The sequence below is a fragment of the Paenibacillus sp. J31R122 genome, assembly GCF_056269185.1.
This window is the reverse complement of record NZ_JBWDNM010000022.1, coordinates 1-57671: the sequence shown is the minus strand read 5'-3', so window position 1 is coordinate 57671 and position 57671 is coordinate 1. Positions and strand designations below refer to the sequence as shown.

Below are 57671 nucleotides of genomic sequence, written 5' to 3'. Positions count from 1 at the left end.
AAGCAGGAATATTTTGTCCGTGATCAGTTTAAATTAGGATATTCTATTTATGGGAAAGGCGCCCCGGTCGTAGTGATTGGGAGCAGTATATATTATCCGCGCCTTTTCTCCAAGAATTTGCTAAGTTTATATACATTTATTTTTTTGGATCATAAGGGATTTGCACCATATTTAGGTCAAGATAGACCTCATCGTGATAATTACGCCTTGGATGCAATTGTGGAGGATGTTGAAGAGGCCAGAAAGCTACTCGGTCTGGACCAATTTGGATTGATTGGTCACTCAGGTCATGCTTTTATGGCTATGAGTTATGCACTCAAATATCCTCAGCACGTAAGCAGGCTGGCACTGCTGAATACAGCGCCAGATAACAGCAACGCTCGGCAAAAGGGCAGTATTGATTTTTTTGAGCAGACAGCAGATGTTGAGAGAAAAGATGCTTTTTATGCTGATTTTTCACATTTTGAAGCAAGGGTCGCCCAAGATCCGGAACATCGATTTATCCATATGAACATTTGCATGAGGGCTCACAGCTTTTATGACTTTACATTCAATTCTGACTATTTGTGGGAAGGTGTTCATACCAATATGGATGTAATTGATTATTTATGGGGAGAAGAATTTGCCCGCTTCAATTTATTGGAGGCTATGACTAAGCTGAATAAGCCGCTGTTTTTAGGATTAGGGCGATATGACTATTTAGTTTCTCCCGTTTCCTTGTGGGATGGGATTGAAGTTTTGCATCCAAGTGTGCACAAGGTTGTTTTTGAGCAGAGTGGGCATAATCCGATGCTGGAAGAGCCTACGTTATTTGATAGGGAGTTTGTCAGTTGGCTGGGTAATAAGGTTTGAATAACTAGCAGTTATGAAGAGCTTCTACGTATTGTAGGGACTCTTTGGAGCGAAGCAATAAATAAATTTCAAAGTCGCCAAAATGGCGGCTTTTTTTTAGGATATTATTAGATCAAGGAGCCTTTATTTTTACAAAGTCGAAAATAATCCATCTACAGGAATTCTAATACCACCATTAGGTGAAAATATTGAAAATCTTCAACAGAGTGGCGAGATTTTTTTTGGATATTATATTAATTACGAATTAGCAGGAGTTATATCTTATAAAATAGAAGACAAAACTTTAGACATTCATCGTTTAATGGTAGCCCCTAATCACTTTCGCAAAGGAATCGGGAGAATACTACTACAGTACATAGAAAAGGTTGAAAATCATATTCATGAGATCATTGTTTCAACGGGAGCCAATAATAGCCCAGCTAAAAACTTATATATTGATCATGGATTTAGTGAAATTGGAAAAGTGGAAGTAACTAAAGGTTTATTTATGTCCAACTTTAAAAAGAAAATGAAGGAAATATAAAAGCAAAACTCTTGATTGCTCAATTGAACAATAACTAGAACGATGGATCGATGTAGCCAATTGGCTTGCCGACAAGGGCAATCGAATAATTCACTACTTGCGAATCCGAAAAGTATGGGTTCTATAAGCCTTACCTAAAGATTAGCCGCATGCGTGCGGCTAATCTTCGTTACATAAGCATCTTCCGAACCAGTTGAGTCCGGCTGCTGACATCCTGCTTCTCGAAGATCGATTTCAAATGCTTCTTCACCGTTACCTCGCTCAGATACAAGCGGGAGGCGATCTCCGCATTGGTCAACCCCTCGAGCACGAGAGAGGCTACCTCCTTCTCCCGGGCGGTCAAGCCGCAAAGCTCCGAAATCCCGCTTTTGCCGCCGCTGACGGGGGAAGCATCTGCACCAGTGTCGTCCGATTCCTCGAGTGGAAGTTCGATACGAAGGCCCGAGCGCTTCACCAGCTTCCGGATATAAACATGGAGCTGCTTGCCCTGTGTATCCCGAACGAAGACGGGCGTCGGTGTAATGCCGTCGTAGTTCGTATGGACGGCCTGATCGGCCGTATCGAAACCGAGGCTCTCGTGAGCAGCCTGGAAGAACGGGTGAGGAGGAGGCGTACGCAGCAAAAACTCGCCGGTGAACATCAAACCGTGGAGAAAGTGTCCGATGACCGTATGCTGGGCTGCATTCTCGTAATCGTTTTGATCGATCATATCAATAAACCAGCCCGCGCGGGTATGCTCTGGAACGGCGAACCGCTTAAGCTCTTCTTCCGTAATGCTAGAGAAATAGGAGCGGGAGCACGGATGCTCCATCAAATACGGCATCGTCTTCCGGTTGATAGGAACCAACGCGATGAGTACCGCTATCTTTCCGTCGTCGTTCCGCATGACGCGAAGCACGTCATATCCGAGCTCAAACAACCGGTCCATATTGAACCATTTCAACGAATATAGGTTCTGCTCCGTAGTCAGCGGAAAGTCGAAACGGCGATTCGTAGCGGCATCGAACAGTTTGATCGTCTGCGGCGCTGCCGTTTCCTGCCGGTACTGTACATAGCGCTCCAGCTCGGCGCGGTGGCTTAGGCCGACGGACTCGAATGGGCGGGGAATAGGATCGAACCAATTCATTATGGCACGGATCAGAGCGTCCCCGGCATAATACGTAAGCTCCAGCGCTTCGTGATTGCGCAAATCCCGCGGCGAATTTTTAAATCCTTCATAGGCATGGAGGATGGCCCTGGTTTGAAGCCGGTCATACAGCTGGGGCGAGCGCAGACGCAATTCTTGAATCACAGCTTCACGCATCAAAGCGTGAACCGTCCAGCCGCTGTCGGTTCTCCGTACGAAAGAGAAACGGATGAGCTGGTAAAATTCGGGGGAAGTCACTTCCTTCTCCATCATAAAAGAAAGCGTATCCTGATTGAAATAACGCAGCACGGCGGCGGCTTCGACAAGCGGGCGCATATGCTCGCCCGGAATTTCCCGCAGCCACTGGCTTACGATGAATGGCAGGCTGTCCGCCTCCTCTGCGCTCCGTTCTTCGTCGGCCTTCGGTGACTGATTCTCCCAGAAAAACGCAAGCAGAGAAAGCGTTAAGGGATGCCCCTTGGACCTGCGCCAAATATCCCGGACTAAAGACGGATCGGATATTTGGCAATAGCGGGCGTATCGTTCGACCGCTTCAAACGGAAGATGATCCAGATAAATTCTCGCGATGTGCGACCGCCAGACGGGTGAGAGAATCCACGCTTCGGAGAGGGCGTGGCGTCCGGCCGTGACGATCAGCACATTCTCGTGAAGCTGCTTGAAAAAATATTCGCGCAGCCAATGATCGAGCGCTTCCATCGTTTCGTAATTGTCCAGAAACAGCACCAGCCGTTCGGACGCCGTCTTATCGTTCAGCATGCGGATACTTCTCTCCAACAAAGAAGAAGCTTCCAGGTCCTCGTCGTCAAGCTCCAAGATTCTTAATGTCCGCAATATATGTAAGCAAAAAGCATCCGGAGAACGCCAAAATCCTTCGCTGTCCATTGCAATCGAGGCAATTCCCCTTAATCTGACCTGCCGCTGCAGCTCGTCGAGCAGACAGCTCTTGCCGACGCCGGCCGTTCCGAAGAGGTGGATCAGCCTCTTGGCTCGCCGCTCATCCTCAAGGATGTTGATAAAGGCGTTAATTTCAGCGGAGCGTCCGACCATCAGCCGGCTTTCAAGCTCCTCCATTCTGAATTGCATCATCCGTTCACCCACTTATTCCATAACATTACATCAAAAAAAGTCTACCTCCAAATTATACACACTCATATATCATTTGAGCACCTGATTTTTACAGAAGGGTATTCTTTTGGATGCATCCTTTCGGGTAATATCGCGACGACAAAGGCGATGGTAGGATATGAACAGGCGAGATGCTGCTTGAAAGGATGAAGAAGCATGGCGAAGGTTAGCCGATTAGAACACATAACGCTGTATGCTCATGATGTGCGCAGGCTGACAGCCTTCTATGAAGCGGCTCTCGAGCTGAAGGGGGCGGAGGCGCCCGGCGAGGACGGGACAGCCGGGCTCGCCATCGACCCTTCCTCAGGGCGGCACGAGCTGTTCATCATGAACAATCTGCATCATATGCACTTGGCTTTCAGCGCAGATACGTTGAACGACTTCAAGGCGGTATGGCGCAGATTGAAGGAGCTGGGCGTTTTTACCCAGGGGCCGTATTGGCAGAAGGAAGGACCTACGTTTTCTTTTTTCGATCCGGAAGGGAATCATGTGCAAATCATTTGGCCCGTTCGGGCAGCGTGGCCGGTTGGTAGTAGGGTTACGTTCGAACAATTGGAAGAATGGGCGGACCGAATCTGAACCGAATCTGACTCCGACGAATTCCAAACCGATTCGCATGGTTTGCCGGCAGAGCTTCACGCAAAAAAAATCTATCCAATGAAAAGGAGAGGTAATCACAATGTCTAAAGGTACTAACGGAAGTAACACTTCGAATGGAGGCATGCAGACGAATGCTTTCGCCGCGACTTTAACGGCAGGCACATTCACTGCAGCTCCGCAGATGGTAAACGACAGGCTGACTTATCATAAAGCACTGTTGGAGTCGAAAGGCATAACGTCTTTGTCCGGTCTAGGCACGCTGCGGATCAGCGGCAGCATCGTTCCCCAGCAGGGCGTGACGAAGCCGGGAGCAAGCATCATAAGCGGAGGAACGATGGTGCAGTCCACGACCCGCATCGTCTCCAGTCAGAAAGGAACACCAACGGTGGAGACCTACAGCGGAAAGGCCGATATTCTGACGGCGATTCCGTTCACAAGCAAGGACAAAGCCTTTCTATCGTTGCCTTCCCTAACGGCTGCCGGATCCGAAATCTTAATTGATACGGCTTACTGGGTCGCCACTGAGGTGTACCTCGCAAGCGGAACGAATATCGTCATCAAATATCCGCATCGCAACCTCATCATTCTCGCAGAGAAGTTAACGGTCGAGGAGAACGTCACATTCAGTTGGGAGCGTCCTTACCGTACTGCTCCTCCGCAAATCAACCCGGCTCCGGCTACACCGGGCGCTGCACCGATGTCCACGACGCTGGTCGGGATTCCGGGTACGAACGGAACATCTGGCTGGACCGGGTATCGAGGGTACGACGGCGCCCCCGCGCCGGAGCTCGAGGTATGGGTGCTCGAGATGACAGGAAGACCGCGATTTGATTTGCGCGGCCAGGACGGCACACAAGGCGGTCAAGGACAAAATGGCGGCACCGGTGGCAAAGGTGGTAAAGGCAAGCCGGCCGTGCTGGACTGGGCAGGCTTCTGCAAGGCGGGTGCTGGTGCCGGAGGTAACGGCGGCAACGGCGGCAACGGCGGCAATGGCGGTACTGGAGGCAACGGCGGCATGGGGGGCAGACTGAGTTTATATGCACCTCAGCCTGTCTTACAGCAGTACGCAACGGGGTTCGATATCCGTATTGAAGGGGGCAGCGCAGGTATCGGCGGAGCTACGGGATTACCGGGTATCGGCGGAGAAGGTGGAGCTGTAGGAGACTCAAAGGGTTCTTGCGGTCCGGGACCACGGAAGCCCGGTTTGCATGGAGCGACGGGAGTTCAGGGCAGTCCAGGGCCAAACGGTCAGACAGGCGGTGTCCTGCCTTATCCGATCGGCTTCTTCACCATCGAGGCAGACGATTTCAGAAGGAAAATGCTGGAACCTTCGATCAACCATGTCAGCCCGCTTTATGTCAAGCAAGGCGAGAGGGTGACAGTATATGGAAAACGCTTCACGATGAGTGATATCGTGGTGATAGACGGTATTGAGACCGCTACGACGGTCGTAAGCGATACATGCCTGCATTTTACGATACCTCAACTGTTCGGCGGCTCGCGTACGTTCCAGGTCCGTCAAACGGATTCGACGTTGTCCAATTACGCTTCCGTTTATGTTCTTCCTCAGATTTTGAATATCGAGCAGGAAGGGATGGAAGAGCGGAAGCCGGATGAGTTGCTCCGCGTCAAGCCGGGCATGAAGGTTACCTTGAAGGGAAGCGGCTTCGCGGAAGGAACGCTTGTGCTCGTCAACGATCATGAAATGCCGGATGTCCGTCTGACTAACTCGACGCAAATCGAATTTACAATGGTTCGTCCTTCCGATACGGAGATCAATGCATCGGGCGAACGTGTCACCTTGAAGGCACGTTTCGCGGACGGCACGCTGTCTAATACTTTCCATCTGGAGCTTGAGACGTATCATATGCTGGTAATAGGCGACTCCGTTAGTTGGGGCCAAGGGATGCAAGAGCACGAGAAATTCTACTCGCTCGTTGGCGCGGTGATTCAGGCCAAGAGTGGTAATATCAAGCAGTATACGAGTGTTTTGGCGCATTCGGGGGCGACGATCGGAGTCGGCGATCCAAACACCGCCGAGCCGGTGGACGGCGAGGTGCCGACGTCTTATCCGACGATCCTGCAGCAGTGCGACCTGTTCACCGGCCGCAAGGATAAAGTCGATCTGGTCCTGATGGACGGCGGGATGAACGACGTTGAAGTCACCACCATTCTGAACCCGTTCAACCCGGCGAATCTGGATGAGCTGTTGGAGTTGCATCTTAATCAAAGCATGTATAAACTACTGGACAAAGTTACGAAAGATTATCCTAAGGCTAAAGTCATCGTTACAGGATATTATGCACCGATCTCCCGCAAGAGCGATCTGGCGGCGGTCGAGGCGTTGCTGATCGCCCTCGGCATCCTCGTGGGAGGCGCCGGTGGAGGTGCGGCTGGAGGCATTTTCGGTCTTGCTGAATTCGAAGCGATTTGCAACCGCTGCGAGAAGTTGGAGAGAGAATCCAAGATGTACCTGCAGCAGGCCATTAACCGCAAAAATGGTGAGCTGAATACTCCTCCGCGGATCTTCTTCGCCGATCCTAACTTCGGCCCGGACCATGCGGCGCTTACCGACGATCCGTACCTGTTCGGCGTTAACCTGGACCTTTCACCGCAGGATTTCATAGCGAGTGACCGGCTGGTGTCCTGCACGGAGGCAGGCTGTACCGGTTTTGATATGGAAAAATGCAAACGTGCCTCAATGGGCCATCCGAATCCGAAGGGCGCGCAAGCTTACGCAAACGCCATTATGCAGCTGTTATAATCCTATTTTCAAAGACGAAGCAGGAAGGGGAGTGTCGGCTATATGCCGGCGCTCCCCTTTAAACACGTTTGAAATCACTAATATAGTGTATGAGACTAAACATGTCGGAGGACAAGAACTTGTAAGCATATGGAGTCGCGCACTGCGCGGTGTTTTTGTTTTAACGATATATGTTCCTGTCTTTGGTCCAGGATTGCATTCCTGAGAAAGACGTACCTCAATATCTATAATATATGTTTTATACCGGTTAGGCCTGTATTTGTTCATTGCGAAGAATATTGTAGAGCAGCATAACGGAATGATCTATGTCCAAAGAAGAACTAATAATTTAAGAAAACTTTTATTTTTAACGCCATTTCTTTTTAAGTAGTTTTCCTTATCCTTGAGTGAATGATTAGGAGGAAACTTAGGATGAAGAAGTGGACTTTTTGGATTGTTATACTTTTGCTGCTTGGCTATGGAGTTGCTCAACACAAACCGAAAGTCGTAAACGAGAAACAACTGGACGAAGCTTATCAAGCTCCAAAGGTGACTTCCCAAAAGAACGAACTTACGGTAAATGTAACAAAAGATCAGATTTTTAAGGGTAATTTGTTGTTGGTCAATAAGGATCATCCTGTACCTCAAGGGGGTGCAGAGTCCAATGCGGTCAATCTATTTCAGCATAAAGAACTGGTAAAGGGATTCGATTTACTGGACAACACGATTCAGTTGTCGCCAAGTATGGTGCAAAAATTTTCAACAATGATTGAAGCTGCAATAAAAGAAGGAGTAAGCCATTTTATAATTAGCAGCGGTTATCGAGACAACAAAAGACAAAATGAACTCTATAAAGAAATGGGTGCTGAATATGCGATGCCAGCAGGCCATAGCGAACATAACTTAGGCTTATCGGTTGATATTGGATCAACTCAAGCGAAGATGAATCAAGCACCTGAAGGAAAATGGTTGAAAGAAAACGCATGGAGATACGGGTTTGTCTTACGTTATCCAAAGGACAAAACTGCCATCACAGGCACTTTGTATGAGCCTTGGCATTTTCGCTATGTGGGTTTCCCGCACAGTGCAATTATGCAGGAAAAGAATTTTGTCTTAGAAGAATATTTGGATTTCTTGAAAGAACAGAAGACCATTACGACTACAATAGATCATCAAACCTATGAAATCTTTTACTATCCTATTTCCAGAAACACAACCATCAACATCCAAGTGCCGGCGAATGGTCGCTATGAGATTTCAGGCAATAATATGGACGCTGTCATTGTAACCGTGTATTCCTGATCGGGGCTCATGAGCAACTCGGATATTATTTTGATAGGCATTTTAGATTCGAATCGTTTTTATATTTACAAATCTATAAAAGTAGATATAATAATCTATATGGAACCTTTATTGATTTATAAAGCTTTGTCTAACGAGACCCGTAGTCAAATTATGCTATGGTTAAAGAATCCAGAGGAATTCTTTGATGAGAAGCCTTATTTACAACAAGGACTCAATTTTCGAATTGGAGTTTGCGTAGGAGATATTCAGGCTAAAGCGGGACTTGCACAGTCCGTTATCTCGAGTTATTTGTTGACTATGCAAAAGGCTGGTTTGTTGGAATCTGAGCGAATAGGGAAATGGACGTACTATCGTCGGAACGAAAAAACAATACAGAGTTTTTCAGAGTACATCACAAAGAAACTATAAAACGGAAAGGAGGTCTTTTTTTTTGTAAAAACATATCTATAAATCTATATATATAAATACAAATGGAGGCTTACATTTAAAATGAAACAGGTTAACCCTTTACTTATCATTATTCTAGCTTTAGGCGTATTCGGCATCATTACAACGGAAATGGGTATTATAGGTGTTCTACCACAGGTAACGCAAAAATTTAATATATCGACTTCTCAGGCTGGATGGCTTGTAAGTGTATTTTCTTTAGTCGTTGCCATTTCAGGTCCATTCCTGACATTACTCACTTCCGGAATTAATCGTAAAGTCATTCTATTAACATCGGTATTTATTTTTGTGATTTCAAATATTGTTTATGCTTACACAACTATGTTCGATGTAATGCTAGTTTTCCGTATTCTCCCTGCAATTTTTCATCCAGTATTCTTTTCGGTTGCTCTTGTGACCGCAGCAAAACTTGTCCCCTCGGAAAAAAGCAGCAAAGCGGTCACAAAGGTTTTCGCCGGAATAACGGTCGGATTTGCTTTTGGCGTGCCCTTGACTTCATATCTCGCGGAAAAGATTTCGTTAGAAGCCGCTTTCCTATTCGGTGCTGTTGTAAGCGTAATTGCATTTTTAGGGATACTAGCTTGGCTTCCTTCGATGCCTGTTAAGGAAAAAATGTCATATGGCAAGCAGCTTGGTATATTACGTAAACCTCAATTGTGGTTAAATATAGTAATCGTTATTTTTATTTTTGCAGCTATGTTTTCTGTGTACAGCTACTTTGCTGAATATCTTGGACAAGTAACACATATGAACGGGTCATGGATAAGTATCATGTTGATGGTCTTTGGTATAATGATGATTTTTGGGAATTTTTTGTTTGGGAGTTTTTTGTATAAAAGCTTTACTAAGACCGTTATCATGTTTCCACTGCTATATGCGGTAACTTATTTATTCGCTTATTATATGGGTTCATATTTCATTCCCATGATTATTATCGTATTTATTTGGGGGGCAGTGCATTCTGGCGGACTTATTGTAAGTCAAGCATGGTTAACGGCAGAGACGAAAGAAGCTCCCGAATTTGGCAACAGCTTGTTTGTCTCATTTTCCAATCTTGGAATTACTGTAGGTGCTTTTATTGGTGGTTGGTTTATTTCACACTTGGGGATACAGCAACTCATTTGGAGCGGAATAATGTTCACACTACTTGCTTTCTTATTGATCATCATAAAAATAAAATATTTCAAATCGAGGGTCATGGACTGAAAGTAGACAAGTACTTAGAGTACAGTTCGACCATAAAATATACAACAGTATAAAAAGGCAAAGTCACTCCTAACATTGGAGTGGCTTTTTTTCAAATACTATATTCGTCCCTCAAAACCGTTTTATGGGTGAGAAAAGGAAATTATGATTAAAATGATCATTTTTGACCTCAATCAAAGGACATTTCAAGTTCATCTAGAAATAATATTGGTAGGAATGGCGGAAGCTTTATTTACTACAAAATTAGGGTTAAGATTACACATTTAAGGGAGGAAAGATATGGAATCTATTCACTCATTATCTGACTTATTGAATTCGGGATTGACTAGCTCGTTCATGGAAATACCAAGCCAAGCGGCAAGAACCTTCGGTCAGTCCACTTTGTCTGCAACCGTGCCGATGAGCAAGCTGTTCTCCATTTATGAAATCGATTTAGAGGTTCAAAGGCAACTTATTCCTAGGAATGTGTCCGGCTTGATTGATTATGTTCTTTTGTATTTGGACCATGGTCAAAATATCTATTTTCCTGGCATCATCCTGTCAGCCCGCGGTGCAGGTTACTATGCTGCTGATACCGGGACGTACAGTCTGCAGCCTATGGAGAAATGTTATGTCGTAGACGGACAGCACCGACTGGCTGCTTTCCGTCGAGTGATGGAGACGCTGCAAAGCAACCTTGCAAGGGCTAAGGATCGTAGAGAATACGAACGCGTGGAAGAGATAACGGATAAACTCCGCAAGCTCTATGATTTCCCAGTCTCCGTTATGGTCTATCTCGATATCAACGCCAAACAGGAACGCCAGCTTTTTTCCGATATTAACAAGCTGCCGCGCAAGATCGGTGGGAATCTTGCAGTATTGCGTGATCAACGGAGGTTCTATCATATTATGGCCTCCAGGCTAGTGCTAGAGTACGACGTTATGAAGAGGCTCCCGACCGATATATATTCCGAACGAGGCAAAGATGAAGAACATCTTTTCTCATATTCACTCCTTATCGAATTACTGGTTGCCTTATTCGAAGGTCGTATGAAAGCCAATGTGAAAAATAATGGGTACCATTATTCGGAAGAAGTGCTGGAGCAGCAACTGGAGCAAGCGTCGAAGTACTTCAGCATACTAATTGAAGCATTGCCGGAACCGGACCGACGCGAAGCATGCTGGTCTGAAAATATACAGATCGCCCTTGCGCTCTTTCTACATCAGGAAGCGTTCAAGACATTGCAGTTCAACGTATATACACTTACTTATGCCGCTAAGATCTTTAGCCATATCGATTGGAAAGCGATTTACAAGGATGATGAGAAGGATCGGCTGCCGCGTAGAAGTCGGATTATGAAAGCTTACCATTATGTAAGCGGTTTCTTTAATGAACAGCATATCTTGCTTCTGGTTGATAAGGAGGATGTAGTCTAATGGATGGTTTGCGTTTACGGATGACTATTCACCCCTATTGTGAACATTTTGGAATGGCAACGGTGTCGCTTAAGGTTCATGATCTGCTTAACTATACGACTATCGATCCGATGGTGCAACGAAAATTAAGCGGGGGTCAGCAGAAAAAAATTGCGCTTTACCTCCAGGAGCGTGAATTGGATCACGTCTTCTTCGGACCCGTCACGCTCTCTTTGAGAGATGTAAGCGCATTCGCTAAAGAGGAAGATCATCTGGTTCTGCTGCATGGAGGGAAGCTCAGTATTCTAGACGGACAGCACCGGATTCAGGCTCTTGGACATACCAATGAGAAAATGCAAAAAGAAAGTCGGAAGTACGAGCGTGAAGTGATGAAGCTTAAGGTCAAATGCCGGAAATTACCTGAAAATAATGAGCTTCGTGAAGAGCTGGAGCAGACAGAGGGGCTACTAGCACAACTAGAATCTAGGCGTCTCGACCTGTTGGAGAGTGAGCTGGCCGTCCAACTCTATATTGGTCTTGGCGAGGAGGAAGAGAAACAGCTATTCGGTGACATCAACTCCAAAGTACAACTAGTAAGCAAGGAGCTTGGGCATGCTTTCGACGGGAGTGACCCGCTAAACACTGTCATTCAGCAGGTGGCCGGTTACAATGAGCTGCTAAAGACAGCCGGAATTGAGAGCCGGAATAACTTAACTGCATTTAACAAAAATTATACGTGCTATAGCTGGCTGTACGCGACAGCTTCCATGCTTTATACAGGCAAAATACAACCCTCCTATGAACTGGCTCGACTCATCCGCAAGGATCCGGCGGTTCATGTAGAGATTCTGCATCAATTTATGAACACAATTCTTCCGCATATGCCAGAGCAGCCAGGACTAACGAGCTTTATTTCGTCTAGCAGAGTGATGCAGGAGGCGATCGCTTTGTACGCGCATGGCTATCTTGTACAAGATAACGGCACATATAATCAGGAATGGATGTCCTGCTTGAACATTCTGAAGTTGGTGGAATGGACACATAACAATGAGGCGCTTGCCGAGAAGATGGGTAGGATGGACAACGGTAAATTGAATCTTATTCACGAGAAGTCGCTGAGAAAACATTTGATAGTCGTGGATTATTTGAAGGAATTGAAATAATATATTTCTCAATAAAAGTCGAAATTGGCGCAGATGTTCAATAGATTCTGATTGAAGTGTTGCAGCAGAAGAGCAGGCGTTACAGTAGCCTGCTCATATCTTTAAGCAAACGGGTACTTCCACGATGATCTCATTTACATAGTATTGTGGACGGATAAAGAAACACTATTGAAAAGAGACCAAATGAGGATACTTGAAAATCGTGTATCCTTTAGCTTTTCACCTTCGGACAGTTAGAGCAGTATTCTTCAACACTGGAGACCTCGAAGTAGAAGCAGCAGGTTTTGCGAACTCGCATAGGCATATTTGGGACAGATGAGAATGTCTGTTTACCATAAAAGCGGCTCAGTGGGTTTTGTTTTTCCCCGAATAAAGATCCAGGAGACTGATGAATCAAGTACTGAAAATCTGCTCGGCTCCGGGTTTGCTCCTGCTGATCCCCCGTAACTCCAATTCGTTTCTCATAGAGTGAAAACACACGAACCGCAGTATTTTCCCATAAAATCGATTTTGGCACGTTGGCCACTTTAGACATGACTTGTATGAGTTTACCCAGATTTGCGGCAAAAAGAGCTTGAATAATCGTATCGCGCCAAGCATGGCGTTCGTTATCTTCGGGTATCGCAGTATCGATGTTGGCAAGACTGACATGCTCAAGCCAGGAGTGGTCTGGTAACGATTCGAGCGAGCAGTTTTCGATCGATAGATTAAGTCCCTTGTTATAGACTGTCATGGCGTATAGCAGCGGAGCAGCGGTTAAGAAGGAGTACCTTTTCAAAAACTGAGAAGCTGTAATCATCCTCGATGGGTGCTTCTGCCCGCGTGGCAAATATATCCTTTCTCCATATTCTCCTCTTGCCCGTTCAGCAGCAGCCGGGCACGACCTTGTATGGTGTATAATAGAGCGCTCGAAGAAAGCGGGGATATGTACAGCTGCCCGCCAATTGGCAGCTTGGTGCGCTTCACATCTATTATTTTCAGCGATGCATGGTTTCAAAGTAAAAGATGATTTTCTATAATCATAGAATGCTGTCAACTCCTAAAGAGGGTGCCTCTGGAAAATGTAAACATTAATTATTGACATTGATAATCGTTATCATTAAAATGGGGGAGTAGTGTTTATTATAACGGTTATTTTTATTATCGACCAGAGCAAGATGAATTTTTTATTTGCCATCTTGCTTTCGAACGGAGGCAAGCTGATTGAATTTCAATTTATAAAAATTTTCGAACGAGGAGGATGTAGAAGTCGCTAACATGAACAGCAGCATTCGGTGAATATAACTACCTATTTAATAGGGTACTTGCAAAGGTGGAACCTATGAGTCAAATATTAGAGACTATAAATCAGAAGCCAAAACAACGGCCGACAACCTCCGTGAAGATCCACAGTCGACCGTGGGCGGCAACTTTAATCTTGATAGGGGGGCTGGCCGCGCTAGTGTTTGCCATCGGTTTATCCGTTTCTTTCGGCGCGGCGGATATCCGCTTTCTCGTTGTGTGGGAGTCCATTCTTAACTTTAACCCGGATATCACTCAACATCAGATTATCCAGGAGCTTCGTCTGCCACGAGTACTCGGCGGCGCGATGGTCGGTGCTTGCTTCGCCGTGGCGGGAGCGATCATGCAGGGGTTGACTCGTAACCCACTGGCGGACTCCGGCCTGCTTGGGCTGAATGCAGGGGCAGTGTTTATGCTGACGATTTGTTTTGCCTTTTTTCCCGGTTTGCCATTTATGTACTTAATTTTGTATTCGTTCTTAGGCGCAGGTATCGGAGCGGGCTTAGTGTATGGGATCAGCTCGATGGCAAAAGGGGGACTCACACCGGTCCGATTGGTTTTGGCTGGTGCCGCGCTTAGCGCGCTGCTCAGCGCGCTGAGTGAAGGCATTGCGCTTTACTTCCGAATTGGTCAAGACCTGGCGTTCTGGTATGCCGGAGGTGTCGCGGGAACGAAGATGTTACACCTGAAAATTATTTTTCCGTGGATCGCTGTGGCTATTGTTGGAGCGATTGTTTTATCACGTTCGATCACGATGTTGAGCATGGGGGAAGATATTGCCCGCGGACTTGGGCAACGAACAGGTTTGGTCAAGCTGGCTGGTGCGATAATTGTCCTCATATTGGCAGGAGCGGCCGTATCTGTTGTCGGCGCCGTCGGCTTCGTCGGGCTCATCATTCCTCACCTGACGCGAAAGCTGGTTGGTGTGGATTATCGATGGATCATACCCTGTTCGGCAGTGCTGGGCAGCCTGCTTGTCGTACTCGCCGATCTAGGGGCAAGGATGATCAATCCTCCTCATGAAACGCCGATTGGGGCAATCATCGCGCTGATTGGGGTGCCCTTCTTCTTGTATTTGGCACGCAAAGAAAAGAGGGTGTTATAGATGGAGGTTTCTTCGGCTTCACTGGTCGTGCGAAAGAAGAGAAAGCGGGACATTATCGTGTTGTCCGTACTCGGCGCTCTTATTTTAATCACATTTCTGATTAGCATGAACACCGGCTACATCCGACTTTCTCCGTTGGATGTGTTACGTACGTTGCTTGGTTCGGGGACGGTTAAGGAAAATTTGATTCTGTTCGAGTTCCGTTTGCCACGGATCATCATTTCCGTGCTGATTGGGGCAGGGCTAGCCGTATCGGGCTGTGTGATGCAGGGGATATCCCGAAATGCTCTGGCAGACCCTGGCATTCTCGGCATCAACGCCGGGGCAGGTTTAATGGTCATGCTGTTTATCTCGTTTTATCCGACGACAGCGGCGGCTCCAGTCTTTTTGCTCCCCGTGCTAGCTCTAGTAGGCGCGGGGATGACCGCCGCTTTGATTTACGCGCTCGCGTACAAGCGCCATGAGGGCTTGTCTCCAACGCGTCTTCTCTTGACTGGGATTGCGGTTGCGGCGGGCATCAGCGCGGCGATGATCGTGCTGACTCTGAAGCTGGATCCGGATAAATACCAGTTTGTGGCGACTTGGCTGGCGGGCAGCATCTGGGGAACGAACTGGAAGTTTGTACTCTCACTGCTGCCATGGATTGTCGTGCTGCTGCCGTTTGTAATCTATAAGGCGCAGGTGATGAATGTGCTCAATTTAGGTGAACAAACGGCGACCGGATTAGGTGCGAGGGTGTCGAGGGAGCAGCTGGTATTGCTGGCTGCAGCGGTTGGGTTGGCTGCATCCTGTGTTGCGGTTAGCGGAGGAATCGGATTCGTTGGGCTAATCGGACCGCATCTAGCTCGTCGTCTAGTCGGTCCGAAGCACCAAATTCTGCTGCCGGCCGCGGCGCTGGTGGGCTCATTGCTTGTCATTACGGCGGATACGATAGGCCGTTGGATCCTGCAGCCGACAGAAATCCCGACAGGGATTGTTGTAGCCGTCATCGGCGCGCCGTATTTCCTGTACCTGCTGGCTCGGTCCAAAACGTAAGGATGTCGTAAAATAAGAAGAGAAAACTAAAGCCCTTTGGCATCCTGCTTTCTAGATAATAAATTTGTATTTAGCAATGATCAAAAAGGCGTTGGGGATCTTTCCCCAACGCCTTTTTGATTCATATACAAGGTTTCAGTCGATCGGATGGAGCTAGAGCTAGTAGTGTTAGCTTCATAGCATAATTACGTCTATTCAGAAGCTACACTTCGCTCTAAGTAATGCTCGATCCTTTTCTTTCAATCGCGGGCAAGAATAACAGTAGCCGAACTCAGCATCCAATCGATATGCAAGACAGCAGGCTGTTTTCATTAACATCTTTTGATCAGAGTTATTCGGGTTTTCAATAAATCTCAGCTTAATATCAAAAGGATTTTTGCGGAGTCCGAACGCATTTGCATCGACACCATGTGTTAGAATTTTATAAGGATAAAGGATAAGCTCCTTGCTTTCCTCATCTGAAGCTTCGGCCAGCTCTTCTTCCATTTGAGCATATAATGTATTGATTATTTGTCCCCATAATGGAATGACGCTTATTTGGGCCAATTGGGACAAGACTTCTATTACAGGTCTTACTTGTTCCCTATAAAATGAATAGAGTACTTGCTTATACCAAGCATCGCGGTTCATATTCGGAATTTTGATATATCGCACTTCGTTGATTTTAAAAGAAAACAAGGGGTACTGGTTTCCTGTATATAGTTGTACGGATAAATTAGATAATGACAAATCCAGAATGTTCCCATCACCGTGAAACAACATGTTCTGCATTGCCGCACACACTCCCGCATACCAGCTGCAGAAGAAGGCAGCGGTTGTTGTGCGTTCATCTGCTTTGATAAGGGGACCGTAGGTGTCAATCAAGCACAACATATTTTCCTCTTTAACTAGGTCGAGTGCAGGCATGATAAGCACGGCATTGTTCGGCTCATTCAAAGTCAGAAAAAAATTCTCTTCCAATTGTTTAAAGTCCACCGTGTCCATCGCAAGTCACTCCATTACTATCTTATTTCTTCAAACGCATGAAGAACATCATCAATGGCATTACTGTCTGCCAATGGAGACATGCCCAAACTAAACCATTCCTTGCCACCCATGATGTAAACCTGGTTTTTCTTTACTGCCGTCATATTTTTCCACAACGTACTATCCATCAATTCTTTATACCTTTTCTGAACTTCTTCACTGGATTCATCGTCAAGCTGTAAAATGATATGGTCAGGATTATATTCAGGTATTTTTTCTAAAGAAATCGAAACGCTTAATTCATTCTGCGGATAATTTTTAACAGGTTTCAAGCCTAATTCCTTATGGATGAAGCTGCCCCGATCAATATTTTCTCCATAAATAACCAGTTCTTTTGACATGATCATCATATACATCACCGTCTCGTCTCCAACGAGGGCATTGAGTTTTTCCTTGGCTTCATCTTTTTTTAGCTGCAAATCTTGAATGACTTTCTCAGCCTGATCCTTCTTATTGAACACCTCAGCAATATCACGCAATTCATCACGCCAGTTATCCCGTTGTGGTAATAGAACGGTTGGTGCGATTTTGGAAAGCTGATCATAGTCCTTATCTGACCACCAGACGGGCGCAATAATGATATCCGGCTCAGCGGCTAAAATTGCTTCAAAATTAGGCGTTTGGGCAATCCCCGTCTTCAACGTATTTTTAAACGCGTCCTCAAGATAGGATGGGAATTCCTGATGATAGTTTTGTACCGCAACCGGGGTCACTCCGAGTGCATACAAAAACTCTGGATAAACTACAGAAAGTCCTATGACTCTTTTGGGCTCAGATGGAATGCTGATGTCTCCTTTTAAACTTTTTACTACATGCTGCTTATCGGATACACTTGCATTGGATTTACCGGAATCTCCAGATGCCGCGCCAGTACTCGGATCAGTATTCTTGTCTGCACAAGCAGTACTAAACATTAATAAAAATAAGATAACTATTCCTACCATCAATCGTCCAAATCGTTTCATCCTCTGGTGCCCCTCTTGTAAATTGTTATTTGCAAATGACAACCTTAAAATAGTATTGATTATCATTATCACATAAAAGGAGTATAAATGATTTTGTAATTTCGGAATATTGACAATACCGACAAATTATTATGCACGATTCCGCCAAAGCTTCAGAGCTTCATCGAGTAACAGCTCATGGGTAAATGCTGTATATTCTACCCAAGGATAGGGGGGGAGGTAGTCAACCCGGTTGTTTTTGACTGCTTTTAGACCGCGCCAATGTTCAGAGTACATGAGCTTTTGCCAACTGGATTTTGACAGGGCATCTTCGTCCAAGATGAGCAATAACCGATCCGCGTCGATATCTGCCAGTTGAACAGGTGTAACCTGCTGATCTGGTTTCATACGATCTACACCACGAGCGGGAACAATGTGCAAGTCGTCGTAAAACACGGTATCCAAGCTTTTATAACCCAAAACGTTGTATCGATCTCCAGTGATTCTCAGAATGAGGAGACTGTCTTCCTTGAACGTGTATTTCACCTGTTCCCTTACAAAACGTGCCTTTCGCTCATAATTTTCAAGCCAGATTTCCGCAACTGTTGTTTTGTCCAGAAACTGTGCAATTAAGCGTAAATGTTGGCGCCAATCGTTCTCCATCCAAGGCACGAAAAAAGAGCGGGCGATATCATTAATCCTTGCCTGTTCCTCGGCAGGCACAAAGATATCGATTCCGATAATAAAATCGGGATTAGCGAGACCAAGTTCTTTCCTCTTTATCAAACTATTTGAACTTAACGGCAGTACCGAACCCGTTTGATACTTTCTCAGGTAATAATCGGTCCATGGGTGATCGGCCGGTGCGGCACTAGGAGTGATTTGAAGAGGTATCAGTTGACCGATATTCAACATATGGTAAGCTACGATTTTTTGCCTATTGCTTCTCATAAATGCCGCTGGAGGTATACCTGAAATCTGTTTGAATTTGCGACGAAAATAAACATCATCTTGGTAACCAACATGCCGGGCGATATCCTGAAGGCGATATTCTCCTCCTGTCCTCATAAGCTGTTGCGCCTGCTTGATCCGGAAGACTGCCAAATATTCAATCGCGCTGCAGCCATATCGTTTCTTAAATAACCGCATGAAATGACGGGAGCTGATCCCCGCTATCTTGGACAAATGTTCTATCGTCAGTTCTTGTTGATAATGCTGCTCTATATAGGTTTTCACACATTCAAGCGCCGTTTCCAAATCATTTCCTTGTACGAGAAGAGCATCTTGCATGATGTTATACAGAACTTCTTGAAAGAGAATTTGACTGCGAAATCGTTTCATTCGGTCTTCGTCTTGTACGCAGTCGCAGATGGTTTCGCACAAAGCGTTAATGGATACCGGAGAAGAAACGATAACTTCTCCTTTTACCGGGAAAGGACTGTCTCGTTTGACTATCTGCATAGGATTGTCTGAAGATTCTATATTCCTAATAACATCGAATCGCAAATGATAAAACCCACGCTCATCCAATGAGTACGCTTCGGCTTCGACAAGTTGACCGGGTGTACAAACATAAACACTTCCTTCACGCAACTCGATGAATTGCCCGTCAACGTTCAGCCAACCCTGGCCGCTTGCCGCTACAAAAAGCATGTGTGATTCGATAAACTGAAGCTTTAATTCCCATTCATTCGTATTGTTCTTGATATGGCTGATCTCCCGAAGCTTAAACCACATGTCCTCGAGTGAAATATATTTGGTATTTTCAGTGCTCCTATCTATATCAATCATGCAAAATCACCGTCCTTTTTCTTAGGAACATTCTAGCTCACAATTGTTCACATCGCAATTGTAATTCCGTTCTTGAAAAATCCCCAAAAGTCCATTTTTAGGTATTAGAAAGCGACTAAATTTTAATATATGAAAATATACTCTAAAGGATAAATGACGGGAGGTTTTCACCCATGCTAGAAATTAAAAAAAGGTCAGTTATTCTTGAAATGGATAGAAATGATCTCTGGCAAATCGTTACCGCACTCAAAAATGGAATCATGAACGAGTCAAAGTTGAAATGGATTTCATATTATCAAGGTGACTCTGAAAGAGACTTTATTCATTATGTGCATAGCAATCATCATCTAGTCTTTAAATATCTCGAAGAAATGTACTCATTTTTAGATCGAACGGACATTTTGGAATCCTTTGAGCGTGAATTAATCATCTTATTCCACAATAACCGAGAGCAAGGAAATTGATTCTATTAACCTATGAAAGAAAGGTTTACAGTTGTTTATTGCCCATGTAAAATATTGTTAATGGAAAAATGTTTATTGGGAGGTGCATTCTGGTTAATTTCATGCATGTTTCCGACATTATTCCCTCTCACAGTGGGCTGCAGGTTTGTATTTCAGATAGCAAGCCAATTCAGGTGCTTCAGTGGCAATGCCAAGGCGAGCCAACAGCCGATCTCGTGAGAGGGGTTTATACGACAACCCCGTTTCATATCGAAAAGGCAATCAATTTCGTCCGATTGGCGAAAGAAACATGTTCCGAACTAGTCTTGACACCGGAATATTCGTTTCCATGTGAGGTGCTTGACAACATCGTTGGAAACCGTGAACTTTGGCCTGAAAAGGGCTCATTATGGTGTTTGGGCATGCAAGGATATGCACGGCAAATGTTTTCTGAAAAACTCGAACAGTGGACAAGTACAGGAACCACTCTCGTAATACGTAGTGCTTTTGAGCGAATAGTGATGCGTCACTTTGTGGATACACTCATTTACTTGTTTTTATTGGATGACGGTCGACTTTGCATACTCCCTCAGTTTAAAACAACTCCTATGTCAGATCAATGGAATGAATATGAAGTTAGAGGCCTCTGTACCAGTGATTTAATTTATATATTTGACCTTTATGGAGAAAGCGATGATCAAAATCGCTTTTTGTCCATTCTATGCTCGGACGCGCTTGGTGTTCAAGTGCAAGATATTCTTGATGAAACAGAAGGCAAGCACCTTACCGTCTTTCATGCACAGTTAAATCAGGAACCGAGACATCCAGATTTTCGATCATTTCGCAGTTCTTTTTTTAATCGGAATGCAGGCAGGGAAATTCGACTCATAACCTTAAACTGGGCTGAAGGAACGGTAATTGATGGTTTACAGTTCAGTAAGCCCTGGTCAGCCTTTTATAAAAAATCTGTTCGAGGTGAAATGGCAGAGCAAGTACTAAGGACATCAAACCATAATAAAGGTACTTATTATGCGTTGTATCATTTTACTGAGATATGGTATTCCAATAGAGAAGAGCACTGCAAACGGTTTGATATCAACAAAGGGTTTCAACTGGGCGCTACTTATGCAGCAATAGCTCATAAGGAACCAATTACGCAAGATTACTTTTTGTATAATGCTGCTGAAGGCTCTTGGGATTCTGTAATCACAGACCGTCAACAGGCTTTGACTGAACTCATTCAAAGCCACGGTTCAGATTATGACTTTCCATTAGGCGCATCTCCTCATGACAGCGACGCATTTTTCGGACTCTGTTTTGGCCATTTCCTAGAAGGAGAACTAAGGGCAGAAGACGATGAGCTCGTCACCAGACTAATCTCTGGTTCAGATCACGAATCCGATCAGAAAAGACGTGCCAAGGCCGTTCAATATAGGAAACTCATTCAATTGATCAAAATGCAAGAGTTTCCACTAGAGTTTGAATACTTGATCGATAATCATATGTTTTATCTAGATTCATCAACGGCGGAAGAAAAGATGAAGTATGGAAATGTATACCAGAAAGATGTTGCTCCTGATCAGAGAAATCCATTTCTGTCAGCCCTCTTCATGATCTCTGGATACACTAGTAAAGATGAAGTTGAAAAGCAGGTTGATATACTCAGTAAGAAGTTACACCCCAATCTTCGTAATAGAATAGTTGTCTATTATTTTTCACATGAGACGGAACGTTATGAATGTTTTGATGAGCATTTGATGCAGACGAGAATTGATAAAGCGACCTATTCCAAATCACTAAGTTCTATTAAGGGGTAAGATTGTTAAAGGAGGATAAAATGACACTCAAAGATTTATTACATCGTCTTCGTTTTGATAAAGAGGTCAAAGGTGAGACATTCCACTTTCGTAACGAGACGTATGAGTTTTTCCGAGTAAAACGGTCTGAAGAATTGCTGCCCAGCATCCAATTCTCGGAATATTTCTTTATGGAAGTGTCTGAAGCAACGATGACGAAGATGACAGAAGATGAGAATCTTTCTTATTTTCGCGAATTCCAAACAAAACTGTTGTCAAAGCCGTTCTTTTCCTATAAAAGCGACGTACGATGGAATCTCTATTTCATCTTGGTGATTGAGAGCTACGAGTTTTTGAAGGATAGCAATATGGTGCATAAAATAGAAAATGACGCCGATTATGCACGTAAATTTATTGCTACCCCGGACGATGTTTTTAATTGGTTGGATAAAGAATGGTTACAAACCGCTGCAGCTGACAAAACGGATCTGGTGGATCCTTTACAAGAGTGGAGTAATCATTTGGAGCCGCTCCAGTTAACAGGATGCTTGACGCACTCTTTTGGGAAAGAGCATGTTAATCAATATCTAACCGGACTACCCTTTTTTTCTGAAGAAACAGCTCCGACGAGCCGAAGAAGCCGGACTTATGAGGACTATGAGGAAAAAATAGGAACAATTAATTCGATTTCCTTCGATGGTTTTCGCAAACACTGTTTTGCACATCTTGATCCCATTCATCCAACCAACGTTAATTTGCTCCATGGTTCGAATGGTTCTGGAAAAACATCCGCAATGGAAGCAATCGAGCTAGCTCTCACCAATGACATTAGGCGATGTTCCGAATTTGGTGACTCAGTGGAGGAAACGGCAGATCAATTACAAGTATTGTGCAGGACAGAATCAGGTAAGATGCTCCCGTTCCAATCAGGAAAACCAGTGGCTTTATACAAACAATTAGCTCAATCTTGGTATGGTGTAACGTCTGGTCGGCAATCCGAGCTCAACTATTATTTTCATCGATTTAATTACTTTGATTCCGAGGCTGCATATCGGTTTGCGCTTAGCGAAAGCGGTAACGGGGATCATGAAAAGTTCGATTACTCTGATAATTTAAGCCGACTTGTCTTTGGCGATTCGATCATTGCAACCCAGAAAAAGTGGCAGCGTTACAAAGAGGAGTTTGATGACCAATTAAAGGCTTTGACGAAACAAAAGACTGAAGTAAGTTCGTTAAAGACAACATTAGGTGAGAAGATCACCTCAATAAGTCATACAAAAGCAGCACAGCCGATCGATGTGGACAAGTTGTTAGCGTCCATTCATTTGCGTGAGTCAAAAATAAAGCGAGGAGCAGCAGAAACAGTATTGGAGCATTTGGAGAGTCTTCACTTCCTTTTGAAGTCAGTAGAGCCTCGTCGGAAAGAAATAATAGATTTTCCTATCCCCAATATCGCTCTGACATTGGAACAGATTCAAACCCAACTGCTGCTAAGTCAGGATAAACTCGACTTATTGACGATAGACAAAAAAAGTAGAGTAGAACTTCAACAACAGTTAAAATCAGAACAAAATCGAATTAGTTCGGAATTAATGAAAAATGGGGAGCAGAAACTCCTTCTGCAACAAAGCCTTGATGTTATCAAAGGGCAACTGCAAGAATGGAAAGAAATTCGTAAAGTATTAGAAGGACGTTCGCATGTTCAGAAACGAAGAGATTTGGAACAAAAATCGGAACTGCTGAATCATAAACTCAGTGCCTTGCAGAACTTCGAAGCTCGTTTTATCCAGATATCTTCTATGACAAAACATGATCTGTTCTTGCTGCCACTGGAACAATTGCAACAATTACAACGATCGTTGGAAGACAAAACAACACTATTGAAGCAATTGAAAAACCAGCTTGAGGGCTTAGAAAAACTAATGGGCGAAGTTAATACACTGATCTCACGTCTTCAACATATGGGGACAGATTACCTTGAAATGAAAGGGAATGCAACAACCTGTCCGCTCTGCAGTCATGATCATGGTACGCATATCGAATTGAATCATGCGATTCAATCTGCTAATAAGGTTAATGGGCAAGGAGATAGCAATTTAGACGAATTGCGTCAAAGTATCGAATCTTTACAAGCAGACATTGATCTTCTTAATGAAAAGATTGAGCATCAAAATTTGAATAGTCGTAATGCGGAGCATGTAGTGGAAGCTTACATGGCGCTGACAAATGATCTTCAGTTTGATATAAATGCTAGTCTACAAAAACCCGAGGATCAATTACAGTCCGTACATAACTTATTGGCGGCACAGAATGAATGGAAAAAGCAACGAGATATGATTCAGAATCAACTGCAGGTATTTGATGAAACAGGATTTAGCAATACTGAAATCATACGAGCAGAACTATTTCAAAAAGAAAATAACCTATACAAGGGATACCTCAAGCTGCAAACTGCTGATTCGTTTGAGGAATATGGTATCGCAAGGCGAAATGAATTGCAAAACGAAGCGATTGAATTAAACCATATATCAGCACAGCTCCGCAACCAGGGTATAGACTTGCAGCACCGTTTGCTGCAGATCTCTTTGGAAGAACTAAACAAATCCATTGCGGAACAGGAAAGTCAAATTAGTTTGTGGAACAATTTCAAAGAAGGTATGGAAACCTTGCTTCTGGATTTTGGTATTGAAAAGCATAACAATCTAAGAGCTTGGGCCATTCAATTGGAAAAGGTAATCATGCAAATTGGACTATTAATTGAAAGACATAAACACGACCAGGAACAAACGCGGCTGCAGTCTGAGTGGGAGGCAGCAGGAAGGAAGTTCGAAATACTTCAAGAAAAAATAGGACGCTGTGAATTAGCGTGTAAGGCTTTGGGCCAATTGAGAGCACTTAAAGCTTATACGGAAGAGTTCATCAATAAAAATATTGCCAAAATAGAACGGTTCTTTAATATGCTTCATACACCACGGGAGTTCGATGAAATTCATTTAAAGGAAGATGGATTAATATTGCACCGAAAGTGTGATGGACATGACGTAAAAGCTTTCCAGATGTCTTCTGGACAGCGGGCTTCATTGGCACTTTCCGTCATGTTTGCCGTACACCTTGCGGCCCCCAGCGCTCCCAAATTTATTATTATGGATGAACCTGTGGCCAATATGGATGATCTGCATCTTATGAATCTTTTGGATTTGCTGCGTGATCTTGCGTTGTCAGGTAGGCAAATTTTCTTTACTACAGCTAACCCGGATGTCGCAAATTTGTTCCGAAGAAAATTTAGTTTTTTCCAGGAACAATTTACTCACTTTGAATTCTCGCGTCACTCCGGTGAACCCGTACATATTCGCTCTCTTAAGTACTCACCGGATAGGGAAAATCCGTTATCCAACATTAGCTAGCAGCAATGTCAATTATGGAAAGGATGTTTTTCTGATGTCATCTACCTCTAGCACTCATATTCATTCTTTATTATGGAATCATTTCCATCACGGGGCTGGCGCAGCAGGTTACTTAAGAGGAAGAATTCCTGGCTTACCTCAATATCTGAAAGAGTTCTTCGCCAGTCGCTCCGATATTGAACGTCTGCAGCGGGCAGAATTGTTAAGTGAGCGCATCTTATCTTTAACAGACTTTGCGGATATGATCCCTTTGCGTTCTGCCGTGGCAACATTGGAAATTAAACGATTGATTGCCTATCACAAACAAACCGATCACACGGCTCATACCTTATATTTATTTTTACTTGGTATTTGGGTATACGATCATATTTCAGAAATACGTCAAGCAGTTGACGTATCCATAGACAGCAGTAAGCCTTTGAAAATGTTCATTTTTCAATGGACGTTTGCCTCACTCCTTCATGATGTGGGATACCTGTATTACGATTTTGAAAAGGGACATAACTCGTTATCATGGCACTTATTTGACGAAATGCTTTCAATTGAGTATTTCCAGCGATTTTCAGGAGATTTAAGTGAAAAAGCCAGAACAGAATTGAAACAACTATGGCAACAATTTTTAGAACGGTATAAGTTACCAACCCATTCGGATCAAACAAGTTCGAAGCAGCTCATTGAATCGTTAGATGATATTCCGTGGTTCGCCGAACTGCTCCAATTCAATCAATCTGGATTAGAAACGATGAATTCTAAACATAGTATTGGGCCTGGGTTACCTTCGTTTGCTTACCAAATGGCTTCCACTGGATACAATGGACATCCAGTCGTCGATCATGGTGTAGCAAGCAGTTTAATTTTGTTAAAATACACGTCAGTCTGGTACTGGTTGAGTAAACATGCGGCAGAAAGGTACCCTGCACTTCATGAGGAACTGAATGCACGTTTTCATTACTATCCGCATGTTTTGGAAAAACATGTCATTTCCGCTTGTAGAGCAGTAGCCTATCACAATATGCCGGGAATTATTTTTAGCCTTGAGCAAGAGCCTTTACTCTACCTAGCTGTGCTATGTGACGAGCTTCAGATTTGGGATCGTTTCCATTCAGGTTCAGAACATATTGACAATTGGAAGAATATTAAGCACTGTATGGCCGAAAACATAGAGGCGGAACTAATCGTTAGTGAAACAGAGGCACCTATGCTTCATCTTATGGCTTCACAACCACATTACGACAAACTGCTTGGCAATTTAGAGAAAAGGGTAGCGAAATGGGACCGTTATGTGCAGATTACTAGGATAGACGATTAAACTCATTAATCAAGCTGATAGAAGTCATCTCTATATTGTTCAAAGTCGGATACTCGACACTCGAGCTTAAGACGGGTACCATCCGGCTCATAGTTTGTTGATAGAATATGAGCATGTTCATTGAAGTACGCAACCAATCGACCTTGTTCATACGGGATCACGATTTCACATTGCATGTAATTCTTGAAAATGTGTTCACGTATCAGTTGAGTGAGCTCCTCGATTCCACAGTTCTGCTGAGCAGAAAGATAGACGAGATTTTCTTTCATTAGAGGGTAAGGATACTCCGTCAAGTCTGATTTGTTATAAGCATAAATCATGGGGATGTGATCAGCTCCTAGTTCCTTCAAGGTGTCATTTGTAACGTCAATTTGCTGTTCGAATTCGGGATTGGCAATGTCTACGACGTGAATCAATAGATCTGCCTCAGCGACTTCTTCCAATGTAGATCGGAAAGCTTTAACCAAATGGTGGGGAAGCTGACTCACGAATCCGACCGTGTCCGTCAGTAAGAATGATTTACGGTCGGGCAGGCTGACGCTTCGAACGGAAGTCTCCAATGTGGCAAACAACATGTCTTTGACAAATACTTGTTTTTGCGCCTGTGGGTTATATGACTCGATGATGGCGTTCATTAAGCTTGATTTGCCCGCGTTTGTATAGCCAACCAGACAAATAACGGGAACCTCGTTTTTTCGGCGCTGTTTTCGTTGAGTTTGCCGTCTGGCTACGAGTTTCTCCAGCTCCGATTGCAGAGCTGTAATTCGGTCTTCGATTTTACGTCGGTCGAGCTCAAGTTTAGTCTCACCGGCGCCTCGATTTTTAAGCCCAGCGCCGCCTCCTTGACGACCTAGCGATTCACGCAGTCCTACTAGTCTTGGCAGCATGTATTGGAGTCGGGCAACCTCGACTTGAAGAAGGGCTTCTCTAGTTTGAGCCCGTTCCGCAAAAATATCGAGAATTAGTATCGTCCTGTCAATCACTTTGCATGCAAGCGATGATTCCAGATTTTTTATTTGAGAAGGGGTCAGCTCATCGTTGCAAATGACGACGGAAGCGTCCTTCACTATAATTAGCTCACATAATTGTTGGATTTTACCCGTTCCGATGTAAGTGGAGGGGATTACACGAGTAACTTTCTGGCTAAGCTCACCAACAACCTCAATGTGGCACGCTGTGGCCAGGTTTTTCAGTTCTTCCATTGCATATGAAAAATCAGGGTGGTTTAATGTATGAACCCCAACGATAATCGCTTTCTCTTTAATTTGTTCCATCGTTCATCATCCTTTCAAGATGGGAAGTAAAAAAAAAGAGACAACACAAGCAGGATGCTTGTGTTGTCTGTAGTTGAGGACCCGGATTACTATATCGAACGTAAAAAAACACGCACGGATCGGTTAATAAGGAATATTCACCTTACTTCAAGCCGCGTTGTTTGATCACCGATAGGAGTAACCAATAAAGGATATAAATGGACAAACTTATCCTGAGTCCTCTGTACACAGACAGAATCTTGAGCGCTATTCAATTAGCCGCGCAAAGATCTAACTCGGATAAAATCTATCACACCTAACCCCTCCGTTCCTTAAAGTAAGCTGATCTTAACATATTGCTGAGATTCCTTGCATCCCTAAAAATAATTATAATCATCTTTTACCTGAATTTCACATCATGATTGTTTTTTTCTTAACGTTAGCAGAATGCCATAGAAGCGTTCTGCTTTTTTTGCTGTGCAACTGGATTTAGAGATCAACGATCAACTTGTTTGGCTAGTCAATGCGACGGTTATCGGCTCAAAAGAGAAGAATGGGGAAAATCTTACCCCAGATCCGTATAGAAACATGCTAATAATACCAGAATAGAGAAGCGGTACATGGATTGTATAGATATGGATGTGATAGAAGTTGGCTAGTTCAAGTAATAAAATCAGCTTTACACAAGTATTTATGATGTTTTCGTTAATGAACGGCCTTGCTAGTCACGTTATAGTTAATCCGATGATCCTGTCTGCATCAAAAAGAGACTCATGGATTACAGCTCTGGTATCGGGTGGGGTGTTTCTTATTTGGATTATGTTATTGGTGTGGCTGATGAACCGATCCGGTTTCCAGGAGTGGAAGCTATGGTTATCCAGTAAGGTAACACCTGTTGTTGCATGGCTTCTTATTCTGCCTGTTTTCGTACAGATGTACTTAATTGGCGGAATGACAGTCATTCATACGACTGCCTGGCATATTACTAATTATTTGCCTTTAACCCCCAGGATGCTCCTTGTTGTATCATTGGTGTTATTTTGCTTGATTTTGTCACTATGGGGTTTACGAGTGATTGCCATTGTATCCGGTGTGCTGCTTCCGATTGTCGTTGTTTTAGGTATTTTCGTAAGCTCCTTCAATGCGCCGATGAAAGATTATTCACTTCTAAAGCCTGTACTTGAACATGGTTGGGGGCCTGTGTGGGATGGAATGGTTTATTCTGGAGCGGGCTTCGTGGAATTATTGGCGTTGATCCTAATCCAACACCATTTGAAGACGAAAATTCGGATCTGGCAGTTGCTTATGTATGGAATATTCTCAATCGTCATATCGCTGGGTCCGATTATCGGTGCGATAACAGAATTTGGTCCATTAGAGGCTGCACATCAGACGACTTCTCCATATGAGCAGTGGAGGCTAGTGAAGATTGGTCAATATATAGAGCATCTAGACTTTTTAACTATCTTTCAATGGCTGTCTGGTGCCGTTATTCGGATTAGCTTATCTGTATTTATATGTGTTGAATTGCTTTCGATTCGTAAAATACGCAGTCGTTATTGGGTAATTGTCGCGATTATGTCGAGCTATGTACTTTTGTCACTGTATCCTGTTAACGAATATTCCTTTTATTTGTGGATGGCTCAATATTATATGCCAATTTCACTTACAGTTATATTATCTATCTCATTCCTATGGATGATCGTCGCACTGTTCGTAGGATCTACCCCAAGGAGGGAAAAAAATGAATGGACAGTCAATGACGAAAACAAAAAAATGGGATGAGGAGAGTTTGACTGCACTTTTCGCCGGCTCTTCTGATGTTAAGATTCAGGCTTGTAAGTTCGGAGAACGAGAAAGTGAAAGTGAAGAAGTCGTGATCGCATTTGCTGAAGGATTGAGCAATACGGCGGATATCGGCAAGTTCATCTTACCAGAGCTAAGCAGTTTATTTAAGAAACAGGGCTCATTCAAAGATCCGATTGATCATTTATCAAATGCTCTGTCGATAACAGAATTGTTAGAGGCAACACCGGATGAATTATCGGAGACCCTTTTCCAAGGGGATCTACTGCTCTTATTCATAAAACAAAATAAAGTGGCTTATGTAAGCATTGCGGACAGGCCAACGAGACAACCTTTCGAATCCAGCACGGAAATTTCGATAAAGGGTCCTAGGGACGGTTTTGTAGAAGATATTACTGTAAATATTGCTTTGATTCGTAAGCGGCTTCGCAGCCCCTCTCTCCATATTGAGAACATGTTATTGGGAAGAAGAACAAAGACGAAAATCGGAATTCTATTCTTTTATGACATCGTTAATCCGTCTACTTTGAAAGAACTACGTGATCGATTGAACAAGATCGATGTTGATGGAGTATTCAGCATGAGTCACATAGAGGGATATTTAAACAATACAAAGTTAAAGCTATTGCCGATTATGGACTTTACGGGGAGACCGGATTACGCTGTTCAAAGTTTGCTGGCGGGCCGGATTGTGATTGTTGTGGACGGACTGCCTATGGTCATGATTGCACCGGCTGGTCTAAGCTTAATTTTAAAATCTCCAGAAGATGCTCATTTTAACTACGCGTACGTTTCATTTGCGAGAATCATAAGGGGTATCAGTCTATTCCTGTCTATATTTCTTCCAGCGATCTGGGTTGCGCTTGTGTCATTTCATCAAGATCAGATCCCATTTCAATTGATGGCCACCATTTCTATTACTCGGCTGGGATTGCCGCTTTCCTCGCAGATGGAGATGTTTCTTCTGTTAATGCTGCTCGAAATATTCAGGGAAGCAGGTGTGCGGCTTCCTAACGCAATTGGTCAGACACTGACTTCAATAGGGGGACTGATCATTGGTGATGCAGCAATTCGCGCTGGCTTAGTTTCCCCTTCCGTTGTAGTAGTAGGAGCCATAACCGCTGTTTCAGGAGTAACTCTTGTGAATCAGACGCTAAGCACCCAAGTTAGTATTATGCGACTTTTCTTTTTTTTCATATCGGCAATTCTTGGCATGTATGGTGTCATCTTGGGAATGGTACTGCTCATCGGTTACATGGGGAATTTAAGATCGTTTGGCGTAAGCTACTTGGCGCCACTCTCGCCTCTGACAGTAAGGGAATTGATAATCTCGTTCTTAAGATTGCCATGGGATAAGATAACCAAACGACCTACCGTTCTAAATACTGTTGACAGTGATAAGAAGAAGGAGGATACGAAATGAAAATATTCCTAGCAATGGGTATGCTTTTGTCCAGTATCTTGTTTCTAAATGGTTGCACAAAACTACCGGAAATCCAAAACATGGCGTATGCTACAGCCGTCGGTGTTGACTTTGATAAAGGGAAATGGATTGCATATGCGCAAATACTTAATTTCTCGAATATCTCCCATACCGAGCAAATGAATCTTGGAAAACCTGTTCCGGTATGGGTTGGTAGGGGTGAGGGGGAGACACTCGCCTTAGCGTTGACGGATATAAGCAGGACAGCACAACTGCAAATATTCTGGGGACATCTTAGAGTGGTAGTTATGTCGGAAAATACGCTCAAGAAGAGCGTAGTTGATGTATACAACGCGATTAATCGCTATAGGGAAGTACGTTATAACATTTTGTTATATGGAACGAACAGGGAGATACCGGAAATATTAACGCAGAAATCACTTCTGAATTACTCACCTCTTAGTACGGTCATGTTCACATCCAGTAAATCGAACTCGCCATTATTTCTAATCATTCCTGTCACCGCTAATCGCGTAATTGCAAATTTGAACGAGCCTGGTGATCCAGCGATGATTCCTTCGATTGATATTGATAACGAGGATTGGAAAGAAGATAAAAAAACCAAACCGATGTTTAAGTTGTCGGGGGGGTATTTTTTTCAGAACAACAAAATGGTTGCATGGATGTCAGAAAGTGATCTGGAAGGGATGAGGTGGGCGGAAAAAGGGCTGAACCGTATGCCGCTTCGAGTTTCTGCTAACGGCTCGACAGCTGCGACCATCATGTTTACTTCCGCTAAGATGAGGATTCAATCCGTTGTCGAGAAAGGTGACATTCGGTTTAATCTGAAAGTTGATGCAAAGGGCTATGTGATGGAGCTCTTGCAAGACGTTACAATGGAACAACTGAATGAAAGTGCCGCTGAAGCGATTAGAAAGGAAATAACATCCACCTATAGCAAAGCAATTAAGCTCAAGATTGATCCTTTTCGTCTCAGAGAGTCGCTATATCGTTCGTCACCCTTGGAGTTTCGCAAGTTGTCCGATACCGATGCGTTCTTTTTAAGTAATGATTCACTGGGAAAAGTTCAAATACATGTATACCTAACTAGTACGGGTAAATACAAGGGTACAGAGAAGTAACTCTTTGGAGTCTGTAAGATTGTTTCAATAATTTAACCTTTGGAGCGGCAGTTCAGGGCATTGTTTTTACGCCCTTGACTGCCGTTACGTTTCTGCACATGGTTTCTGATGAAGATATGACCTCTTGGTCTGTTCCATTTATCCGCGTAATACCAGTACCCTCCGCCATATCTCTTCAATTGGTATAAACCATCCAACTTTTCTTAAATATTGATTTAGCTGTGATGTATGACTGGCATCAAGCAGCTTCGTTTGTATCCGATAGGCGTCGTTCCTGTTAGTTTTTTGAATGTACGATGAAAATGAGGAAGACTCTCGAAGCCGCACTCATTTGCTATCGCGTGAATTGGGGCATCCGTGGAAAGGAGAAGCTCCTTAGCATGGCTTATTCGTTTGGCCGTAACATATTCTGTAAGTGTCATTCCCGTTAGAAGCTTGAAGACACGTGTGAAATGAGAAGGATTCACTGCTGCTTTGGCGGTCAGTGTGGACAAGCTAACATCCCCAAAAGGGTGCTCGTCAATAGTGCGCAGCGTTATCTTCATCCAATCAGGTGCCCCAGTGCTTTTTCGTTCTGACGCGGAAAAGGGGATTTGCCGGTTTAGCATGAGCAGCAGTTGGAGGAGATGAAGCAAAACGGCTTCTCGGCAACCCGGTCTATCGACTAAGAGCTCATAGTTGATATGAACCAGCAAAGTTTCAATAAAGCTGCGGTCGGAAGTGTCCGTGCACTGCTTATGGCTTTTCCCTTTATTCGCCTGCTCGAAGCATTGTACGTAAGAAAAGGTATCACCTAATGAGTTCAACTGTACGATTCGTCCATGAAAATAAATGGCACTAACCGTCAAACCTTCATCAGGCAATGCACGATGGATGGTGTTGCCGGGTAGAAGGAATAAATCGCCGGGTTCCATCGTATAGAAGGACCCATCAATAAAAAAAACGCCTTTTCCTGTATGGACATAGACGATTTCATGCCAATCATGCAGGTGATTGGGCAGTTCATTATGTGTATCCTTTACCGCGCGGTAAGAGAATTCGATCGGAAAAGAAGCAGCAGCATCGAATTGTTTTCGAATAGGCTTCATATAATGGAACCTCCTTTATCATGCTTTGTTACTAAAAAACAATAGTGTTTGATACTAGTGTAAATGCTATTTTCGTAATAGTCAAAATTGGGTACTAATATGCGTTATTTCGCAATTTTCATAACCTAAATGCTCGATTATGATGAAAGAAAATCGTTGAAGACGATGGTCGTGAAGCGATTAGTAATCAACGAACTTGAATAGAAGGGGATGCTGATTGATGCAACAAATCACAGATGGGGTCGACGCTTTGATTATGGATGACCGGGATCATGTTGCTACGGCGCTGCGTGATATAAAGGCAGGAGAAGCGGTCCGCTACAGAAATGGCCATGGTATTCATGAAATAACGGCGATTGATCCCATCCCGTTCGGCCACAAGCTGGCGATTGAAGAGCTGGTAGAAGGTGTGGAATTGCGGAAATACGGGGAAACCATCGGTCGCACAAGTATTGCAATTGCGGTTGGGCAGCATGTTCATGTTCATAATATTGAAGGAATTCGTGGCAGAGGCGATAAAGCTGGAGAGGTGGGAGCATGAGCACATTTATGGGTTATGAAAGATCAAATGGAGATATAGGCATCCGCAATCATTTGCTTATCATTCCAACGGTCATTTGTTCCAATCAGGTTTGCAATCGGATCATGCAGTTTGTTCCAGGTACCGTAGCGATTCCGCATCAGCATGGCTGCAGCCAAATCGGTGCGGACAAAGAACGTACATTCGAGGTGCTTGCAGGGACTGGAAAAAATCCAAATGTAGGCGGTGTTATCGTCATCAGTCTAGGGTGCGAAGTTGTTGACCCCTACGCGCTTGCAGAAGAAATTCGTAAGACCGGCAAGCCCGTAGAAGTAATCGATATCCAAATGGTGGGCGGATCGGTGAAGGCCATTCAGCAAGGTACAGAAATGGCGAAACGAATGATGGCGGAGCTTGAGCGACTACCAAAAGTGCCAATCCCGTTCTCTAAGCTGAAGGTAGCCGTGAAATGCGGCGGCTCTGACGCGACTTCCGGAATGGCCTCCAATCCGGCGCTCGGCGAAGCTGCGGATGCGTTGATCGAAGCAGGTGGAACGGTCGTCATCGGTGAGACGACGGAGATTATTGGTGCCGAGCATGTTCTAGCGCAGCGCTGTGCCACTCCAGATACGGCAGAGATGCTCTATCATATTGTGGGACGTTTCGAAAAAGAGGTGGAGAGGATGGGCGCTGATATGCGGGGCGGTAATCCGAGTCCTGGCAATATCGCTGGCGGACTTTCCACTATCGAAGAGAAATCGCTTGGTTGCATCAGCAAATGCGGAAAAGCTCCAATTAAAGGAATTATCGAATATGCTGAACAAGTACCGGAGGGCGGGCTTTACTTCATGGACTCGCCGGGTAACGATATTGAATGTGTATCGGGCATGGCGGCTGGAGGTGTTCATATCGTTTGCTTTACAACAGGCAGGGGAACTCCAACAGGGGCAGCCGTAGTACCAGTCATTAAGATTACTGGCAACAAGCGGATGTTTGAGCGGATGGAGGATAACATGGACGTCGACGTTAGCGCAATGCTCGATGGCACAATGAGCTTGGAGTCTGCGGGTGATCGGATCTGGCAGGAGATCATCGAAGTAGCGGATGGGAAATGGACGAAGTCGGAAACGTTAGGCCATCAAGAATTCAGTATTAACCGTATCGGGCCGAGCCTTTAGAAGCGGTTTGATCACTCTAGCTGTAGCTAGACGTCATAGAAGGAGGCTCTGACTCACTGCTGGCGTTAACCCGTTTCGTTGAGGAAGCTGCCGCTAGAGGAAGCGCATTAAAAAAATATAGTCTCTACCGAATAAACAACCGAGTAAGGCGTGGATTTCCAAGCTTTACTCGGTTGTTTTAAAAGTTATATTCAGGATCAGCGAGTATACGGCCCAGAGTAAATATTGTAATCAGATTATAGACAATTAACCCGATAAAACGTATTGTGAAATGAGTTGCCGTTGTGTGAGGTAATAGATATGCCAACATGGTAACGATACCATACAGATTGAGAATATGGTTAAACACATTTCCTAAGGAGGCTAAACCATTGAAAAACTATAAGTTTCAAGGAAGTATGAGCAAAGAAGTATTGGAAAGCTATCTATCGAGGGCTGTTACGGCAGCCGATTTAGTAAACAGTGACACGTTGGAGGATGATCTGCGCGCGATAACAAACATCGGCGCCAAGTTTCTAGGCAGGGCTTCTGGAGTTTGGAGCATGGAGCCAGATGATGAGGAGCATTTCCGTAAATCGAAGAATTTAGCAGATCGCGTTCATGCGCTGGATGCGGAAATTATATTACAGACTTGTATATTTGAAGTAGTATATACCGACGTGGAGAAGGTCAAAGTTCCGAAATGGGTATTTGATGCCTTTAATCTGACATATGAGGATCGAGCATTTCAATATGACGAGATGTTGTTCGACAACAGTCCAATTGGATATGGCTCAAATGGAACGTGCGCGATGCCTAATATCGATAAATTAGAAACACAAATGTGGTTCTACTTTAGAGCTATTCGTTATATTGAAGCGGGATTTGAAGCGATACATATGGGTCAAATCCACCTCTATACCGCAGATGATACGGGTTACAGGAAGACATATAGATTATTTGACATGGTTCGCAATTACGCGAGGAAAAATGCAAGGCGCAATATGGTTCTCCTTGATGCACATACGCATGGTGTTAATGTAGACGGAAAGCTGTTATTTGATTTTCACTCCATGCCTTATTCAAGAATGCCTATCCTGGATTTACCTGGAGAAAAACTTGCTCTCGTTAGGGAAGGTTATTTTGAAGGGGGAATGACTCCTAGTGGCTGGGCTGTTGAAGTGTTACCCATGCTGATGGAATTTGATAACTGGGGCGGGAAATTTTTTGAAGAAGAAGACCAGATTCCCTATGAGCAACGTGCATGGTTGGAGTGGTGGGGGTATGACCAAATTTCATGGTTTGCCTCGCAAGATGAAGAAAGCAGAAATAAATATTTGGAATATACCTTCAAATGGACGGCAATCAACAATGTAAATGCGTATTTTCAAATGCCGTTTATGAGAACGTTGGGCAGTTGTCGAATCCAGATGCAGGCTACTGGGACAGGTAGAGAAATGATTAGTAATTGTTATAAAGCAAATTTGCCTAGTGAAGCCTGTACATTAGGATTTGGGCAAGAAGAAACCATTAAACGAATCTGGGCGTCGGAGAATAACTTAAGAGAACGAGCAGGAAACCCGTCGTTGATCAATAATTATGGAGCGGAGGATAAATATGATCCGGTAACGGGTGTAAAGCTGCCCTCGAGAGTCATTCTATTTGGTAATTTCCAGCATCAATTAGGTGGAATCAACCATGATTCGAACAATGAGGTGACACGAATGTATAGTGTTGGAGATGGCTTGTACAGGTTAAGCTGTGTTTTTCCATTCAAGGGGGAATATGAGTTTGCTGTAGCACCTTATGGCACTTTATCATCTATCTATTCTATCGACAGCTATCCTAGAAGTGGATCTTCTACCAAAGCCAATCTGCTTATTGAACAGGATAACACAGTTGTGGTTTTCACATTCAACTTTATAACTAGAAACGTAGAAATTAAAACCATTGTAGGAATAGATTAATACATGTACATGAGTTAAGTTATTAGTTAATAAGTAATTGACAGAGGATATTTTAACCATTATCCTGTTGATAGGAGGAAATATCCTTTTTATAATTGAAAAAAGGAATTTTAGTTTTTCACAAGAGAAAAGGCGATCTCAATGGGACTTTTAAAGGATGATACAATAAACTTTCATATGAATATGATTACGAAATAGTGATCCATTTTAGGAGTGAAGTATTGTGAGAAGTTTAATATCAGGTAGGGGACTAGTAGTTTCTTGTCAGGCCTATGTTGGAGAGCCATTGTATGGCCCGCAGCATATGGTAGAAATGGCTAAAGCTGCAGAACTTGGCGGTGCTTTAGGTATACGAGCTAATGGGGTTCCAGATGTAGCGGCAATGAAAAAAGTCATACGAGTACCAATTATCGGATTAAATAAAAGAAATATTGAAGGTAGTGACGTGTATATTACTCCAACTTTAGAAGATGCCTTAGCCATTCACGAGGCGGGGGCTGATATCATTGCTATTGACGGAACTAATCGATTACGTCCCGACGGTAGAACGCTAAGAGAAACAGTAGATGAATTAAAGAGAAAAAACATTTTTATAATGGCTGATATATCGACTTACGAAGAAGGGCTCTATGCTGCGGAAATAGGAGTAGATTATATTTCGACGACACTATCCGGTTATACGCCATATAGTCCTCAGATGGACGGGCCTGACATAGAATTGATCGCTCGACTGGTGAAATCGTTTAAAACACCTGTTGTAGCTGAAGGGAAGTTTAGTACCGGTTCCGAAGTGAATGAGGCATTGAATCTGGGTGCACAATTTGTAGTGATTGGTAGTGCGATTACGCGTCCCAGATCTATCACAGAAAAATTTATCGAAGAAATAAATAAAAATCAGTTTGTTTCAGGAAGCTAGAGGTGGATTAGCAGATGATTGGTGCGAATGAGAAGGGAAAAACATTGCTCAATATTCGCAGCCACTTCAATGGACTGACGAAAACAGAACAAAAGGTAGCAAGTTACATTCTTGAAAATGCCCAGGATATCATTTATCACTCTATTACTGAATTGGCGGAAAAAGCCGATGTTGGTGAAACGACGGTATTGCGGTTATGCCGCAAGCTAAAATATGAAGGATTTCAGAATTTCAAATTATCGTTGGCGCAGGATTTGGTCATGCCAATTGAGAATTTGCATCGTGAAGTAATGGAAGAAGACGATTCACTCACATTAACTCAAAAAGTTATCGCCACGCATATCCAAACGCTAGAGCAGACTCGTGAATTAATCAACTACGATCAATTGAGCAAAGCGATTGAAGTCTTAGTCAAAGCGAGACATATTAATTTCTTCGGAGTTGGTTCCTCGGGGGAAACGGCGATTCAAGCTGCACATACCTTTATGAGAATAGGCAAGTTTAGCAGCGCGAATACGAACACACATTTTCAAGCGATGGAAGCTTCACTTATGTTAAAAGAGGATGTCGCTGTAGGAATTTCGATTTCTGGTAGTACGAAAGACACCATTGATAATTTAACTTTGGCTAAGAAGACTGGTGCTAAAATTATCGTGATAACGAGCAATGCACGTTCGCCGATTACGAAAGTGGCGGATATCGTATTATTGATCGTCGCAAGGGAAAATCCTTTTCAAAGCAGCTCATTGTCTGCCAAAACGTCACAACTTGCAGTCATTGATATTTTAAATGTAGGCGTATCGATCAAAACTAAGGATCAAGCGATTAAATACAGAGAAATTACAGCTAAAGCCACTTCGGATAAGCTTTATTAGCCTATATCTACAAAGCGTTATTGACGTAATAATGATAGGGCAAGTGAATAGAAGGGTTGGGGGATATGAAAGCAATCGGTATCGACATCGGCGGTACATCAGTTAAAGGGATCGTGATTGACAGTCAAGGGAAAATTTATGATCAAACCCGACTGGCCACAGATGCGGTTAAAGGAAGAGATCATATTCTCCAGAAGGTTAAGGCTGTGATTGAGGATCTTTTGCCATCACATCGAGATATAATCGGTATTGGAATTGGTACGGCGGGAAGAGTCAACGTGGAGTCAGGCGAGATCGTTTATGCTACGGATAATTTGCCGGGATGGCAAGGAACGAACCTGAAAACGATTTTTGAAGAGGAATATAAATATCCTGTCACCGTCGATAATGATGCGAATACCGCTTTAATCGGAGAAATGTGGCTTGGTGCAGGAGATGGCTTTAGGGACTTGACTATGTTAACTTTAGGAACTGGTGTGGGCGGTGCCAATATGGTACGTGGCGAGTTAGTTCGCGGTGCGCATTGTAATGGTGGAGAATGGGGACATGTTATTTTCATGCCTGGTGGTCGTCCGTGTAATTGCGGTCAATTCGGCTGCATTGAACAATATCTATCGGGAACAGCTCTTGTTCGTTCAGCGCAAGAAGCCGCAAATTATCCGTATACAACAGGGATGGAGGTTATAGCGGATTTTGAACGTGGGCATTCGCCGATTGTAAAGGTAGTACATCAATTTGTTGATCATTTGGCAATCGCCATTCATAATATCCATCTTGGACTTAACCCTCAAGCGATTCTTATAGGAGGGGGCCTAGTCGACTCGCAAGCGATATGGTGGGATCTCCTGCAGGAACGAATAGCAGCTATGAGGCTGGATATCAACGTGAGAGCAGCAGAACTAGGCAACGAAGCGGGTACGATTGGAGCAGCCAAAATGCTTTTGGGATAGAAATCACGGAAGATCTGATATACCTTAGGCTATAATCGACGAGGGCTCAAAGTGGAGCCCTTCTTTGCTTTGCAATCACTTTACGATATGGCTATCGACTACCACTTTTATTTTGAGGTCAGGATACTGCTCATCCCAGATTTTCTATGAAAAAATAAAAATGACCCAAAGGAAGGGACTTAAAAAAGTGCTTTCCTTTGGGTCATTTATTTTATTGTTGAACGGCAGTTCCGTTAAGAAATACGTAGATCGCTTTGCGAAAAATAGTCAAGATTTCATTGCTAGGGGATCGTTTGGACATTTCGCCTAGTCCCATTAGCAGCCCCTCTAAAATATAACCGAGTGTCCTGGCGTCATCAGGCTTCAATTCACCTGAATTCATAGCCTCTTGTAGGATCTGTTGGTTGAATTGAATATGTGCGGCAATATAATTGGTCACCTCATATTGAACACGGCTGTTTTCTCGTTCACTGGATAAAAATTCATCCATTGCTTTAGTTAAAGGATGATTCAGATCATTGGTAACAAGATGTTCCGCATACCCATACAGTTTTTCTTCTACAGTCGTAAATAACTGTTCTCTCTCACTCCACTGTTGTGTCCATTCCCTATCCCATTCGTCCAAAATATGCAGGAATAACCCTTCTTTACTTTGGAAGTGGTAATAAATATTTCCTTTGCTGCTTCCAGTAGCGGCTACGATATCTTCAATGGAAGTAGCTGCGTATCCTTTTTGAGCGAATAAAGCTCTCGCGGCGTCAGCTAACTTTTTTTTCGTTTGTGCGCTCTGCAGCTGTTTTTTATTCAATCGTTAGACCTCCTTTTTAGATTCCGTTATTTCGCAATGAGAATTGTCCGGATAATGTATGCCTTTTATAATAAATAATTATAGTGATTATTGCCATACATAAAAAACCACATGTACTCGAATGAAGTGAGTAAGTGTGGTTTTGTTAATTATGCCGGCATTGGTGTATCTGTGGATTTACCATAGCCTGTTTTGTAAGTTTCATCGATGAAATTCCTTATTTCTTTATCCGACATGCCTTCGGATTTCATCTTGACAGAAGTGACCGCAATCTCTAAGCATACACCGCATCTTGTACCATGGTCGTCCCATACTATAGAACCGTCTTCGTTGACTTCTTTAATAAAGCAGTTCAGGTTGCTCTTATGGCCCACACTCTCACCGCAACCGCAATAGCAAGGAATCCATTGCAATAAGTCCGTAGCCTGTCCAGCGATTTGATAGACTAAACGGATTTGTTCCACTTGACCATCTAGAAAGGTCGGCAAGACATCTGAGGAAGCTGTGTTTTCCTGTAAATCGCCAGTTGAATGTGACTCATGTGAGTCATGTGAATCCGAATGTGGCTCTTCTTTGTTAGTGCTGCAAGCGGAAAGAATTAGTGCTGTAACAATTAGTATGAATATGCTTTTAGTTCTCACGGTTTCACCTCATTGAATTCGTTGTGACTAATATAACATACTGATTGAACAGAAATGGAGTATTATATGAAATGTTCAAGGAATAGTTGAAATGAAGGTTTTCAAAATAAGTGTAGACAAAACACTATACATCTTAAACAAAAGTGTATAAAATATATAATTATTGAATGTGGAGGGTGTATTGATGATTATTTTTGATGAGCTTGGCGGGCAGCAAGGCATACGCAAAATAGTGGAGGCCTTTTATCCAAAGGTGTTGAATGATCCATTACTCGCACCTTTATTTCCAAAGGATATTTCTTCCGTTATGAATAAGCAAGAAATGTTTTTAAGTCAGTTTTTTGGAGGGCCTGATCTATTTACAGCAGAGTTTGGTCATCCTAGAATGAGGGCGCGTCATATGCCTTTTAACATTACGATTGATCACGCTGATGCTTGGTTGTCTTGTATTAGTCAAGCACTAGAGGAGACGGTTGATTCGGAGCCTATTCGACAAGCAGTCATTGAAAGATTAAAAGTTTCAGCATACTTTTTTGTAAATTCTTGATTCAATTGCTTTACAAAATATATCAATAACTTAGGAGGGATAGTAGCCCAGATTTTTCTAATCTTGATCAATTAATAGATCAAATGAAGCTTGACGAGCTTAATGCAAAAGCCTATTTCGGGATTAATGATACTAGCACATAAATTGATTCACCTTTCGTTCATTTGGCTTCATTTATTGCTTGGGCACCTTATAAATTCTTTTATAGGGTGCTTTTTTTAAAAATTCGTATTTGTAAAATGAATGGCTTCGTGCGGATAGATCCAACGTTTAGAAATATGCTCTCTCTTTTTTATTACAATCCGGTTCAAATAAACCTCAACCACTAAACTTTCACTTTTAAAAGAAGGAAGTGATTGTTGACCAATAACGTTTCGAATGGAACCAGTTCCTACTATGAAGAAATCATCGAATACGATCTGCTTTGTATTTTCCAAATCATAATGAGTATGGCTAGAAAATAATATAACATTCGGGTGACTACGCAGTAGTTGACGTAATTCTTTGTGTTGAACTACACCACGACTTTTATCACTTCCTTCTAATGAATTAAGAATTGGTTGGTGAAGAAAGACAAAAATCGGTTTTTGGGAGTTTCTATTGTCACTTTCTGATTTTTCTTCCAATCGTCTCGCGAGCCAATTCAATTGATTATGACTTAAATAGGCGTCTTCTCGAACAGACTCATCTAGGTCACGGTAATGCTCACCGCCTAAAAATATAAAGTGATAGCCATTCATCCATAGATGATGATAAGGTTTATCATATCCAAAATGGGCTTGAAACAGCTCCTTAGCTTGATGACTCGTCCAATTAGGATTAGGCCTTAGAGTTGAGTGTTTATATTTCCACATTTGATAATACTCATGATTTCCTATAGCAGCATGTACGGGAGGGTGCTGAACTTTCTTTAGTAAATGTTGAAAAAGTTTATAATCTCTTGCTTTACCATCTGTTAAATCTCCATTAAAAATCATACAAGAGCTGTTAGGATTAATTTTTCGATGATCACGAAGAGCGTTGATGAAATGGATTCGCGCGATCTTATCACTTTCCTGAATATGGATGTCACTCATGACGGAGAAGCTCATTTGAGGATTTTCGGAATTCTCTTCCAAATTATCTGAATGAACAAGAGCGTTGCTAAAAATAATGACACAAAAAACGAAGAGGTGAATCAATCGCAAGGAAATCCCTCTATTCTGAGTTTTAGTGGCAATCCAATTATTATTAAGATGCGCAATTTTGTAGTAAAAAAACAAGGATTCATCATTAGATTGAATTGCCCAAAATGATTATTTGTGTTCTATAGATGAGTGTGCTATACTACGTTTAGAAGCAAATCAAACCTGAACTCACGTATTGAAAAGGGTGATCATTTGTCTGATGGTACCTTTCTCAATGTGTGATTTTTAGTTTATAACGAAAAAAAACATGTTAAATAAATTTTTGGAGGCTATACATTATGGAAACAGGAACAGTAAAATGGTTTAACGCAGAAAAAGGATTTGGCTTTATCGAAGTTGAAGGCGGAAATGACGTATTCGTACATTTCTCCGCAATTCAAGGCGAAGGTTTCAAATCTCTTGACGAAGGCCAACGCGTTCAATTTAACGTGACTCAAGGAAACCGTGGACCACAAGCAGAAAACGTTGTAAAACTGTAAATTACAGTTTAAAGCCCTTAACAATTGTTAAGGGCTTTTTTTCGTTTACATAAGCTACAAATAAAATGACTTTGTTACAACATTACTTTATCTAGCCAAGGATGTATGAGTGGTAAAACATTGGTAAGAGGAGAAGAGCCTCCGGCTTTTATAATTGAATCCTCTATGAAAATGTTTGACGTAAAGAAGGTAAGACAGGGTACTATCAGACAATAATGACTAAACGCAGGTTGTATCTATAGATCGAAATAAGAAGGTTACAAACGAAAAAACCGCTGACCAACAGGTCAGCGGAGTGTCAAGCTAAATGTTAATAACCATAATATTTTTTCCATATTTTCGCTGAATCACCATCATCCCAACAATCATCGTCATCATCATCATCATGGTCATGATCGTTATCATGATCATGACCCCACCAATTGTTTTTATTAAAGTGGTCCCACCAATTTTTGTTATGCGAATAGTCTTTGTCCTTATCTTTGTCCTTATCTTTATCTTTATCCTTATTTTTCTCTTTGTAATATGTATCATTTTTGCTTTTGTACTGGTCATCATTATTCGATTGATTGTTGCCGCTTTGGAATGAGAAAGAGAAAAGCGATAAAATACTTGAGAAAAAGCCTTTCTCATTATCTTTTGAAGCTTCGGAAGATGAAGCAAATGCTGAAGCCGGAAAAATAAATAAACAAAGAAACAAGGTAATGCTAACTATCCTTTTAATTTTTAACATTTCATGTCCCTCCCAGCCTCATTTAGTTGAGAACAATATCGTTCTTTATAGAGAATTTTATAATAAATTATATCATTTGTAAATGAATTGTTTGAACAGATTGAATAGCTGGAATCCAGTACGGAAGTGGTGCTGTGTTTATTTGACGTGTTAATTTTCCAAAAAAAGATGAGAAAGATCTATCATTTTTTCTAATAGATATCATCATTATTTGTAATGAAAATGCTCAAAACAGGGTGAATTGCCCTGAATTCTTGGCATTTGCGATCATAATGGATTAAAATACTAAAAATAACAACTACAGGATCAAAAACATTCATTGATCGTTTCCTTTTATTGTGTTAGTTTGATATTAAATAAAGCTCTATTGTAGCTAATAAATGAAAAGATTTTATGTGTATGAGAGGTGGATTTTGTTGCAACTTCTAGTAACGAACAGTCCTTTTAATCAGGAGCAAGTCGAACTTTTAAATCGTCTTTTGCCATCATTAACACAGACACAACAAATTTGGCTAAGTGGATATATATCCGCTATTCAAAATGTAAGTGCAACAGTGCCGGTTGGTATTGAACAGCAAGCGGCTGCAGCCGTTTCAGAAACAGTAGATGTTCTTTCCCCAGTTAGTCAACCAGCAGGATCTCGTGAAGTAACGATTCTGTTTGGCTCCCAAACAGGTAATTGTCAGAGGTTGGCGACCAGCTTATCTCGAAAGTTGGAAGGGAATGGATATGAGGTTTCTCTTACTGCAATGAACAAATTCAAGCCTAATAGCTTGAAAAAGGTAGAAAATTTACTCGTTCTTGCAAGTACTCATGGTGAAGGTGATCCACCTGATAACGCCATATCATTCCATGAATTTCTGTATAGCAAGAGAGCGCCGCAATTAGAGAACCTGAAGTTCTCTGTGCTTTCGCTTGGTGATACCTCATATGAGTTTTTCTGTAAAACAGGCAAGGATTTTGATCAACGACTTGAAGAGCTTGGCGGTCAACGTCTAAGCCCACGCGTTGATTGTGACCTTGATTTCGATGAGCCAGCTGCTGAATGGTTTGAAAATGTATTGAAGGCTTTAAATGAAAGTGTAAATGGTGCTGCTACAGCAATGGCTGAAGCCGCCATTTCAACAGAAGGCGGGCTAGCGCTGGCACAGTCAGCATATTCACGTACGAATCCGTTCAAGGCTGAGGTGCTTGCGAATATTAATTTGAACGGACGCGGTTCTGACCGTGAAACTCGTCATCTGGAGTTATCTCTTGAAGGATCCGATTTACAATACGAGCCAGGAGATTGCCTTGGAATTTGTCCGGAAAATCATCCTGAATTGGTAGATACGCTTATTGGAACAATGGGTTGGAGCGCGGATGAAATTGTTCCGATAAACAAGAAGGGTGAGGAAGGCTCTTTGCGAGAGGCATTGCTTCATCACTATGAAATTACTGTTTTGACAAAGCCTTTGTTGGAGAAGGCTGTAGCTCTTACATCCAGCAATGAGCTGGCGCAGCTGCTTAAGGCTGGAAATGAGCAAGAGCTTAAGAGCTATCTGGATGGACGTGATTTGCTGGATCTCGTAAAGGATTTCTCACCTTGGCAAAAATCAGCGAAGGAATTTGTATCTATTTTGCGTAAACTACCTGCACGTCTCTATTCCATCGCGAGCAGCTACAAAGCAAATCCAGACGAGGTGCATTTGACAATCAGGTCTGTTCGCTATCAGGCTCATGGCCGCGAGCGTTATGGCGTATGCTCAGTTCAATGCGCTGAACGGGTGCAGCCCGGCGATACTCTGTCCATCTATATTCAACAAAATCCGAATTTCAAGCTTCCAGCTAATCCGGAAACACCTGTCATTATGATTGGTCCTGGTACAGGGGTTGCTCCTTTCCGGGCATTCCTTGAAGAACGTGAGGAGCTTGGAGCAGAAGGAAAAACATGGCTATTCTACGGTGATCGTCATTTTGTGACCGATTTCCTTTATCAAACAGATTGGCAGCGGATGCTAAAGGATGGCGCGCTTACGAATCTAGATGTAGCGTTCTCCCGTGATACGGAAGAGAAGGTGTACGTACAGCATCGTTTGCTGCAGAAAAGCCGTGAGCTCTTCAAGTGGTTACAAGAAGGCGCACATATTTATGTATGTGGCGATGAGAAGCATATGGCGCATGATGTTCAAGCTGCACTAATCCATATCATCGAACAAGAGGGCAGCATGAGTCATGAAGAGGCAACCGCATATCTTACAGCTATGCAGGAGCAGCAACGATACCAGCGCGACGTGTATTAATATAGATCCATTTAGTAGGACAGAGTGAGTGCGAGGGGAGATTGCAACAATGGCAAATGATCAAGCAGTTAAGCCTATCGGCGGACCGCCGAGCGAGGTTGAGCATATTAAGAAAGAGAGCCAGTACCTGCGGGGAGCTCTTGTTGAAACGATAGGTAATCCGATTACCGGCGGTTTGCCTGAAGACGACAATCGGTTATTGAAATTCCACGGGAGCTATATGCAGGACGATCGGGATTTGCGCAACGAGCGTGAACGGCAGAAGCTCGAGCCAGCTTATCAGTTCATGATTCGTGTAGTTGCGCCAGGCGGTGTTGCTACGCCTGAGCAATGGCTAGTATTGGACAGCTTGGCTCAAAAGTACGGCAACGATTCGCTGCGCTTGACTACCCGACAAGCCTTTCAAATGCATGGCATTTTAAAATGGAACTTAAAGAAGACCATCAAAGGTATAAACGATACACTAATGACTACGTTGGCAGCCTGCGGAGATGTGAATCGTAATGTTATGAGTAACCCAAATCCATACCAATCCGAAATTCATGGAGAGGTATACGAATGGGCACGACGTGTGAGCGATCATCTAGCTCCTCGCACCCCTGCATACCATGAGATTTGGCTCGATGGCGAGAAGGTTGTAAACAGCTTGGATGATACAGCGGAAGTGGAACCGATCTATGGTCCTGTGTATTTGCCACGTAAGTTCAAGATCGGCATGGCGATACCGCCTTCCAATGATGTAGATGTTTATTCTCAAGATTTAGGCTATATTGCTATTATTGAAGACGGCAAGCTGGAAGGGTTTAACATAACGGTTGGCGGCGGTATGGGTATGACTCATGGCGATACGGCCACTTATCCTCAGCTAGGTCGGGTAATAGGCTTCTGTAGGCCAGAGCAAATTATTGATGTTGCAGAGAAGACGGTTACGATCCAACGGGATTACGGAAACCGTTCTGTTCGCAAAAATGCAAGATTTAAATATACAATTGACCGTCATGGTATTGAATGGTTCACCAAAGAGCTGCATAGCAGATTGGGCTGGAAGCTTGAGTCAGCACGTCCGTATCATTTTGATCACAATGGTGATCGCTACGGGTGGGTGAAGGGCAGTAACGGCAAATGGAATTTGACACTATTTATACAGAGTGGACGAATTCATGACGAAGGTGACTATCAATTGATGACTGGTTTGCGGGAAATCGCCAAAATCCATACAGGTGACTTCCGGCTTACGCCTAACCAAAATCTTGTCATAGCGAACGTTACCAGTCAGAAAAAGCTCAAAGTGATAGAACTTATCGAGAAGTACGGACTATCGGACGGTGCCCATCATTCGGCATTGCGCAGAAGCTCGTTGTCATGTGTGGCTTTGCCGACCTGTGGACTTGCGATGGCTGAAGCAGAACGCTATTTGCCTTCATTACTTAGCAAGCTGGAGCTGATTTTAGATGAGGCAGGTTTACGTGACGAGGAAATCGTTATTCGAATGACTGGCTGTCCTAACGGCTGCGCTAGACCGGCTTTAGGTGAAATCTCATTCATTGGTAAATCTCCTGGCAAATATAATATGTACATGGGTGCTGGCTTTGTTGGTGATAGACTGAATAAGCTATACCGTGAAAGCATCGATGAAAAAGAAATTTTGGAGACACTGGAGCCTATTATTAAGCGTTATGCCAAAGAACGGCAAGAAAAAGAACATTTTGGTGATTTTGTTGTCCGTACCGGCTATGTGAAGGCTGTTAGCTCGGGTCTAAACTTTCATGAGTAATTAGAATAGTATGAACTCCGTTTAACTTTACTGTCTAAATATAAAAGGATAGCGATATTTTCTATTGCAGAAAAGATCGCTATCCTTTTTATTCTATTTCATAAACAAGGCTACATGAACACTTCACCATTGTCATAATTAAATTGCCATTCAATTCCGAACTTATCTTTGAGACTGCCGTAGCACTTGCTCCAGAAGGTTTCTTGAAGCTCCATTCCTACTGTGCCACCTTCTTGCAATTTATTAAATTTTGATTTCATATCATCTAAGTTTTTACTTACTATCGCGAGGCTTATATTATTTCCTGCAATAAAGGGCATACCAGGAAAAACATCTGAAAACATAACATTGCTGTCTTCGATGTTAAGACGAGTGTGCATGATTAAGTTTTTCGCTTCTTCTGGAAGTGCATATTCTGGATTAGGCGGTGCTTCCCCAAATGTCATCATTTTTGGAGGCTCTGTTCCAAATACCTGTGCATAAAACTCTACTGCTTCACGACAGTTTCCATTAAAGTTCATATAAACATCAATAGCCATTTGCTTCACTCCTAGGTTTTAAATTAGACTTCATGCTAGTATTAGCATTTTCATATTGTATCATTTATCTGGGAGAAAGTATTTATCCCTCTAAAAAAAACCAATACAAATAATAAGATATCATGTAATATATTCGGGTAGAGAGTAAAGCATATTTATGGAGGCAAGTATGGGAAAAGAGAGAATAAACGAAATTAATTTCGTGAGAGCCATTGCAATTTTTGCAGTATTAATGATTCACGCAACCTCATCGGCGAGAGTAAACGCAGAGTGGGGGAGCAAGTCCTATCCGATCTATTTGTTAGCCAACCAGCTTGGTCAGTTCGCAGTTCCGCTGTTTATATTTATTAGCGGGCTCGTACTATTTTATCAATATTTCGATACATGGACATGGAAGCAGGCGCTTCCGTTTTATAAGAAACGATTAAAATATATCGTTGTTCCATACTTGATCTGGTCTGTTTTTTACTATTTCTTTAATCAAATTGTTCGCCAGCAAGACCTGGTCTTTGACCTATCCAAGTTCCTATACAATTTAGCATGGGGCAGATCTGGATATCATCTCTACTTTATGGTTATTATTATCCAATTTTACTTAGTATTTCCGTTGCTTATTACGCTTATGCGCAAGGCCAAGCTTACGGCTGTTCATCTCATTTTGGGTGGTATAGCTATTAAAGCCATCTTTTATTATTTTCATCATTGGGTTGAACCTATTAATCATGCTGCCGCTTTGTTGCCCAACTATATCATTTTTTTCTGTGTAGGCGGAGCAATTGGTATTCTGTACAAATCATTTAAAGCGCGATCCGAAAATTTATGGTGGACGTTTGCAGCAGCGACTGCAATTGGTTTCTTCTATGTGATTTTACTTATTACATCTAAGAGCGGAGTTGTATTCTGGGGGCCGTTGTACGTTGTTCTCTATCAGCTTTATGCAGTTCTGATTGGAATTAGCCTCTTATGGATCGGACAAAAATTTGCAGGCAGCATATCGATTTCCTCTCGACTGTTATATGCATTTGGAGCGGCTTCATTCGGCATCTATTTCGTTCACCCTGCCGTTTTGACGCTATGGAGAACCTTATACAAACCGGAGCCAATCGGGGCGATGTACCATTTATACAACTTATTGACAATCTTGCTAGTTATTACGATTCCATGGGGAATTGTGTACTTATTGAGAAAGTGGAAGCATTCCTGGCTGCTATTCGGAAAATAATAAGCCAGGTCACTCTTCGAGCCTGTTGAGGTTTCAGGTAATCAAAAAGAGTAATGAAGTGAAAAGACGGTTTCAACAAGGCAAGCCTTGTTGAAACCGTCTTTTTAAATTACATTTTAAAGTTATTTACTAATTTTTTTAATTCTGCAGATGTTTCGGATAAGGATTGCGCAGAACGCGTAATTTCTTCACTTGAAGCAAGCTGTTGTTCTGTCGATGCTGCAACTTGCTGTGACATATCCGCAGTTTTTTTAGCGATATGGCCAACGTTAGCAATCGAAGCGGCAACTTCTTCAGTGCTTGCGGCAAGCTGCTCGGTAGCTGCAGCAGCCTCTTGGACCCTAACGGATACCTCACTGATCGAAGATACAATTTCATTAAAGGCTTGTTCAGCTTGACCAGCATACAAAACCCCTTCATGAACATCGGCAAGGCTTTGGCTCATCATTGTGACGGCGATAACAGTATCTTGCTTGATAGATTGGATCAAATCATTAATGTCTCTAGAAGACTCATCGCTTTGCGTAGCTAGCTTACGAACTTCTCCTGCAACAACCGCAAAGCCACGTCCGTGTTCACCTGCTCGCGCAGCTTCAATATTCGCATTAAGCGCTAGTAAATTGGTTTGAGCAGCAATTTGGCCGATCAATGATGAAATCTCACTAACCTTCTGGGACTGTTGTTCTAATTTTAGAATCGTCTGACTTGCATTTTCGACTGAAGCACTCAGTTTTTTCATTTGATCTGAAACTTCAAGTATCTTTTCTGAACCCATATTCGCTTGGGCTGCAGTATGAATAGACAGTTCTGATACCTCTCCGGCAGACTCGGCAATCCGTTGAACGCCTTCAGCCATTTCATCGATTACTCTGCCGCATTCCAGTGCCATATTTACTTGATCCTCAGAACCAATCGCAACCTGTTGAATGGATTCGGCAACATCTCTAGCAGCTTCAGAGCTCTGCTCCGAGCTCGCAAACATTTGTGTAGACGCGGTTGCCACAGAGCTTGAAGTGTCCTGCATTTGTTTCACTGACAGCTGCAAGTTGGCAACTGTTCGATTGACTGCATCCATCATAGTACCAAACTCATCTTTGCGGTTAATGATCATAGGCTTCACGGTTAAATCGCCGGCAGCTATTAGATTCATCGTTGATGTAGCAGCAATTAAAGGTTTAGTTATGTTGCGAGTTAGCAGCCATGCGAGAATTCCGACTACAATAAGTATTAAAATCCCGATAATAAAAATGGTTGATCTGGTACTTGTATATATATCTTTGCTTTCTATTTCGCTTTGAATAGCGCCGTTACGATTCGTTTCAATTAATTCATTGATTACTGCAGTTATTTGTTTGAAGGTTTCTGCAATCTCATTACCTAATTTAGTCTTCTCATCGGAGCTAAGTTTATCCGATTTTATTTTTTCTAATCCATCTTTGAATATTGTCCATGCATCTGTAAGCTCTGCATACATTCTCTTGTCTTCTTCAGTTGTTAGGATATTCTTATACTCTGCGATGCCATCATTAATAAGTAAAAAAAGAGCATCATTTGCAGCTTTCAACTCTGCTACTCTCTTCGCATCTTTTGCAGCTAACGTTTGATTGTGATTATTAAGGAGTTTCTCAATATTTAAGTTCACACGGTCTATCGTTTCAATACCAAACATCCATCGACCCGTAACTTCTTCCGTGAAATTGCCCATCTTCCCAATCTGTCTCAACCCTACTACTCCCAAAATAATTACAAATACAAATACAACTAAAAATGAACCTACTAACTTGCTTCTGACTGAACTCATTTTGTTCCCCCTGATGAAATTGATGTTAGTTCTTTAATACTATCGACAAGTAAAATCAGAATATGAATAGGTAGGTTTACTTTTCTATCAAACTTACGCCATGTTATACTACCTTTTAATGGAGGTTAAACGATAGGGAATCTTGATGCTAATTAAGGTGAGGTGAATGTGATGAAGTATGATTTTGATCGTATTATAAATAGAAAAAATACTCGTTCTTTTAAATGGGACAAGTCCGTAAGTCTGTTTGGGCGTGAGGATATTTTGCCTTTATGGGTGGCGGATATGGATTTCGAGAGTCCTCCTGCAGTGAAAGAGGCATTAGTCAAGCGTGCAGCACAAGGTTCCTATGGATACACCTTTCAAACCGATGACTATGTGGAGGCCATTACTCGCTGGTTTTCGAGACGGCATGGATGGAAAATCGAACCTGAGTGGTTGACTGATACGCCGGGAGTCGTACCTGCCCTGAGTCTCGCCGTAGAATTGTTTAGCGAACCGGGTGATAAAGTGATTCTACAATCTCCGGTTTACTTTCCGTTTTATGATGTTATTCAAAGAAATGGACGTGAAGTAGTTTGTAACCCTCTCTTCATTAAGGATGACCGATATGCAATGAACTACGAGCATCTTGAACAATTGATGATAGATGGGGCAAAATTAATGCTGTTATGTAGCCCGCATAATCCGGTTGGACGAATATGGGAACGTGAGGAGCTGGAGCGACTTCGTGAATTATGTCTGAAGTATGGTGTCATCGTCATATCTGATGAAATCCATTGCGATATTGAACTGCCGGGACATACCCATATTCCGTTCGCTTCATTATCACCTCACATTGCCGAGCAGACAGTCACTTGTACGGCGCCATCTAAGACATTTAACATGGCAGGTCTTCAATCTTCTTTCGTAGTAATATCCAATCCAGAGCTCAAAAGAAAATTCGATAATAAAATGGAAACACTCCACCTGCAAACGATGAATTATTTTAAAGAGGATGCCGTAACCGCTGCTTATAATGAAGGCGAAGCATGGCTTGATGAGCTGATCGTTTATTTGCAAGGCAATGTTGACTTTGCTATTGATTACTTGAACAAGCATTTGCCGCAAGTTAAGCCTATTCGCCCTGACGGAACCATATTATTATGGGTTGATTGCCGCAGCTTAGGGCTAGATACTGATGGTATGAAACAGATGATGTATCAACAAGCACGTGTTGCGTTTACCGAGGGTTCTGTATTTGGCAAGGAAGCGGAAGGATATTTGCGTATTAATTTGGCCTGTCCGCGCTCTATATTGCATGAAGCGCTTGAAAGATTTTGCCATGCAGCGTCGCAACAGTCGTGATATCTCATATAAAACAATAGGAAGGAGTTGCTTATAGGCAGCTCCTTTTTATAATTTCATAAACCCATCTATGTAGCGGTTTTGTTGAATTTATCATGATTAGTTGGAGAACATATAGAGATGAAAATAGAAATGGAGAGAGTGATTACAGATGAGTAAACCAACAATTAACAAGACAATTGTGCTTCGTTCCAGGCCAGTAGGGATGCCCACTGACAAAGATTTCGAGTTCAGAGAGACTCCTATTGCAGTTCCAAATGAAGGACAGGTTGTTGTTCGCGCCAACTACTTGTCTGTAGATCCTTATATGAGAGGCAGGATGAGTGATAGTAAGTCTTATGTCGAACCGTATCGATTAAATGAGGCTATTATTGGTGGTGTCGTCGGTGAAATCGTGGAATCCAAATCAAAACAGTTTGCTGTCGGCGATAAGGTTATTGGCATGCTGGGCTGGCAGCTTTATAATGTTGTGGATACAACAGGTTTGCGAAAAATCGACGAGAAACTTGCACCAATGTCCGCGTATCTTAGTGTTCTAGGATTAACTGGTCTTACAGCATACTTTGGGTTGCTCGAAATCGGTCAACCAAAAGAAGGAGAAACGGTTGTTGTGTCGGGTGCAGCAGGAGCAGTGGGCATGATTGTCGGACAGCTTGCGAAAATAAAAGGCGCACGTGTAATTGGCATTGCGGGATCGGATAAAAAAACACATTATTTGAAAAACGAGCTTCATTTTGACGAGACCATTAATTATAAAACGGTTGAAGATTTGAATCAGGCACTTGAACAAGCTTGCCCGCGTGGTGTAGATGTATATTTTGATAATGTGGGCGGACCTATATCCGATGCAGTAATGAATCTGTTGAATACCCATGCGCGGATTGCACTATGCGGTGCAATTTCATCATATAACAGCACTGATGGCGACCTCGGTCCAAGAATCCAAACGAAGTTAATCAAAACCCGCTCACTCATTAAAGGCTTTGTGCTTGGTGATTACGCAGATCGTTCCAGTGAAGGCATTCAGGCTCTGGGGAAATGGCTTACTGAAGGTAAACTGAAATACGAAGAGACCATTGTAGAAGGTTTCGTACAAGTCCCAAAAGCGTTTCTGCAATTATTTGAAGGTAAGAACCTTGGGAAAATGCTCGTCAGGGTGAATTGGGATGAATAATTACTATTTTTTGTTTGGCAGTATGTTGGAGTACGTACATATCAAGAAATGCATGTGGAGGTTGGATAATCGTTAGAGTGATTCTTGGAACCGTATTGCAAATAGTGGTAAAGGGGAGTGTGAAGTGCGATAAATCCAATCATAGGTTGCCGGTTATGGTGAATGAATTCATCTTGGCCGGCTTTTTTTGTGTTACAGATAAGAGGGTGATATTAGTGACGAGCCTACTTCTTTTTTGTGAGCACGGAATGGGAGCTATCACAAGGAGGGTGTTCCGACTTGGAAATGTTTTGAAACGGCATGGCCTTGCATGAGTTATAATGAAGAAGGAAATGCGGATGTTGGGATTTCATGGCAATCTAAGATACCGTCATTAGGGAGTGATGATAGTGGTGAAATCTAATCCAAGCATGGACTATGAAAGCGACCTGCCAAAAGCACTGGCCAAGCCAGCACAACGAGCTCTCACTCGGGCTGGCTACTTAAGGCTTGAGCAATTTACTAAGCTGAGAGAGTCAGAGGTTCTTAAGCTGCATGGTATGGGACCTAAGGCGATGGAACAGATTCGCAGCGCTCTCAAAGCTAAGGGACAATCGTTTATTGAGTGAACGAGGAGTGATGTGAAGTGCATTCATCTAAGCATGTAGTCAATAACAACGTATTGATTCATTACTATGATTCATGCAATCAATCAGATAGTAAGCTGATACCCATTGTAGTCTGTCCCGGATTATCGGAAACAGCAGAAGAATACATTGATTTTCTTGAGGCAATTCTGCCAAGAAGGTGTTTAGTTCTATCATTTAGAGGTAGAGGAAAAAGTAGTACTCCTGAAAATGGGTATAATCTAGAAGAGCACATTTCAGATATTGAGTCAGTTGTAAAGCATGCTGGGCTAGATTCGTTTCATTTATTCGGTTACTCTCGTGGAGTGGCTTATGCACTAGGCTTTGCTCAAAGGCACAAGGAAATAATAAAATCATTAATAGTAGGAGATTATCCGCCAGAACATCGAGCGATGCCTTATGGCTGGGATGAAGATTATATAAATAACTATTTAATACCGTATAACCGTACCGAAAATATTCGACCTGAGGCTGTTATCGGTATTCAAAGAGAGTCTACACAGATCAGCCTCGAGAATAAATTAGATATTCCGCTTCTAATGGCAAGAGGGAAACTAGAAGAATCTTTAGTCTCTGACATAGATGTTGAGCGATATAAAACGATGAATAGCCAATTAACTATAAAAGAGTATGTTAAATCCGGGCATAACATAAAAGGTACCGAGAAGAAGCTCTTTTACAATGATATAATCAATTTCACAAATAGAATTGACATTTATTGATCGTCATTGGGGAGGTACTTGTAATTTAGGAAGGAAGTGAAGATTATGATCGATTGTCCGTGGTGTAATAATAAGATTGAAATTCAAAACGGTCGATGCCCCGAGTGTAAAAATAAATTGTATGAAGTGAATGAAGAAGATTTTGAGTCTATAAGTACGGGGGAGGGTGCCGAAAATTTCATAGAAGAATTGGACATAGAACAAGAGATAGAAGACAAATTTATTTGCTCGAAATGCACAGGAACTAATTGCTCTGTCAAGGAAGTGGCTATGACTGGAGCAGGTTTGAGTAAACTATTTGACATACAACATAATCATTATCTTTTTGTTTCTTGTACTTCATGCGGCTTTGTTGAAGTCTATGATCCAAATGTATTAAGAGGTATGAAAGCAGGGAAATTAGGAACAGTTATGGATATTCTCTTTGGTGGCTAATCAGAAAAAAATAAAAGGGTTAAAGATCGTGCCGATACGTGGACAGAAGGGGAGGGCAATATTGACAACTTATATTGGACTGCTGCGTGGTATTAATGTAGGGGGAAAAAACAAAATCAAGATGTCCGAATTGAAACAGACGCTGGAGGTAATGGGTCTTACACATGTGAAGACATATTTGCAAAGTGGCAACGTTTTGTTCGTGTCCGAGGAGGCAGTGGAGCCGCTTCGTGAGCGAATTGAGCAGCATATCAGCACAGCATACGGCGTTTCACCTAAAGTAGTTTTGCGTACAGCTGGGGAGCTTGAGCAGATCATTGCAAACTGTCCTTATTCGGCGGACTCCTTGATGGAGGGTGAAAGCATACAGATTTCAGTGTTAACGGAAGCGCCCCCACAACATACAGCTGATATCTTATCCAAAGGGAAAATCGATCTAGATGAATTCCAGATTAAGGGGCGAGAGATTTATTTTCTATTTCGCCAGAGTGTTCTGGATTCAAAGCTTGCAAGTAATATCGAGAAGCTTGGCGATATCGTGACGACGCGCAACTGGAATACGCTTAGTAAGCTGGTCACACTTGTTAATGGTATGGCTTAGCCAAAGCGATAATTGAATTAGGTTAGTGAAATGATCATATACCAAAAAGGCTCATGAAATGAGCCTTCGGCAATGCTTCAGTAATTTGAAAGCATGGAGTTTACCTTAAAATCTGCAATTAGCAATTATTAGTAGCTGCGGCCCATACACACACTACATGCGATAATCACCAACAAAATGAACAGTACAAGAATAACACCAATGTTGTTACTTACACCACCAACATTTCCACAAGACATTAAACATTCACCTCCTTGCGTTTTAAGTACAATATAGAATATGCATGTAAGAATCTTTATGATTGGATGTTTGGTAGGGTAGCATTTTATTCATGGCATATACCCAAACATCGTGTGGCAGCGAGGTGTCCGCATGCAAAAGACCCATATGATGGGTCTCTTGAGATACTTCTATTTAAAGAAATTATTTCGCAGTCTACCTACATTTAGGTATGAGGTTTCGAGTATGAATTAGTAGCCTTTACCCTGTCCGACGCCGCCGACACCATTATAACCTTTGCCTAGACCTCCAAGGCCACAACTACAAGCGATAATCACCAACAGAATAAACAATACAAGAATAAAACCAATATTGTTTTGAGCACCACCAACATATCCACCCATTAAACATTCACCTCCTGAATCTGTAGTACACTTTAAGTTTATGCTGGCAAATGACTGCCTGACTGGGTGTTTGTACGGTGATGATGTTTGCCTAAAGCATGATGGAATCAGATGAGTCCAAGTTTATGATGGGATCACCACTCTACATAGATGGCGGGGCTGTGTTCGGTAAGAACGCTTGATAACGTCTGCCGTTAATGACAAAGTTAGACAAAAATCCCACACATCTGGTATGATCTTTTCATGCGATGAGATTGTAAGTTATATCTCGTATAGCAGCAGAAATGGAACTAGAATAAAAAGTGGACACCTCTTAAGGGAAATTAGATAATAATCTACAAATGAAGAAGAGGTGTCCGGTATGAGCGAGAATAGACAGCATTACAGTGATGA

The 57671-nt window shown here is 42.7% G+C and carries 49 protein-coding genes and 1 pseudogene (1 of these 50 running past the window's edge); 36 read left to right on the top strand and 14 right to left on the bottom strand.

The annotated features are described in order from the left end of the window. A protein-coding gene (locus tag AC0YN7_RS26925) for an alpha/beta fold hydrolase (protein ID WP_475813105.1) crosses the window boundary here: on the top strand, nucleotides 1–852 show its 3' portion. It extends 3 nt beyond the left edge of the window; 852 of the gene's 855 nt are visible here — the last part of the coding sequence; its start codon lies beyond the left edge, outside the window; its stop codon occupies nucleotides 850–852. Nucleotides 853–955: 103 nt separating this feature from the next. Continuing rightward, nucleotides 956–1375 carry a GNAT family N-acetyltransferase gene (locus AC0YN7_RS26920; RefSeq protein ID WP_475813130.1) on the top strand — a complete coding sequence of 140 codons (420 nt, stop codon included), beginning with the start codon at nucleotides 956–958 and terminating at the stop codon, nucleotides 1373–1375. Between the two features lie 169 nt (nucleotides 1376–1544). Here AC0YN7_RS26920 and AC0YN7_RS26915 read toward each other — a convergent pair whose 3' ends face one another. After that, nucleotides 1545–3608 (bottom strand): helix-turn-helix domain-containing protein, encoded by a 2064-nt coding sequence (locus AC0YN7_RS26915; RefSeq protein ID WP_475813104.1) that lies wholly within the window; start codon nucleotides 3606–3608, stop codon nucleotides 1545–1547. 195 nt (nucleotides 3609–3803) lie between these two features. Between AC0YN7_RS26915 and AC0YN7_RS26910 the strand changes: the two genes are divergently transcribed. From AC0YN7_RS26910 to AC0YN7_RS26880, 7 genes are all read left to right on the top strand, one after another. Next, nucleotides 3804–4226, top strand: a complete 423-nt coding sequence (locus tag AC0YN7_RS26910) for a VOC family protein (protein ID WP_475813103.1) — start codon at nucleotides 3804–3806, stop codon at nucleotides 4224–4226. A gap of 100 nt (nucleotides 4227–4326) precedes the next feature. Continuing rightward, nucleotides 4327–7011 (top strand): IPT/TIG domain-containing protein, encoded by a 2685-nt coding sequence (locus tag AC0YN7_RS26905; protein ID WP_475813102.1) that lies wholly within the window; start codon nucleotides 4327–4329, stop codon nucleotides 7009–7011. Between the two features lie 411 nt (nucleotides 7012–7422). After that, the gene (locus tag AC0YN7_RS26900; RefSeq protein WP_475813101.1) at nucleotides 7423–8292 is read left to right on the top strand and encodes a M15 family metallopeptidase; all 870 of its coding nucleotides are present in this window, start codon (nucleotides 7423–7425) and stop codon (nucleotides 8290–8292) included. 99 nt (nucleotides 8293–8391) lie between these two features. Further along, nucleotides 8392–8703, top strand: coding sequence for an ArsR/SmtB family transcription factor (locus AC0YN7_RS26895; RefSeq protein WP_475813129.1), 312 nt, complete (start codon nucleotides 8392–8394; stop codon nucleotides 8701–8703). Between the two features lie 81 nt (nucleotides 8704–8784). Continuing rightward, complete coding sequence (locus tag AC0YN7_RS26890) at nucleotides 8785–9948, top strand: MFS transporter (RefSeq protein WP_475813100.1); 1164 nt, start codon at nucleotides 8785–8787, stop codon at nucleotides 9946–9948. 279 nt (nucleotides 9949–10227) lie between these two features. Then, nucleotides 10228–11364 (top strand): DNA sulfur modification protein DndB, encoded by a 1137-nt coding sequence (locus AC0YN7_RS26885; RefSeq protein WP_475813099.1) that lies wholly within the window; start codon nucleotides 10228–10230, stop codon nucleotides 11362–11364. Beyond that, nucleotides 11364–12506 (top strand): DNA sulfur modification protein DndB, encoded by a 1143-nt coding sequence (locus AC0YN7_RS26880; protein WP_475813098.1) that lies wholly within the window; start codon nucleotides 11364–11366, stop codon nucleotides 12504–12506. Before AC0YN7_RS26885 ends, AC0YN7_RS26880 begins: the two co-directional genes overlap by 1 nt. A gap of 211 nt (nucleotides 12507–12717) precedes the next feature. On the opposite strand, the gene AC0YN7_RS26875 is transcribed toward AC0YN7_RS26880, so the two are convergent. Continuing rightward, on the bottom strand, nucleotides 12718–13305 hold the full coding sequence (locus AC0YN7_RS26875) for an IucA/IucC family C-terminal-domain containing protein (protein ID WP_475813097.1): 588 nt from the start codon (nucleotides 13303–13305) through the stop codon (nucleotides 12718–12720). A 522-nt stretch (nucleotides 13306–13827) separates the two neighbouring features. On the opposite strand from AC0YN7_RS26875, the gene AC0YN7_RS26870 reads away from it, so the two are divergent. Together AC0YN7_RS26870 and AC0YN7_RS26865 are read left to right on the top strand one after the other, a co-directional pair. Beyond that, on the top strand, nucleotides 13828–14892 hold the full coding sequence (locus AC0YN7_RS26870) for a FecCD family ABC transporter permease (RefSeq protein ID WP_475813096.1): 1065 nt from the start codon (nucleotides 13828–13830) through the stop codon (nucleotides 14890–14892). Continuing rightward, nucleotides 14893–15927: a FecCD family ABC transporter permease gene (locus AC0YN7_RS26865; protein WP_475813095.1), complete on the top strand. Its 1035-nt coding sequence runs from the start codon at nucleotides 14893–14895 to the stop codon at nucleotides 15925–15927. A 195-nt stretch (nucleotides 15928–16122) separates the two neighbouring features. On the opposite strand, the gene AC0YN7_RS26860 is transcribed toward AC0YN7_RS26865, so the two are convergent. From AC0YN7_RS26860 to AC0YN7_RS26850, 3 genes are all read right to left on the bottom strand, one after another. Then, nucleotides 16123–16911: a (2Fe-2S)-binding protein gene (locus tag AC0YN7_RS26860; RefSeq protein WP_475813094.1), complete on the bottom strand. Its 789-nt coding sequence runs from the start codon at nucleotides 16909–16911 to the stop codon at nucleotides 16123–16125. Between the two features lie 17 nt (nucleotides 16912–16928). After that, nucleotides 16929–17918 (bottom strand): ABC transporter substrate-binding protein, encoded by a 990-nt coding sequence (locus AC0YN7_RS26855; protein WP_475813093.1) that lies wholly within the window; start codon nucleotides 17916–17918, stop codon nucleotides 16929–16931. A 129-nt stretch (nucleotides 17919–18047) separates the two neighbouring features. After that, nucleotides 18048–19688 (bottom strand): helix-turn-helix domain-containing protein, encoded by a 1641-nt coding sequence (locus tag AC0YN7_RS26850; RefSeq protein WP_475813092.1) that lies wholly within the window; start codon nucleotides 19686–19688, stop codon nucleotides 18048–18050. A 173-nt stretch (nucleotides 19689–19861) separates the two neighbouring features. Here AC0YN7_RS26850 and AC0YN7_RS26845 point away from each other — a divergent pair, with 173 nt between their 5' ends. The 4 genes from AC0YN7_RS26845 (at nucleotide 19862) to AC0YN7_RS26830 (ending at nucleotide 26640) form a co-directional block, all read left to right on the top strand. Then, the gene (locus AC0YN7_RS26845; RefSeq protein WP_475813091.1) at nucleotides 19862–20152 is read left to right on the top strand and encodes a hypothetical protein; all 291 of its coding nucleotides are present in this window, start codon (nucleotides 19862–19864) and stop codon (nucleotides 20150–20152) included. A 173-nt stretch (nucleotides 20153–20325) separates the two neighbouring features. Beyond that, nucleotides 20326–21948, top strand: a complete 1623-nt coding sequence (locus AC0YN7_RS26840; protein WP_475813090.1) for a hypothetical protein — start codon at nucleotides 20326–20328, stop codon at nucleotides 21946–21948. 20 nt (nucleotides 21949–21968) lie between these two features. Beyond that, nucleotides 21969–25331: an ABC-three component system middle component 1 gene (locus AC0YN7_RS26835; RefSeq protein WP_475813089.1), complete on the top strand. Its 3363-nt coding sequence runs from the start codon at nucleotides 21969–21971 to the stop codon at nucleotides 25329–25331. Nucleotides 25332–25365: 34 nt separating this feature from the next. Further along, complete coding sequence (locus AC0YN7_RS26830; protein WP_475813088.1) at nucleotides 25366–26640, top strand: hypothetical protein; 1275 nt, start codon at nucleotides 25366–25368, stop codon at nucleotides 26638–26640. 5 nt (nucleotides 26641–26645) lie between these two features. Here AC0YN7_RS26830 and hflX read toward each other — a convergent pair whose 3' ends face one another. After that, nucleotides 26646–27914 carry a GTPase HflX gene (gene hflX, locus AC0YN7_RS26825; RefSeq protein WP_475813087.1) on the bottom strand — a complete coding sequence of 423 codons (1269 nt, stop codon included), beginning with the start codon at nucleotides 27912–27914 and terminating at the stop codon, nucleotides 26646–26648. 630 nt (nucleotides 27915–28544) lie between these two features. Between hflX and AC0YN7_RS26820 the strand changes: the two genes are divergently transcribed. From AC0YN7_RS26820 to AC0YN7_RS26810, 3 genes are read left to right on the top strand one after another with little or no spacing between them, the layout of a single operon-like run. Continuing rightward, nucleotides 28545–29678 carry an endospore germination permease gene (locus AC0YN7_RS26820; protein ID WP_475813086.1) on the top strand — a complete coding sequence of 378 codons (1134 nt, stop codon included), beginning with the start codon at nucleotides 28545–28547 and terminating at the stop codon, nucleotides 29676–29678. Continuing rightward, nucleotides 29638–31122: a spore germination protein gene (locus tag AC0YN7_RS26815; RefSeq protein ID WP_475813085.1), complete on the top strand. Its 1485-nt coding sequence runs from the start codon at nucleotides 29638–29640 to the stop codon at nucleotides 31120–31122. Before AC0YN7_RS26820 ends, AC0YN7_RS26815 begins: the two co-directional genes overlap by 41 nt. Continuing rightward, nucleotides 31119–32264: a Ger(x)C family spore germination protein gene (locus AC0YN7_RS26810; RefSeq protein ID WP_475813084.1), complete on the top strand. Its 1146-nt coding sequence runs from the start codon at nucleotides 31119–31121 to the stop codon at nucleotides 32262–32264. The genes AC0YN7_RS26815 and AC0YN7_RS26810 overlap by 4 nt, the downstream gene beginning before the upstream one ends. A gap of 215 nt (nucleotides 32265–32479) precedes the next feature. Here the strand turns inward: AC0YN7_RS26810 and AC0YN7_RS26805 are convergent, their stop codons facing one another. Beyond that, nucleotides 32480–33352 carry an AraC family transcriptional regulator gene (locus AC0YN7_RS26805; protein WP_475813083.1) on the bottom strand — a complete coding sequence of 291 codons (873 nt, stop codon included), beginning with the start codon at nucleotides 33350–33352 and terminating at the stop codon, nucleotides 32480–32482. A 220-nt stretch (nucleotides 33353–33572) separates the two neighbouring features. Between AC0YN7_RS26805 and AC0YN7_RS26800 the strand changes: the two genes are divergently transcribed. From AC0YN7_RS26800 to AC0YN7_RS26775, 6 genes are all read left to right on the top strand, one after another. After that, nucleotides 33573–33893: a UxaA family hydrolase gene (locus AC0YN7_RS26800; protein WP_475813082.1), complete on the top strand. Its 321-nt coding sequence runs from the start codon at nucleotides 33573–33575 to the stop codon at nucleotides 33891–33893. Continuing rightward, nucleotides 33890–35050, top strand: coding sequence for a UxaA family hydrolase (locus tag AC0YN7_RS26795; RefSeq protein ID WP_475813081.1), 1161 nt, complete (start codon nucleotides 33890–33892; stop codon nucleotides 35048–35050). Before AC0YN7_RS26800 ends, AC0YN7_RS26795 begins: the two co-directional genes overlap by 4 nt. Nucleotides 35051–35421: 371 nt before the next feature. Next, on the top strand, nucleotides 35422–36996 hold the full coding sequence (locus AC0YN7_RS26790) for a hypothetical protein (RefSeq protein ID WP_475813080.1): 1575 nt from the start codon (nucleotides 35422–35424) through the stop codon (nucleotides 36994–36996). A gap of 223 nt (nucleotides 36997–37219) precedes the next feature. Continuing rightward, on the top strand, nucleotides 37220–37912 hold the full coding sequence (locus tag AC0YN7_RS26785) for an N-acetylmannosamine-6-phosphate 2-epimerase (RefSeq protein ID WP_475813079.1): 693 nt from the start codon (nucleotides 37220–37222) through the stop codon (nucleotides 37910–37912). 14 nt (nucleotides 37913–37926) lie between these two features. Next, complete coding sequence (locus AC0YN7_RS26780; protein ID WP_475813078.1) at nucleotides 37927–38787, top strand: MurR/RpiR family transcriptional regulator; 861 nt, start codon at nucleotides 37927–37929, stop codon at nucleotides 38785–38787. A 65-nt stretch (nucleotides 38788–38852) separates the two neighbouring features. After that, nucleotides 38853–39737, top strand: coding sequence for an ROK family protein (locus AC0YN7_RS26775; RefSeq protein ID WP_475813077.1), 885 nt, complete (start codon nucleotides 38853–38855; stop codon nucleotides 39735–39737). Between the two features lie 211 nt (nucleotides 39738–39948). On the opposite strand, the gene AC0YN7_RS26770 is transcribed toward AC0YN7_RS26775, so the two are convergent. Together AC0YN7_RS26770 and AC0YN7_RS26765 are read right to left on the bottom strand one after the other, a co-directional pair. Further along, entirely contained in the window at nucleotides 39949–40545 is a 597-nt protein-coding gene (locus AC0YN7_RS26770) for a TetR/AcrR family transcriptional regulator (RefSeq protein WP_475813076.1), read from the bottom strand. A 149-nt stretch (nucleotides 40546–40694) separates the two neighbouring features. Next, nucleotides 40695–41186, bottom strand: coding sequence for a PCYCGC motif-containing (lipo)protein (locus tag AC0YN7_RS26765; RefSeq protein ID WP_475813075.1), 492 nt, complete (start codon nucleotides 41184–41186; stop codon nucleotides 40695–40697). Between the two features lie 184 nt (nucleotides 41187–41370). On the opposite strand from AC0YN7_RS26765, the gene AC0YN7_RS26760 reads away from it, so the two are divergent. Next, nucleotides 41371–41733, top strand: a complete 363-nt coding sequence (locus AC0YN7_RS26760; RefSeq protein WP_475813074.1) for a globin domain-containing protein — start codon at nucleotides 41371–41373, stop codon at nucleotides 41731–41733. Nucleotides 41734–41951: 218 nt separating this feature from the next. On the opposite strand, the gene AC0YN7_RS26755 is transcribed toward AC0YN7_RS26760, so the two are convergent. Then, nucleotides 41952–42920, bottom strand: a complete 969-nt coding sequence (locus AC0YN7_RS26755; protein WP_475813073.1) for a metallophosphoesterase family protein — start codon at nucleotides 42918–42920, stop codon at nucleotides 41952–41954. A gap of 278 nt (nucleotides 42921–43198) precedes the next feature. On the opposite strand from AC0YN7_RS26755, the gene AC0YN7_RS26750 reads away from it, so the two are divergent. Next, nucleotides 43199–43399 carry a cold-shock protein gene (locus tag AC0YN7_RS26750; RefSeq protein ID WP_475813072.1) on the top strand — a complete coding sequence of 67 codons (201 nt, stop codon included), beginning with the start codon at nucleotides 43199–43201 and terminating at the stop codon, nucleotides 43397–43399. Nucleotides 43400–43709: 310 nt separating this feature from the next. Here AC0YN7_RS26750 and AC0YN7_RS26745 read toward each other — a convergent pair whose 3' ends face one another. Further along, entirely contained in the window at nucleotides 43710–44132 is a 423-nt protein-coding gene (locus tag AC0YN7_RS26745; protein ID WP_475813071.1) for a hypothetical protein, read from the bottom strand. Between the two features lie 416 nt (nucleotides 44133–44548). On the opposite strand from AC0YN7_RS26745, the gene AC0YN7_RS26740 reads away from it, so the two are divergent. Both AC0YN7_RS26740 and cysI read left to right on the top strand, forming a co-directional pair. Continuing rightward, nucleotides 44549–46414, top strand: a complete 1866-nt coding sequence (locus AC0YN7_RS26740; RefSeq protein ID WP_475813070.1) for an assimilatory sulfite reductase (NADPH) flavoprotein subunit — start codon at nucleotides 44549–44551, stop codon at nucleotides 46412–46414. Between the two features lie 49 nt (nucleotides 46415–46463). Then, the gene (gene cysI / locus AC0YN7_RS26735; protein WP_475813069.1) at nucleotides 46464–48188 is read left to right on the top strand and encodes an assimilatory sulfite reductase (NADPH) hemoprotein subunit; all 1725 of its coding nucleotides are present in this window, start codon (nucleotides 46464–46466) and stop codon (nucleotides 48186–48188) included. 110 nt (nucleotides 48189–48298) lie between these two features. On the opposite strand, the gene AC0YN7_RS26730 is transcribed toward cysI, so the two are convergent. After that, nucleotides 48299–48727 carry a VOC family protein gene (locus AC0YN7_RS26730; RefSeq protein WP_475813068.1) on the bottom strand — a complete coding sequence of 143 codons (429 nt, stop codon included), beginning with the start codon at nucleotides 48725–48727 and terminating at the stop codon, nucleotides 48299–48301. 169 nt (nucleotides 48728–48896) lie between these two features. Between AC0YN7_RS26730 and AC0YN7_RS26725 the strand changes: the two genes are divergently transcribed. Beyond that, a complete protein-coding gene (locus AC0YN7_RS26725) occupies nucleotides 48897–49949 on the top strand; it encodes an acyltransferase (RefSeq protein ID WP_475813067.1) in 1053 nt (350 codons plus the stop codon). Between the two features lie 109 nt (nucleotides 49950–50058). Here the strand turns inward: AC0YN7_RS26725 and AC0YN7_RS26720 are convergent, their stop codons facing one another. Then, on the bottom strand, nucleotides 50059–51750 hold the full coding sequence (locus AC0YN7_RS26720; RefSeq protein WP_475813066.1) for a methyl-accepting chemotaxis protein: 1692 nt from the start codon (nucleotides 51748–51750) through the stop codon (nucleotides 50059–50061). Between the two features lie 171 nt (nucleotides 51751–51921). Between AC0YN7_RS26720 and AC0YN7_RS26715 the strand changes: the two genes are divergently transcribed. From AC0YN7_RS26715 to AC0YN7_RS26690, 6 genes are all read left to right on the top strand, one after another. Beyond that, nucleotides 51922–53097, top strand: a complete 1176-nt coding sequence (locus AC0YN7_RS26715) for a MalY/PatB family protein (protein ID WP_475813128.1) — start codon at nucleotides 51922–51924, stop codon at nucleotides 53095–53097. Nucleotides 53098–53248: 151 nt separating this feature from the next. Continuing rightward, entirely contained in the window at nucleotides 53249–54271 is a 1023-nt protein-coding gene (locus AC0YN7_RS26710) for an NADP-dependent oxidoreductase (RefSeq protein ID WP_475813065.1), read from the top strand. Nucleotides 54272–54681: 410 nt separating this feature from the next. Next, nucleotides 54682–54879, top strand: a complete 198-nt coding sequence (locus AC0YN7_RS26705; RefSeq protein WP_475813127.1) for a helix-hairpin-helix domain-containing protein — start codon at nucleotides 54682–54684, stop codon at nucleotides 54877–54879. 17 nt (nucleotides 54880–54896) lie between these two features. Continuing rightward, nucleotides 54897–55619 (top strand): alpha/beta fold hydrolase, encoded by a 723-nt coding sequence (locus AC0YN7_RS26700; protein WP_475813064.1) that lies wholly within the window; start codon nucleotides 54897–54899, stop codon nucleotides 55617–55619. Nucleotides 55620–55664: 45 nt separating this feature from the next. Next, the gene (locus AC0YN7_RS26695) at nucleotides 55665–56054 is read left to right on the top strand and encodes a zinc ribbon domain-containing protein (protein WP_475813063.1); all 390 of its coding nucleotides are present in this window, start codon (nucleotides 55665–55667) and stop codon (nucleotides 56052–56054) included. 61 nt (nucleotides 56055–56115) lie between these two features. Continuing rightward, on the top strand, nucleotides 56116–56655 hold the full coding sequence (locus AC0YN7_RS26690; protein ID WP_475813062.1) for a DUF1697 domain-containing protein: 540 nt from the start codon (nucleotides 56116–56118) through the stop codon (nucleotides 56653–56655). A gap of 470 nt (nucleotides 56656–57125) precedes the next feature. Here the strand turns inward: AC0YN7_RS26690 and AC0YN7_RS26685 are convergent, their stop codons facing one another. Further along, nucleotides 57126–57278 carry a hypothetical protein gene (locus AC0YN7_RS26685; RefSeq protein WP_475813061.1) on the bottom strand — a complete coding sequence of 51 codons (153 nt, stop codon included), beginning with the start codon at nucleotides 57276–57278 and terminating at the stop codon, nucleotides 57126–57128. A 101-nt stretch (nucleotides 57279–57379) separates the two neighbouring features. Between AC0YN7_RS26685 and AC0YN7_RS26680 the strand changes: the two are divergent. Then, a pseudogene (locus AC0YN7_RS26680) lies at nucleotides 57380–57460 on the top strand (short-chain dehydrogenase); the annotation flags it as partial. Between the last annotated feature and the right edge of the window lie 211 nt (nucleotides 57461–57671).

Excerpts from the sequence above, each read along its gene's own strand:
- AC0YN7_RS26915 (WP_475813104.1), bottom strand. The coding sequence starts at position 3,608 with ATGATGCAATTCAGAATGGAGGAGCTTGAAAGCCGGCTGATGGTCGGA.
- AC0YN7_RS26910 (WP_475813103.1), top strand. The coding sequence starts at position 3,804 with ATGGCGAAGGTTAGCCGATTAGAACACATAACGCTGTATGCTCATGAT.
- AC0YN7_RS26905 (WP_475813102.1), top strand. The coding sequence starts at position 4,327 with ATGTCTAAAGGTACTAACGGAAGTAACACTTCGAATGGAGGCATGCAG.
- AC0YN7_RS26900 (WP_475813101.1), top strand. The coding sequence starts at position 7,423 with ATGAAGAAGTGGACTTTTTGGATTGTTATACTTTTGCTGCTTGGCTAT.
- AC0YN7_RS26895 (WP_475813129.1), top strand. The coding sequence starts at position 8,392 with ATGGAACCTTTATTGATTTATAAAGCTTTGTCTAACGAGACCCGTAGT.
- AC0YN7_RS26890 (WP_475813100.1), top strand. The coding sequence starts at position 8,785 with ATGAAACAGGTTAACCCTTTACTTATCATTATTCTAGCTTTAGGCGTA.
- AC0YN7_RS26885 (WP_475813099.1), top strand. The coding sequence starts at position 10,228 with ATGGAATCTATTCACTCATTATCTGACTTATTGAATTCGGGATTGACT.
- AC0YN7_RS26880 (WP_475813098.1), top strand. The coding sequence starts at position 11,364 with ATGGATGGTTTGCGTTTACGGATGACTATTCACCCCTATTGTGAACAT.
- AC0YN7_RS26875 (WP_475813097.1), bottom strand. The coding sequence starts at position 13,305 with ATGATTACAGCTTCTCAGTTTTTGAAAAGGTACTCCTTCTTAACCGCT.
- AC0YN7_RS26870 (WP_475813096.1), top strand. The coding sequence starts at position 13,828 with ATGAGTCAAATATTAGAGACTATAAATCAGAAGCCAAAACAACGGCCG.
- AC0YN7_RS26865 (WP_475813095.1), top strand. The coding sequence starts at position 14,893 with ATGGAGGTTTCTTCGGCTTCACTGGTCGTGCGAAAGAAGAGAAAGCGG.
- AC0YN7_RS26860 (WP_475813094.1), bottom strand. The coding sequence starts at position 16,911 with ATGGACACGGTGGACTTTAAACAATTGGAAGAGAATTTTTTTCTGACT.
- AC0YN7_RS26855 (WP_475813093.1), bottom strand. The coding sequence starts at position 17,918 with ATGAAACGATTTGGACGATTGATGGTAGGAATAGTTATCTTATTTTTA.
- AC0YN7_RS26850 (WP_475813092.1), bottom strand. The coding sequence starts at position 19,688 with ATGATTGATATAGATAGGAGCACTGAAAATACCAAATATATTTCACTC.
- AC0YN7_RS26845 (WP_475813091.1), top strand. The coding sequence starts at position 19,862 with ATGCTAGAAATTAAAAAAAGGTCAGTTATTCTTGAAATGGATAGAAAT.
- AC0YN7_RS26835 (WP_475813089.1), top strand. The coding sequence starts at position 21,969 with ATGACACTCAAAGATTTATTACATCGTCTTCGTTTTGATAAAGAGGTC.
- AC0YN7_RS26830 (WP_475813088.1), top strand. The coding sequence starts at position 25,366 with ATGTCATCTACCTCTAGCACTCATATTCATTCTTTATTATGGAATCAT.
- hflX (WP_475813087.1), bottom strand. The coding sequence starts at position 27,914 with ATGGAACAAATTAAAGAGAAAGCGATTATCGTTGGGGTTCATACATTA.
- AC0YN7_RS26815 (WP_475813085.1), top strand. The coding sequence starts at position 29,638 with ATGAATGGACAGTCAATGACGAAAACAAAAAAATGGGATGAGGAGAGT.
- AC0YN7_RS26810 (WP_475813084.1), top strand. The coding sequence starts at position 31,119 with ATGAAAATATTCCTAGCAATGGGTATGCTTTTGTCCAGTATCTTGTTT.
- AC0YN7_RS26805 (WP_475813083.1), bottom strand. The coding sequence starts at position 33,352 with ATGAAGCCTATTCGAAAACAATTCGATGCTGCTGCTTCTTTTCCGATC.
- AC0YN7_RS26800 (WP_475813082.1), top strand. The coding sequence starts at position 33,573 with ATGCAACAAATCACAGATGGGGTCGACGCTTTGATTATGGATGACCGG.
- AC0YN7_RS26795 (WP_475813081.1), top strand. The coding sequence starts at position 33,890 with ATGAGCACATTTATGGGTTATGAAAGATCAAATGGAGATATAGGCATC.
- AC0YN7_RS26780 (WP_475813078.1), top strand. The coding sequence starts at position 37,927 with ATGATTGGTGCGAATGAGAAGGGAAAAACATTGCTCAATATTCGCAGC.
- AC0YN7_RS26775 (WP_475813077.1), top strand. The coding sequence starts at position 38,853 with ATGAAAGCAATCGGTATCGACATCGGCGGTACATCAGTTAAAGGGATC.
- AC0YN7_RS26760 (WP_475813074.1), top strand. The coding sequence starts at position 41,371 with ATGATTATTTTTGATGAGCTTGGCGGGCAGCAAGGCATACGCAAAATA.
- AC0YN7_RS26750 (WP_475813072.1), top strand. The coding sequence starts at position 43,199 with ATGGAAACAGGAACAGTAAAATGGTTTAACGCAGAAAAAGGATTTGGC.
- AC0YN7_RS26745 (WP_475813071.1), bottom strand. The coding sequence starts at position 44,132 with ATGTTAAAAATTAAAAGGATAGTTAGCATTACCTTGTTTCTTTGTTTA.
- cysI (WP_475813069.1), top strand. The coding sequence starts at position 46,464 with ATGGCAAATGATCAAGCAGTTAAGCCTATCGGCGGACCGCCGAGCGAG.
- AC0YN7_RS26730 (WP_475813068.1), bottom strand. The coding sequence starts at position 48,727 with ATGGCTATTGATGTTTATATGAACTTTAATGGAAACTGTCGTGAAGCA.
- AC0YN7_RS26725 (WP_475813067.1), top strand. The coding sequence starts at position 48,897 with ATGGGAAAAGAGAGAATAAACGAAATTAATTTCGTGAGAGCCATTGCA.
- AC0YN7_RS26720 (WP_475813066.1), bottom strand. The coding sequence starts at position 51,750 with ATGAGTTCAGTCAGAAGCAAGTTAGTAGGTTCATTTTTAGTTGTATTT.
- AC0YN7_RS26715 (WP_475813128.1), top strand. The coding sequence starts at position 51,922 with ATGAAGTATGATTTTGATCGTATTATAAATAGAAAAAATACTCGTTCT.
- AC0YN7_RS26710 (WP_475813065.1), top strand. The coding sequence starts at position 53,249 with ATGAGTAAACCAACAATTAACAAGACAATTGTGCTTCGTTCCAGGCCA.
- AC0YN7_RS26705 (WP_475813127.1), top strand. The coding sequence starts at position 54,682 with ATGGACTATGAAAGCGACCTGCCAAAAGCACTGGCCAAGCCAGCACAA.
- AC0YN7_RS26695 (WP_475813063.1), top strand. The coding sequence starts at position 55,665 with ATGATCGATTGTCCGTGGTGTAATAATAAGATTGAAATTCAAAACGGT.
- AC0YN7_RS26685 (WP_475813061.1), bottom strand. The coding sequence starts at position 57,278 with ATGGGTGGATATGTTGGTGGTGCTCAAAACAATATTGGTTTTATTCTT.